Origin of the sequence: Streptomyces rhizosphaerihabitans, from assembly GCF_025399795.1 — a bacterium.
GTDB lineage: Bacteria > Actinomycetota > Actinomycetes > Streptomycetales > Streptomycetaceae > Streptomyces > Streptomyces rhizosphaerihabitans.
The window spans coordinates 57,672-113,874 of sequence record NZ_JAODTZ010000032.1; the positions used below are offsets into that span (position 1 = coordinate 57,672).

Genomic DNA, 56,203 nt, shown 5'->3' on the forward strand with positions numbered 1-56,203 from the left:
ATGATTTATGCGACGGTGGCGCACCGTTCCGAGGACGACAACCGTGCCACCGCGGTCGGCTGGACCTCCGGCATGGGACGCTTCGGCGCCGTCTTCGGCCCCTGGCTCGGCGGTCAGCTGCTCGCCACCGGCTCGACCACCGCGGGCTTCACCGCCTTCGCCCTCGCGGGCGTCTTCTCCCTGGTGTTCGTCAGCCTGACCGGCCTGCGCCGCGTCCAGGTGACGCCCCCGAGCTCCGTGCGACACCAGGAGCTGACCGCCACCGGCTGACCGGAGCGGCGTGGAACCGGCGTCCGGGCGGGGCCTGAAGAAGGGCCCGCCCGGACGCCCTTGCGTACGGGGTGCGTCGGAGGGAGGAGCCGCCTCCCCCGCCGCGGAACCCCTTCCTGCCGGCGGGCCCCGGCGTCGCTCCCTGCCGCCGGGCCGCGGTGTCCTTCCCGACCGCCGGGCCACAACGGCCTTCCCGACCACCCGTGGCCCGCATATTCCCGTTGCCCCGTTCGTCCCGGGGTGCTGGAGTGACCCCATGGATCACGTTGCGGTACTGGCCCTCTTCGACCGGGACATGCGGGAACGCGCACGGCCCGACGCGCCGGGCGCCCGGGTCGAGCGCGTCGGCAAGGTGGTGCGCCAGTTCGGCGCAGACAAGGGCTGGAACGGGGTGCTCTGGTCCGACCTGGACGAGACGAGCGCCGACGCGGCCATCGCCGAGGAGGTGCGGTTCTTCTCCGGACTCGGGGGCGGCTTCGAGTGGAAGCTGTACGGTCACGACCGGCCGGAGGACCTGGGGCAGCGGCTGCGGGCGGCGGGCTTCGTCGCCGAGCCCGAGGAGACGCTGATGATCGCCGAGCTGGGCGATCTGGCACTCGACGTCGAACCGCCCGAGGGCGTACGGCTGTTGCCGGTCACCGACCGCGCGGGCATCGCCCTCATGGCCGACGTCCATGAGCAGGCATTCGGCGGCGACAGCACCCTCCTGCGCCACCAACTGCTCGCCCAGCTCACCGGCGACGCGGACACGGTCGTCGCCGTTGTGGCCCTCGCCGGCGACGTTCCCGTCAGCGCGGCCCGCATGGAACTCCCGCCAGGGGCCAGGTTCGCCGGACTGTGGGGCGGCGGCACCGTCGAGGCCTGGCGGGGCCGCGGTATCTACCGCGCCCTCGTCGCCCACCGCGCCCGGGTCGCCGCGGAGCGCGGCTACCGCTACGTCCAGGTCGACGCCTCCAGCCAGAGCCGTCCGATCCTCGCCCGGCTGGGCTTCCAGCCGCTCACCACGACCACCCCGTACGTCTACGAAGGGTGACGCCGGTCGCCGTCCGCGGGGGGCGGCACGGGCCGATGTCACATCCCCGCGTCCGTGATCCGTCGCATCGGTATGACGACGAAACAGAGCATTCTCCTGGCCGGCGCGAGCGGTGTTCTCGGCCGGCACATCACCCGGGCCCTGACGGAAGCGGGCCATGAAGTCACCGGCCTCGGACGCGGCCCCGCCAACGATGTCAGGGCCGATCTGATGGACCGCGACGCGCTGCTGCGGGCCGTCGACGGCCGGCACTACGACACGGTCGTGCTGGCCGCGACCGCTCTGCGCAAGGCGCCCCTGCGCCACCGCGACATGCACGCGACCGACGCGCTGCGCGTCGACGGTACCGCCCACCTGATCGAGGCCGCGAGGGCCACCGGCGCACGCCGGCTCGTCGCCGAGTCGATGGTCTTCGGATACGGATTCGGGGACCACGGGGACCGTGTCGTCACCGAGTCCGACACGTTCGGCCCGCAGGGGACCACGCTCGAACTGGAACGGCACCTCGCGGCGATGCGCATCAAGGAGCGACTCGTCTTCGGGGCCGCCGGCCTGGAGGGGATCGCACTGCGCTTCGGCCTCTTCTACGGCGCGGGTGGCACCGACGCCCTGTTGCCCATGCTGCGCGGGAGGCGGCTCCCCGTGGCCGACGACCACGGCCGGGTCCTGCCGTGGGTCGACCTCGCGGACGCGGCCCGCGCGGTGGCCGCCGCCGTGGACCACGGCCGCCCGGGGCAGGCGTACAACGTCGCCGACCGTACGCCGCTGGGCTTCGCGGCCCATGTCCGGGCCGTGGCCGAGGAGTTCGGCCTGCCGAAGCCGATGACCGTACCGCTGTGGATGATGAAGCCCATGTCGTACGCGCAGGTCGTGATGCGTACGACCCTGCGGGTGTCATCGGCGAAGGCGGAACGGGAACTGGGCTGGACGCCCGCGCACCCGTCCGCCTACGACGGTCTCGCCGCCCTCAACGCGGCCGCCTGACCCTGCCGGGCACCCCGGACCCCGGACCCTCAGAGGTCGAGTCGGTACTCCAGCTCCCGGTGGGTGGGCAGATAGCCGAGTGCGTCGTTGATGCCCAGCATCGGCGCGTTGCTGTCGGCCGTGTCGGTCAGCAGGCCGGTCAGCTCGGGGTACCGCAGACGGGTCCGGCGGATCGACTCCGCCTTCATCCACAGTCCGAGGCCGTGGCCGCGGTGCTCGGGAAGGACACCCGTTCCGTAGTGCTGGGCGTCGCCCCGGCCGTCGCCCGGTACGACGAGTTCCGAGAAGCCGACGATCGAGCCGTCCGAGCGGTCCACCACGGCCACCGTGTGGAGCGCGTCGCCCCGTTCGAGCACGACCTCGGCCACCGCTACGACCCGCTCCACGTCCCAGACGTCGATGCCGTGGTCGCTGTCCTCCATCGGCATGTCGTCCATGGCCCGCCGGGAGCCGGCGTAGGTGTGCGCCAGGTCGGGCGGCACGACCCCGTCCCAGTGCGTCAACTCGTAGCCCGGATGCGGGCGTTCGGCGATCCCGGTCACGGTCTGGACGTCCGGGTTCGACAGCGGGAGGCGTGCGAATGTCAGGGCCAGTACGCGGCGGAACCCGCGCGCCGCGAGAAACGCGCCGCCGGGAGAGCCGGCCACGACCCGGGAGACCAGTGACCGCCGTTCGTCGCTCCGCGCGGCGGTGACGGCGGCGTCCAGGAGAGCGCCGCCCACGCCCGTGCGCCGCTCGGCGGGGTGTACGGCGATCTCCAGCTCGGCGCGATGGTTCTCACCCTCCCGGGTGAACAGCCGGAGGAACGCCGAGCCCACCGGGACCCCTTCGGGATCCGAGGCCAGCCAGGCCAGACGGCGGCTCGACGCGGTGGTCCCGGGATCGGTCAACGGCGTGATGCGTGGCGGCAAGGTCTCTCCGTGGCGTCGGGTGCGGGGTGTGAAGCCCGCAGACCGTAGCCGCACGCACCCGCGCTCCGCAACGGAATTCAGCAGCGCCACTACGTAGGTCATCCGGCACCCCGCACCAGGGCCCCGGACCGGTCCGCTGAGCCCCCGACACGGTTGAGCCCCGACACGGTTGCGTCCCGACCGATGGCCAGGGGCCGATGAGCCCGAGCCGCTCTGCGCCGGCTGATCGGCCCCGTCCGCTCAGCAGCGGCTGTTGAAGGGCCGGCCGATCAGCAGCGCTCGCTGGAGGGCCGGCCGATCAGCCCCGGCCGCTCAGTACCGGCCGATCAGCCCCGACCGCTGGAGTGCCGCGGCTCAGTGCCGCCCCCTGGTCCGGTCCAGCGCCGCGACGCCCAGCGCGGCGAGGCCTATCTGGATGAGCCACTCGATCCAGTCGACGCCCTTGGTGTCGGCGACGCCGAACGCGGCGGCGACCCCCGACCCGATGAAGGCGGCCACGATGCCGACCGCGATCGTCCACAGGATGCCGATGCGCTGGCGCCCCGGCACGACGAGCCGGCCCAGTACACCGATGATGATGCCGATGAGGATGGCACTGATGATGCCCGAGATCTCCATCTCCGCCCCTCTTGGTCGGTCCCCCGCAGTTATGTATCTGCCCGCTGCGGGCGGAGCCAGTCCGCTCCCGCGCACGCACCCCGTGGCGGACCCGTCCGGACCCTGTGCAGCCGCCATTTGGTCATGTACCGTTCAATGATCTGTTGAGCGGAGGACGGCCAACTTCCGTTCTACGCGCGCAGACTTAGCGCCCGCACCGCCTCTCCCCACTCTGACGGAGGTTCGCCGGATGCTCGGATTCAGGAAGTCCCGACACAGACTCACCACGGCACTGGCCGTGTTCGGACTGCTCATCACGGGCGCCGCCCTTCAGGCGGCCACCGCCCTCCCCGCCCACGCGGCCACCCCCCACCGCGTCCTGTTCGACAACGGCCACGCCGAGACCGCGGGCAACGCCGACTGGATCATCTCCACCAGCCAGCCCGACCCGCTCGGCCAGAACTCCAGCCCGACCTCGGAGACCTCCTGGACGGGCGCCCTGTCCTCCTGGGGTGTGGCCCTGCAGAAGTCCGGCAACTACAGCCTCAAGACACTGCCTTCGGGCTCCAGCCTCAGCTACGGCGGCAGTGCCGCGACCGACCTGTCGAACTTCGACGAGCTGGTGCTGCCCGAGCCCAACACGCTGTTCACCACCGCCGAGAAGACCGCCATCATGACGTTCGTCAAGAACGGCGGCGGCCTCTTCATGATCTCCGACCACACCGGCGCCGACCGCAACAGCGACGGCTACGACGCGGTCGAGATCTTCAACGACCTGATGACCAACAACAGCGTCGACAGCACCGACCCGTTCGGCTTCTCCATCGACACGCTGGACGTCAGCTCCGGCTATCCGGCCGCCATCAGCGACAGCACCAACACGATCCTGCACGGCGCGTTCGGCACCGTCACCAAGAGCCTGATCGCGGACGGGACCACGGCCACGCTCAAGCCGGCGGACAACTCGGCCGTCAAGGGCCTGCTCTACCGGTCCGGTTACTCCGGGAACACCGGCGCGTTCTTCGCGACCAGCACCTTCGGCAGCGGCAAGGTCGCCTTCTGGGGCGACAGTTCACCGATCGACGACGGCACCGGCCAGTCCGGCAACACCCTGTACGACGGCTGGAACGACACCGGCGCCACCAACGCCGCGCTCGCCCTCAACGCCACCGACTGGCTCGCGGGCACGAGCAGCAGCGGTGGTGGCGGCGGTACCTGCACGGCCGCGCAGGTGCTCGCCAACCCCGGCTTCGAGTCCGGCAGCACGTCCTGGACCGCCACCAGCGGAGTGATCACCAACAGCTCCACCGAGGCGGCTCGCACCGGCTCGTACAAGGCTTGGCTCAACGGCTACGGCTCGGCCAACACCGACACGCTCTCCCAGGCCGTGACCATCCCCTCGGGCTGCTCGGCCACACTGAGCTTCTATCTGCACGTGGACACGGCCGAGACGAGCACGAGTACGGCGTACGACACGCTCAAGGCCCAGGTCGTCAACAGCAGTGGCACTGTGCTGTCGACCCTGGCAACGTACTCGAACCTGAACGCCGCGTCCGGGTACACGCAGCGCACGTTCAGCCTCGGCACCGCTTACGCCGGGCAGACGGTCACGATCAAGTTCACCGGCGTCGAGGGCTCCACGCTCCAGACGTCGTTCGTCCTCGACGACACCGCGCTCAATGTGAGCTGAGCGCGAGCCGGACGAGGGGCGGGCCCGGAACCGGGTCCGCCCCTCGCGCCGTTCTACCGGGCCCGGACCGTCCGCTCCGGCGTGTTCCACCCGGAGACCCGGACCGCGGGCCCGGCGCCGTGCAGATCAGCCGTCCGGCAGGTCGCCGTCAGCGTCACCGACTCGCCCGGCCACAGGCTCACCTGGTTGTCGGACCACCGCACCGGCAGCACCGGCCTGCCCTTGGTGTCCACGAGATGCGCGTCGGTGAGGAGCGAGGGCGTCTTCCCGCTCCCTTCGTTGCGCAGGACGACCTTCGTCGTGGAGGTCCCGCCGGGCCCCGACGAGGTCGACACGGAGGCCGAAACCGGCACCCGCGCCATGGAGTTGAGCCCCTTGAGGTCCGCGTAGCCCGTCGTCGGCGTGTAGTACCAGTCGGTGTTCGCCCAGTCGATGGTGTCCGGCCGGGTCGACAGCCAGTACACGTTGCGGCTGACCTCCCTGCCCCCGGCGTCGCGCAGGACCAGCCGCGCGAGATACGTCGTCGAGAGACCGCTCACCGAGGACGGCACCGTGAGCGCGGTGCCGCGCGCCCCGTCGCCGCGCACGGTGAGTCCGGCCGCCGTCCTGTCGTACCTCTGTGTGCCGTCGGTGTCGAAGAGCGTGACGCGTGCAGTGAGTCCGGACGCGGACGCGTGCCGGTTGTTCACGACGACGACGGACCGGTTGTCGTACGAGTACTGGATGTGCAACGGCTCGTTGGCCTTCTTCGCTCCGAAGTAGGCCCCGCCCTGGTCGAGATAACGGTCCATCAACTGCCAGTGCAGCGAGGTCCATCCGCTGTCGAGCATCCAGTGGACGACCCCCGTCGAGGGCTTCGAGGAGTCGGTGGCGTTGCGTCCGTACGCCTCGAACTGCGCCCTCACGTTCTCGTACTGGGCGAGCTGCGCCTTGCGTACGTAGTCGGTGAGACCGGTCGGCGCGCCGTATCGGCCGGCCAGGGCGGCGTCGTAGATCTTGAGGGTGCCGAAGACCGGGGAGGGAGAGCGGTGGTACTGCCTGACGTCCGGGTTCTTCCAGAGGGTGTCCAGTTCGGTGGGCGACATCATGCGGCGCAGGGTGTCGAGGGTGGGGATGTCGGGGCCCGCGCCGGTCTCGGAGTTGAAGCCGGTGGCTCCGCCCTCACGCTTGGCGTACCAGTAGCCCGGCGGGATCCAGTCGTAGGGCCCGGTCATCTTCATGCCCGAACTGCCCGACACGGGGGAGGACTTGTCGGATGCCGCGGCGACCACCGGGGTCGGCCAGTCGGCCGCCTTCAGCGCGTCGAGATAGGTCTTCTCGATCCTGGCATCCGGTGCGAAGTCACTGCCGATGAGGAAGGAGATGACACTCGGGTGGTCGCGCAGCCGGGCGGCCTCGGCGGCCATCGACGCCGCGGCGACCGGGTAGTCGGCGGCGGTCCATTTGTCGCCGGTCTCCGTGCCGTTGACCTGCCCCTCCCACTTGTCGCAGCACTCCCAGCCGGGCAGGGTGAGAATGCCGTAGCGGTCGGCGAGGTCGAAGAACTCGTCCGGCTCGATGTGGCCTTCGAGGCGGATGGTGTTGAGGCCCAGATCGAGCACGTACTTGAGCCGGTCCTCGACGTACCCGCGGTCCCAGCGCAGGAACTCGTCGGGGGACCAGCCGCCGCCCTTGATGAGCAGCCTGCGGCCGTTGACGCTGTACTGCCGGGCGCCGTCGGAGTTCAGGGGCGCCTTCACCTCGCGGACGCCGAAGTCCTCGTGCGCGGTGTCGGAGGCGGCACCGGCGACGGAGACGGTCAGATCGAGGCCGTACAGCGGCTGCCCGCCCATGCCCGCGGGCCACCACACCTTCGGTGACGTCAGGTGCAGACCCGGGACGTCGGACGGGGAGAAGGTGACCGCCTTCGTCTGGTGGGCCGCGAGCGGGACGCTCTTCGAGAAGGACACCGGGCCGATGCGGCCGGACACCGTGGCGGTGACGGCCGAGCCGGTCTCGTTGCGCGCCCGCGCCTTGACCGTGAGGTCCGCGGACCGAAGCGAGGGGACGTCGAGGCGGGTCAGCACATGCGTGTCGCGCAGCGCGACCGGGCCGCCGCGGCGGACGAGGACGTCCCGGACGATGCCCATGTTCTGGTCGGGCGGCGGCTGGAGCCAGTCGATCCAGCCCATGGTCAGGTTCTTGTTCGGGTCGTTGGGCCGGATACGGAAGGCGACCGTGTTGGTGCCCGCGCGCACCAGGGGGGTGATGTCCAGCTCGTGGTGCGTGTAGGCGCCGGCCACCTCGGCGGCGTCGGCGACCCGACGGCCGTTGACGTAGACGTCCGCCGCCGAGATCACCCCGCTGAAGTCGAGGTAACTGCGCTCGGAGGCGTCGGCGACCGTGAAGTCCGAGCGGTACCACCAGGGCACGGTGAAGTCGGCCTTCGGGATCTTCTGCTGGTTCGTCGAGTAGAACGGATCCGCGTACGTCCCGTGCGCGAGCAGCGCCGCGAGGACCGTGGAGCGGGGGCCGGCCGGGTACCAGCCGCTCACCCGATAGCCGGGGCTGGAGACGGCGGACGCCGGGTCGAGGACCTTGGCGCCGGACTGGATCGCGTACCCCGACAACGCCGTGGCGCTGCCCGGCGCGGAGGCCACCGGTGTGACGCGGACGTGTGGTGTGGCGGCCGTTCGGGGGTCGGGCCCGTCTGCCCACGCGCTCGCGGAGAGGGTGCACAGGAGGCCCAGGGCGACGGCGGCCGTGGCGAGGCGCCGCCGGGAGGCAGGGCGGTGGAACACGGTGATCTCCTTGGGGGTGGGGGGAGCATCCGCGCTTCGACACTGCAAGTTAGGAAACTTTACTAATCGGGACCACAAGCTAGGCCGGTGAGTAAGCCATGTCAATCACCGGCCACGTCCATCACCGGCGGGGCCTGCTCGGCCCCGGCAAGCCGCGCTCGGCCCCGCAACTCGCCGCACGCCGGCCGGGCCGACCGGGCCGACCGGGCCGGTCGTGCCAGCCGTGCCGGTCGTGCCAGCGGCGTCGGCCGTGCCGGCCGGGTCGGCCGTGCCGGTCGTGGCAGGCACCGTCACCCGTTCAAGAAGCCGACCTGCGCTCGAACACCACATCGCGTGCCGTCCCCAGAGCCGTGGCCACCGCGCCGAGCAGCACCGCGTCCTCGCCCAGACGGCCGGGTGCGATCCGCGGGCGCAGAGGTGTGAGGGCGCGCAGGGTCTCGCGGACGGGCCGCAGCAGCAGATCGACGCTGTGGCCGACCCCGCCGCCCAGAACGACCAGATCGGGATCGAGTACCGCCGTCGCGACCGCCACCGTGTGCGCGATCCGCTCACCTTCCAGCCGGACCGCCTCGACCGCGGGCCCGTGGCCCTCCCGCGCCGCGTCGAAGACGGCCTTCGCGGTCAGCTGCCCGGTCATCCCGAAGTGCCGGGCGGCTTCGACGACCGCCTCGCCGGACACCGCGTCCTCCAGGGTCCCGGGCTTGTGCCGGCCCGGCCACGGCAGGAAGCCGATCTCGCCGGCCCCGCCGTGCGCCCCCGTGAACAGCCGTCCCTCGCTGACGACACCCATGCCGAGGCCGGTGCCGATCATGATGTACGCGAACAGCCGGCTGCCGGCGCCCACCCCGTACGTGTACTCGCCGAGCGCCGCGAGGTTCGCGTCGTTGTGCACCTCCAGCGGGATGCCCAGTTCCTCCCGCATCCGGTCGAACAGCCCCGCCCGCCCCCACCCGGGCAGATGCATCGCGTACCGCACCCGGCGCTGCTTCTCGTCGTACACGCCCGGCGTGCCCACCACGGCGTGGGCCACCTCGTGCGCGCCGACACCGGAGTTGGCGACGACCTGCCGGGCGGTGGAGACCACGAGGTCGGCCATGGCGCCTGAGGTACGGGCGCGGTTGCGCACATCGGCGCGCGCGACCACCGCGCCGTCGAGATCGGCGACCGCAACGCGCAGCCAGCTGCGGCCGATGTCTATCCCCAGCGCGTACCCGGCCGCGGGGTCGGGGGCGTACAGGACGGCGACCCGGCCGCGCTCGGGAGCCTGCGTTCCGACCTCGTGGACGAGTCCCGCCTCCTCCAGCGCGGCGAGCGCGCTGGAGACCGTCGGCTTGGACAGCCCCGTCTCGCGGGCGAGTTGCGCGCGCGAGGCGGCACCGCCGGTGCGCAGCCGGTCGAGGAGCAGCCGCTCGTTGGTGCTGCGCAGCCGCCGGCGGTTCCAGGGCTGTTCGGGCTGCTCTGCGGCGTCGCTGGCGGGCATCGCACCATTCTCACTCATTCATGACGCCCCCTTGACGTGCTTAGTAAGGCTCCTTAACTTTATCGCCCAGTCAGCCTCGCCGGGCGAGCCGAGGGGAGCCCGGCGCCGGCCGGTCACCCGCCGCCCTTGATCCGTCGGCCGCCATCGAGGCCGGCCGTCACCTCGTACCTCTCCCCGCGTCCTGTCCTGAGGAGGACCCGTGTCCGGTACCCCGCCACCCACCGGCGGTTTCGTCCGTCGTGTCGGCCTGTTCCAGGCCACCGCCATCAACATGAGCCAGATGTGCGGCATCGGGCCGTTCGTGACGATCCCGCTGATGGTCGCCGCGTTCGGCGGCCCACAAGCCGTCATCGGCTTCGTCGCGGGCGCCCTGCTGGCACTTGCCGACGGACTCATCTGGGCCGAACTCGGCGCCGCCATGCCCGGTTCCGGCGGCAGTTACGTCTATCTGCGCCAGGCCTTCCAGTACCGCACCGGACGTCTGATGCCGTTCCTGTTCGTGTGGACGGCGATGCTCTTCATCCCGCTGATCATGTCCACCGGGGTGGTCGGCTTCGTCCAGTACCTGGGCTATCTGGCCCCTGACATGGGCAAGACCACCGGCGACCTCGTCGGGCTCGGCATGGTCGCCCTCGTCGTCCTCCTGCTGTGGCGGGGGATCGAGCACATCGCGCGGATCACCGCCGTCATGTGGGCCGTGATGATCACCTCGGTCCTCCTCGTGATCGTCGCCGCGGCCACCGACTTCAGCGCCGACCTCGCCTTCACCTACCCGGCACACGCCTTCGAGCTGTCCAGCGGTACCTTCTGGGTCGGCTTCGCCGCGGGCCTGACCATCGGCATCTACGACTACCTCGGCTACAACACCACCGCGTACATGGGTGCCGAGATCAAGGACCCCGGCCGCGTCCTGCCCCGCTCCATCATCTACTCGATCCTCGGCATCATGGCGATCTACCTGCTGCTCCAGATCGGCACCCTCGGTGTCATCGACTGGCACCGGATGAAGGACCCCGGCGACATCGCCTCCACGTCGGTGGCCTCGGCGGTCATGGAGGAGACCTGGGGCAAGGGGGCCGCCGACACCGTCACCGTCCTCATCCTGATCACCGCGTTCGCCTCGGTCTTCACCGGGCTGCTCGGCGGCTCGCGGGTGCCCTACGACGCCGCCCGCGAGCGCGTCTTCTTCCGCCCGTACGCCAAGCTGCACCCCAAGCACCGCTTCCCGATGCTGGGTCTGGCCACCATGGGCGTCATCTCGGCGATCGGGTTCCTGATCGGCCGCCACACCGACTTCGCCACCCTCATCCAGCTGCTGACCACGGTCATGGTCATCGTCCAGGCGCTGGCCCAGGTCGTTGCCCTGTCCGTGCTGCGCAGGCGGCAGCCGGGCCTGCGCCGCCCGTACCGGATGTGGCTCTACCCGGTGCCGAGCTTCCTGGCCCTCGCCGGCTGGCTCACCATCTATGGCTACGCGGACAAGAACTCCCCGGGCCGCCACCCCATCGAGTGGTCGCTGGCCTGGCTCGCCCTCGGCCTCGTCGCCTTCGCCATCTGGGCGCGCCTGGAGAAGGTGTGGCCGTTCGGCCCGAAGGAGATCACCGAGGAGTACCTGACGGCACCGGCCCCGGAGACGGAGCCCGCCGGGGCATGACAGGTACGTGCGCCCCCGGGCAGGTGACGCCGGGGGGCGCGCCGGGATCCCGGGATCCCGGGCCTCCGGGCCTCCGGGCTTTGGGACCTCCGGGTCTCTGGTCCTTCGGGTCTCTGGGTCTCCGGGCCTCGGGGCTTTCGGACCTCCGGATCTCCGGGCCTTCGGGCCTTCGGACTTCCGGGCCGGGCCTTCGGACCACCGGCCCTCCGGCCGGCGGCGGCCACGGTGGACGGTCATGGCCGTCGTCGGCCGGCAGGCGGCCCCGTGACGGCTGTTCGCCCGGCTTCAGCGCCCGTCCGGGGCCGATGGCTCGCGGGGTCCTCTCCCCTGGAGGGCCCCGCACCGGAGGGGAGTGGAGTCCCCTCGTCGGAGGCGGTTCCCCCTCAAGAGGGGCCCTCATCCGAGGTGGTCCCCTCACCCGGGGCAGGGGCAGTCGCCTTCCCGATGGCTCCAGGTCCGAAGGACGACGTCCCGGCCCTTCGCCATACGGAGGACGGGCTCGTCACCGGCGAGAACGAAACCCGCCGACTTGGCGACCCCCTCGCTCGCGGCGTTCCCGTCCTCGATGCACAGCACGATGCGCCGCCCGCCGACATGACGGTGGGCGAAGTCCACGACGAGCCGGACCGCGCGGGTCGCGAGCCCCCGGCCCCGGTACGCGGCCCCCACGCCGTAGGCCAGCTCGACGTCCCGCTCGTCGGTCGTGCCGGGGAACAGCAGGACCTCGCCCCGGGGCCGTTCACCGTCCGTGGTGATGGCCAGTTGTACGCCCCGCCGCTCGGCGCTCTTCTGCTCCGCCGCCGCGAGGTAGGCGAGCGCCGCCTGGCTGTCGAAGGGTGAGGCGACCGGCGTCCACCGGTCGATCTCGGGATCGTCGTAGAGCGCGACGAGATCCGCGACATCGTCGTCGGACCACTCGCGCAGATGCAGCCCCAGCCCGTCGATACGCAGCGGCCCGGGGAAGTCGAAGGTCGGTCGGCTGTCCATCGGACGATCCTGACGCGTCGAACGGGTGACGGCCAAGGACGCAGGGACACGCACATGGATACGGACACGCACATGGACACGGACACGGCGGTCGACGCCACTTGGGGGTTGTCCGGGTGCGCGGGCGCGTGGCCGGGATAGAACTGGGACATCGTCCGATCGTCGGGAGGCCGTGATGCTCGTCCCCTTCGGGGCCCGTGATTTCCTGGACCGCGCCGTCACCGTGTACGGAGACCGCGTCGGTGTAGTCGACGAACCGGATCAGCCGGCCGAGCCCTGGGAGGGGCTGACCTACCGGCGCGTCGGGGAGCTGGCCAGAGCCCAGGCCGCCGGGCTCGACGCGCTGGGCGTCCCGCACGGCGCGCGCGTGGCCGTCGTCTCGCCCAACAGTGCCAGGCTGCTGACGTCGTTCTTCGGCGTCAGCGGGCACGGCCGCGTCCTCGTGCCGGTCAACTTCCGTCTGACGGCCGACGAGGTCAGTTACATCGTCGAGCACTCGGGCGCGAGCGTCCTGCTCGTCGACCCCGAGCTGACTGACCGCTTCGCCGGGGTCAGCTGCAAGCACCGCTTCACGCTCGGCGCCGCGGCGGACGCCGAGCTGTACCGCTTCGACACCGAACCCCGCCTGTGGGAGGCGGACGAGAACGCCACCGCGACGATCAACTACACCAGTGGAACGACGGCCCGGCCCAAGGGAGTACAGATCACCCACCGCAACATCTGGGTCAACGCCACGACCTTCGCCCTGCACGCGGGTGTCACCGACCGCGACGTGTATCTGCATACTTTGCCCATGTTTCATGCGAACGGGTGGGGTATGCCCTTCGCGATGGCGGGCCTCGGCGTCCGGCAGATCGCCCTGCGCAAGGTCGACGGGGCGGAGATCCTGCGCCGGGTGGCCGAGCACGGCGTGACGGTGATGTGCGCGGCCCCGGCCGTCGTCAACGCGGTGCTGGCCGCCGCCGAGTCCTGGGAGGGCGAGATCCCCGGCCGCGACCGGGTGCGCATCATCGTCGCCGGAGCGCCGCCGCCCACCAGGACCGTCGCACGCGTCGAGTCCCTGCTGGGCTGGGAGTTCATCCAGATCTACGGCCTCACGGAGACCTCACCCCTGCTCACCGTCAACCGCACCCGCTCCGAATGGGACGGCCTCGACCCGCAGGCCCGCGCCGAGAAGCTGGTGCGCGCAGGCGCCCCCGCGCTGGGCGTCACCCTGCGCACAGCCGCCGACGGCGAGATCCTCGCGCGCTCCAACGTCATCCTGGAGGGGTACTGGGAACAGCCCGCGGAGACCGAACGGGCGCTGGCCGACGGCTGGTTCCACACCGGCGACGGCGGATCGATCGGCGAGGACGGCTATCTGACGATCAGCGACCGCAAGAAGGACGTGATCATCACGGGCGGTGAGAACGTGTCCTCGATCGAGGTGGAGGACGCGCTCTTCAGTCATCCCGCGATCGCCGAGGTCGCGGTGATCGGCGTGCCGCACGAGAAGTGGGGCGAGACCGTCAAGGCCCTGGTCGTCCTCGCGCCGGGCGCGGAGGCGACGGAGAGTGAGCTGATCCAGTACTGCAAGGAGCGCCTGGCCGGGTACAAGGCGCCGACCTCGGTCGAGTTCCGGAGCGGGCTCGCCCGGACGGCGACCGGAAAGCTCCAGAAGTACAAGCTGCGGGAGCCGTACTGGGAAGGACACGACCGGGACGTCAACTGACCGTTTCACCCGGTCACCCCTGATAGGTCACCCGGCACCGGCCCTCCGGCGGCGGGCTCATCGCCGTACCGCCGAAGAGCCGGCCGACAGGCGTACCGCCGAACCCGAGGCTGTCGGCGACGGCCGGCCCTCGGGTCTCTCGGGGTTTGACATGCAAGTGGTTGCCTGCATAACGTTGGGTGTGCGATCAGAGAGCGACTCCGGAATGGACCAGGTCTTCAAGGCGCTCGCCGACGGGACCCGGCGGCGACTCCTCGACCGGCTCCACGGGCACAGCGGCCAGACGCTCGGCGAGCTGTGCGAACACATCGACATGACACGCCAGTCGGTGACGCAGCACCTGGCCGTCCTGGAGGCCGCCAACCTCGTCAGCACGGTGCGGCGGGGGCGGGAAAAGCTGCACTACCTGAATCCGGTGCCGCTCCACGAGATCCAGGAGCGGTGGATCGACAAGTTCGAGCGCCCGCGGCTGCGCGCGCTCGGCGCCGTCAAGGAACGAGCCGAGGAAGCTATGACCGAGAAGCCGAACTTCGTCTACGTCACCTACATCCGGAGCACCCCCGAGAAGGTCTGGGACGCGCTCACCGACGCCGATCTCACCGCCGCCTACTGGGGTCACGGCAATGTCTCGGACTGGCGGACCGGGTCCCGCTGGGAGCACCGGCGCACGGACGGCTCCGGTGTCGCCGACGTGGTCGGGACCGTCGTGGAGAGCGAGTGCCCGACCCGCCTCGTGACCACCTGGGCCGCTCCCGAGGACGAGGGCGACCCGGACAAATACTCCCGCGTCACCTTCGACATCCGGCCGCACGCCGACATCGTCCGGCTGACGGTGACGCACGAGGACCTGCCCGGCGAGGACGCGCTGCGCGACGCCGCTTCCGGCTGGGCCGCGGTGCTGTCCAACCTGAAGTCCCTGCTGGAGACCGGCAGTCCGCTGCCCCAGGAACCGTGGCTCATGCCGAGCCGCTGAGACCGGGCGCGTGCGCGTGGACCGGCCCGCACTCCGCGGACCGGCCCGCGTCCTTCCTTCCGTGCGTCCGGCGGCATGCGGGTCGGCACGTCGTCCGGCCCGGGCTACATCCGGCCGCCGCCGCTTCTGTTCGCCGTGAGCGCGCACACCGCGCCGAGCGTCACGGCCAGGGCGCCGATGATGATGCTGTTCAGCGCGACTCCGGTGTCCGGGCTGCTGCCGACGATCCATGGCGAGATGATCATCCAGGTGCCCATCGCGCAGATCGCCCAGCTGAGGCCGTACATCCTTCCCGGCGTGGCGGTGAATCCAAGAGCCAGCACACCGATCGCGATCCCCATGATCAGGTTGTGCGTCGCCAGGTCGGGCTGGCTCGTCGTGTAGTGCAATATCCACGGGGACGCGGCGCAGTACAGGCCCAGCAGGAACACCGGCCCGTCCACGAGCGGCACGTCGCGACCACCGATCACGCGCTCGTACCGGGCGCGCATTTCGGATGCATCCGGGTGGCTGGTGATGTCGCCACGGGGATGCGAGACGTCGGCCATGACTCGTCTCCTTCGATCTGTTCCGATCCCACGGCCGGACCGCACCCGAAGCGGTGTGCGGTCGAGGCCGCGTAGCATCATTCTGCGCTTATTTCATCCTTATGTGTAGAGAAGTCGCATAAGTGATGTCATGGCCGATCGGCTCGGCGAACCCGTCGTTCCGCGGGTTCCGCCGGTCCCGTGAGGTCGTGTCAGGGGGCGATGAGCAGGCGGGCGATGGCGCGGCGCGCCCGGGTCGGGGCCTGCGGGTCGCGGTGCAGCTTGATCGACTGGCCGGCCGCGAGGATCACGCCGCCCAGTTCGAAGGCGAGCTGGTCCACATCGGTGCGTTCGGGGAGCTGGCGGGTCTCGACCGCCGTGTTCAGTTCCGCCAGGACGTACGCCGTCCACGCGCCCAGCGCGGCCAGGACCGCGTCGCGGACCGGGCCGGGGCGGCCGTCGAACTCGCTCGCCACCGAGGTGAGGAGGCAGCCCCCGTGCCCCTCGCCCTCGGCCATGTAGGCGATCCATTCGTCGTACGTGCGTGTCAGCCGCTCCGTGCCGGGCCTGGCCCCGACGGCCCGTGCGGGCACGCGCCGGGTGAACCGCTCGACCGCCGCTTCCAGGACGGCGAGCTGGAGCGCTTCCTTGCTGCCGAAGTGGCCGATCACGCCGGCCTTGCTCATCGCCAGGTCGGTGGCGAGACGCCCGATGGTGAGGCCTTCGAGGCCCTCGGTGGAGGCCAGTGCGAGAGAGCTGTCGATGATCCGGTCGCGGGTGGCGGCGGTTTCGGCGACGGACTTGCGCGGGCTCATGCGGCCAGCTTAACCTAACGATCGTTCGCTATTAGCTTACGAACGTTCGTTATCTATGTTCGACGCGGCTCCGTGCCGCCGCCCGGAGGCATCCGAGGGCGGCGCCTGAAGGGACTCATCGTGAAGATCCACCACCTGAACTGCGGCTCCCTGCGGACGATCGACAGCGAGGAGGGAAGCCTGCCCGCTGTGTGCCACTGCCTGCTCGTCGAAACCGACCGCGACGGCCTCGTCCTGGTCGAGAGCGGCATCGGTACGACCGATGTGGCGCGCCCCGAGGAGAGCCTCGGCGCGGACTTCCTCGGCCGCGCCCAGCCGGTCCTGGACCTCGCCGAGACCGCGCTGCACCAGGTCACCGCGCTCGGCTTCGGGCCCGAGGACGTACGGCACATCGTGCTCAGCCATCTCGACCTCGACCACGCCGGTGGCCTTCCCGACTTCCCCTGGGCCAAGGTCCATCTGAGCGAGGCCGAGCATCGCGCGGCCATGGCGGCACCCGGCGCCCACCCCGAGGACCGCGTCCGCTACCGCCCGGCCCAGTGGGCGCACCGCCCGCACTGGGTCACCTACGCGGAGCCCGCGGGGGACCCCTGGTTCGGCTTCGACGCGGTCCGCCCGCTGGAGGGCCTGGACGCGGAGATCCTGCTCGTCCGCTCGGCGGGCACACCAGGGGCCACAGCGCGATAGCCGTCGAAGACTCCGGACGATGGCTCCTGCACTGCGGAGACGCCTACTACTTCCACCACGAGATCGACCCCGACCGCCCCACCGGCCACCCCGGCATGGATCTCCTCCAGCAGATCACCGAGGTGGACCGGCCCCTGCGGCTCGGCAACCACGCCCGGCTGCGGGAACTCGTCCGCCTGCACGGCGACGAGGTCGACGTCTTCAGCGCCCACGACCCCTGGGAACTGGCCCGGTACACGGGCGGAGCCGGGGACGAGGGCGTTCGGTAGCCACTGGTCCGGCAGGACGGCCCGGCGCCTTCGGCGTTCGCCCGCGGTGCTGTCCGACCGCCTCCCCGTCCGATCGGAGAAGATCGCGCCCCGGCCAATCCGAACGGACCTCTGCTTCGGAATACCTCCGAGAGCTCCGATCAGGAGCCGGGTCGGGAGGAAACCGATGAGGCACAGGTCCGCAGACGCTCCGGACGGCGGCGCGAGGCGCACCGAAAGGGAGAAGCAGGAGGCGCGCCGACGTACGGCCGTGATCGGCGGGGGAGTGGCCGGGCTCACCGCCGCGTACGTGCTGAGCCGTGAGCGGCCCGTGGCCCTCTACGAGGCGGACGACCGGCTCGGCGGACACGCGCACACCCACGACCTGACCTCGTCCGACGGACGCCTGCACCGCGTCGACTCGGGCTTCATCGTGCACAACCACCGCACCTACCCGAACCTGTTGCGGCTGTTCGCCGAACTCGGCGTCGCCACCCAGGAGTCCGAGATGAGCATGTCGGTGCGGTGCGAGGGGTGCGGACTGGAGTACGCGGGCGCGCGGGGCCCCGCCGGCCTGTTCGCCCGGCCGCGCAGCGCGCTGCGCGGCCCCTATCTGCGGATGCTCACCGAAGTGCCGGCCTTCCACCGCGCCGCCCGCCGGCTGCTGGCCGAGGGCGGCGAAGACACCCTCACCCTGGGCGAGTTCCTCGCCCGGCAACGCTTCTCTCCCTATTTCACCCGGCACTTCATGACCCCGCTCGTCTCCGCGGTCTGGTCCTGCGACACGGCCACCGCCCGCCGTTACCCGGCCGCCTATCTGTTCCGCTTCATGGACCACCACGGCATGCTGTCGGTCGGCGACTCGCCCGTCTGGCGGACGGTGACCGGCGGCTCCCGCTCCTACGTCGACCTGCTGGCCAAAGAGCTCGACGCGGTGCACACCTCCACCCCGGTCCGGGCCGTGCACCGCCATGCCGACGGCGTGGACATCACCACCGAGGACGGCACCACCGCCTCGTACGGCTCCGTGGTCATCGCGGTCCATCCCGACCAGGCGCTGCGACTGCTCGCGGACCCCACCCGTCTGGAGCGCGAGGTGCTCGGCGCGTTCCGCTACTCGCGCAACAGCACCCTGCTGCACACCGACACCGCGCTGCTGCCGCACGCCCGCGGGGCACGGGCCTCCTGGAACTACCTGATGCCCGACTGCGAGTCCGACGCGGACCGGGTCCGGGTGAGCTACGACATGAACCGCCTCCAGCGACTGGACGCGCCCGAGACCTATGTCGTCACCCTCGGCGGGGAGGACCGCGTCGACCCCGCCCGGGTGCTGGCCCGCATGGAGTACGAACACCCTGCCTACACGCCCGAGTCCGTCGCCGCCCAACTCCGACTCCCCGCCCTGAACGGCCCGGTGACCGCGTACGCCGGCGCCTACCACGGCTGGGGCTTCCACGAGGACGGCTGCCGGTCCGGCGTCGAGGCGGCCGAGGCGCTGGGGGTGACCTGGTGACCGACACCCCCGCCCTCTATCCCTGCACGGTCGCGCACATACGGACGGCGCCCACCCGGTACGCACTCCGCCACCGGACGTACATGTGGCTGACCGACCCCGACCACCCACCCGAACTGCCCTACCTGCTCCGCCCGTTGGCCCGCTTCGATCCCCGCGACCACTTCGACGGCGACCAGCCGAGCATCCGGGCGGGCCTGGACCGCTTCCTCGCCTCGCACGGCGTCGACCTGCACGGCGGACCGGTGCTGATGCTCGCCCACGCCAGGGTCCTCGGCCATGTCTTCAACCCGCTGACCCTGTACTGGTGTCACGACCTCGACGGCACCGCGCGCTGCGTCGTCGCCGAGGTGCACAACACCTACGGCGAACGGCACTCCTATCTGCTGCACCCCGACGACAGCGGGACAGCCCGGACCCGCAAGGAGTTCTACGTCTCGCCGTTCTTCCCCGTCGACGGCGCCTACCGTATGCGGCTGCCCGTGCCCGGCAGCCGCCTCGACCTGACGGTGCATCTGGAGCGCGAGGGCGCCCGGCCCTTCACCGCCACCGTACGCGGAACACGCCGGGCGGCGACCGTCGGCGCGCTGCTGCGCCAGGCGCTGCGCCACCCGTGGTCCACCGCCGCCGTGTCCGCCGCCATCCGGCTGCACGGCATCCGCCTGTACCTGCGCGGACTGCCCGTCCAGCCCCGCACCCCGCAACGAGCCCAGGAGAACGCGAAATGAGGACAGCCGAGTCCTGCCCCGTCGAGGCACCCCGACAGGACATCGACCCGCTCCGCTGGCCGGACGTGGTGACCCGGCCGGAATCCTCGCGAGCCCGCACCGCCGTCACCCGAACGCTTCTGCGCCGCGCCCTCGAACGACTGCCCCTGCAGGCGCGGTTCGCCGACGGAACCCGCCTCGGCCTCGGCGGCCCGGTCATCGAGATCCACGACCCGTCCGCCTTCCACCGCCGCATCGGCGCCCAGGGCCTTGTCGGCTTCGGTGAGTCCTACATGGCGGGGGAGTGGGACGCGCCGGACCTGGTCGCCGCGCTCACCGTGCTCGCCGGCAACGCAGCCGAGCTGATCCCGGCCCCGCTCCAGAAGCTGCGGGGACTCTGGGCGACGCGCCGGCCGGACGTCCAGCGCAACACCCCCACCGGCGCCCGCGACAACATCAGCCGCCACTACGACCTGTCCAACGACCTGTTCGCGCTCTTCCTCGACGAAACCCTCAGCTATTCGGCGGCGCTCTTCCGGGGCTTCCCCGCCTCCTGGCCGCTGCTGGCCACCGCCCAACACCGCAAGATCGACCGGCTGCTGGACCTCGCCGAGGTCGGACCCGGCACCCGGCTGCTCGAAATAGGCACCGGCTGGGGCGAGTTGGCGATCAGAGCCGCCGCGCGCGGTGCCCACGTCACCTCGCTGACCCTCTCCCGGGAACAACAGGCTCTGGCCCGTGGGCGGGTGCGCGAGGCAGGACTCGACGACCGGGTGAGCATCGAGCTGTGCGACTACCGTGAGGCCGCCGGGACGTACGACGCCGTCGTCAGCGTCGAGATGATCGAAGCCGTGGGCGAGGAGTTCTGGCCCGTGTACTTCGCCACCCTCGACGCACGGCTCGCCCCCGGCGGCCGCATCGCGCTCCAGGCGATCACCATGCCGCACGACCGCCTGCTCGCCTCCCGCGACACCTTCACCTGGATCCAGAAGTACGTCTTTCCCGGCGGACTGCTGCCCTCCGTGGAGGCGGTGGAAGAGGTGGCCGGCACACACACGTCCCTGCGCACCACCCGCAGGGACGCCTTCGGGGCGCACTACGCGGAGACCCTGCGGCTGTGGCGCGAACGGTTCACCGAGCGGGCCGACGAGGTCGCGGCGCTCGGCTTCGACGAGACCTTCCGCCGGATGTGGACCTTCTATCTCGCGTACTCCGAAGCCGGATTCCGCTCCGGCTATCTGGACGTCCAGCAGTACCTGTTCACGAAGGAGGACCCCGTCGGATGAGCGGTTTCCCCTGGGGAGCGTTCGCCCAGAACCTCGCGCTCGCGGCCGTCGCGGCGTTCGCCGTCATGCTAGTCACGTTCGCTGTCGCCGTGCGCAAGGGCCTGCACCGGATCGTCGACGTCGCCTGGGGGATCGGCTTCACCGCGGTGGCCCTCGTCAGCTTCCTGGCGTCCGCCGGTGAGGGCGACGAGGCCCGGCGCGTGCTCGTCACCGTCCTCACCGCGGTGTGGGGACTGCGGCTGGCCGCGCACATCGCTCGGCGCGGCCGGGGGCACGGAGAGGACCCGCGCTACGACGCCCTGCTGGCCAAGGCCCCCGGCAGCCGTGACCTCTACGCCCTGCGGATGGTGTACCTCCTGCAAGGGGCGCTGGTGTGGCTGGTGTCGCTGCCCGTCCAGGCCGCGCAGTACATTCCGGGGCCCCTGACCGGCTTCGCGTGGGCGGGCACCGCGCTGTGGGCGTGCGGCCTGTTCTTCGAGGCGGTGGGCGATGCCCAACTGGCCCGCTTCAAGGCCGATCCGGCCCACCGCGGCCGCATCATGGACCGCGGCCTGTGGAGCTGGACCCGCCACCCCAACTACTTCGGCGACTTCTGCGTGTGGTGGGGCCTGTTCCTGCTCGCCTACGACAGTCCTCAGTCGGTGGCGGTGGCGGTGGTGTCACCGCTGGTGATGAGCTACCTCCTGATCAACGGCAGCGGAAAGCCCATGCTGGAGCGCCACATGGCACAGCGCCCGGGTTTCACCGAGTACGCGACGCGCACCAGCGGCTTCTTTCCACGGCCACCGAAGCGTCGCGGCTGACCGGTCCGGAGTTCCCACTTCGGCACCGCGGCGTCGCCTGTGGGTCCCCTCCCGCCGGAGGGGACCCACAGGCGGTACGGCGAGCACCTCGTGCCCTCACCGGTGCAGTGGGTGAGGGCACGAACGCTCAGGCGGGGAAACTCAGCAGAGCCAGCGGATCGGAGGTGGGTTCGGCCGAACCGCCGGCCGGTTCCACCGTGATCCCCATGCCGGACGCGCCGTCGACGGAACCCTCCATCAGCACCGCCTCGGTGGTGCGGCCAGGGTCCATCAGCCCGGCGGACCGCATGGTGCCCGCGTCGTCGAACCACAGCTGGTAGACCTTGCCGCTCGGCGGCTTCGCCATCCGTGCGGCGATGAAGACCGCCTGGTCCCGGCTCTTGGACACGATGACCGTGCCGCTCGCCCCGCCCGCCAGCGTCGCCGTGCGCGACTTGGCGTCGGGGGCGGCGAGCACCGCGGCCACCTGGTCCGCGCGCCGTTCGGCCTGCCGGGCCTGCTCCTGGGCGTCCTGGGCGCGCTCGTGCTGCCACACCGCCGTACCGCCCAACGAAGCCGCGGCGGCCAGAGCGGCGGCGAGCACCCACCGCGCGGGCCGGCGTCGGCGGATGCCGATGGCCCGCGGCGCTGTGAGCGGGACCGTGCGCGGCGACTCCTGCCGGACCGTGGCGATCCGCCGCATCACCTGGTCCTTGAGTGCCGGGCCGGGCGAGGCGGTGACGGCCAGGCCCAGCCGCGCGGCCGCAGCGGTCAGCTCGCGGACCTCCTGGGCGCAGTCCGCGCAGTCCGCGGCGTGCCGCTCGAAGCGCTCGCGTTCGTCGTCCGCCAGTGCGTGCAGCGCGTACGCGCCGGTCAGCGTATGCAGGTCCACCGTGGTCACGCCGTCACCCCCAGGCAGTCGCGAAGCCGGATCAGGCCGTCACGCAGGCGGGTCTTGACCGTGCCGAGGGGAAGCGCCAGCAATTCCGCCACCTCCCGATAGGTCAGCCCGCGGTAGTAGGCCAGCGTCACCGACTGACGCTGCAGCTCCGTCAGCGTGCGCAGACAGCGCCGCACCTGCTCACGTTCCAGGCGCGCCTCGACCTGTTCGGTCACCTCGTCGAACTCGGGCGTGCGGTCCAGGAGAGCGGCCTTGTGCTCGCGCGCCGCCGAGGCCTCGACCGAGCGCACCCGGTCCACGGCCCGCTGATGGGCGAGGGTGAGGACCCAGTTCATCACCGACCCGCGCTCGGGCCGGTAGCGGGCGGCGGTCCGCCACGCCTCGACCAGCACCTCCTGGGCGACCTCCTCGGACTGCGCCCGGTCGCGCAGCACCCTGCGCACGATGCCGAGTACGGGGCCGGCCACGACGTCGTAGAGCGAGGCGAACGCCTCCTGGTCGCCGCGGGCGACCCGGGCCATGAGATCCGGCAGGTCCGGCTCCGCAGACGGGTTTCTCCCGATCTCCACGGCTTCCTTCACGGTGTGGTCCTCCAGGACGCTTCGACGGTTCGGATGTGATCCGAAGCCGGTCGGGCCGCGGATTGGCCCACGGCCCGGGAAAGTCCGGACCTGTCGGAAGACATCGGCGCGATGCGGTCCGGACGGCACGCGGCCCACGGCGAGCGGTCGGCGCTCAGACCCCCGCCGCCGACCGCAGACCGTCGCGCAACTGGTGCAGACCGCGGCGGGAGTGGCTCTTGACCGTGCCGAGCGGCCAGCCGGTGCGCTGGGCGATCTGTGTCTGCGTGAGGTCCTCGTAGAACGCGAGATGCAGTACCCGGCGCTGCGGCGTGGGGAGCTTGGCCAGCTCGTGCCGGACGACGACACGGTCGAGCGCCGCCTCGGGGCGGGTCCGCGTGTCGTCGGCGAGGACCAGCAGGGCGCCGGCCGCGCCGACCAGTTCGGTGCGCCGGGTCCGCGCGGACAGGGCGTCGGCGATCTTGCGCCGGGTGATGCCGACGAGCCAGCCGGCCACGGGGCCGCGCTCCGGGCGATAACCCCGCCCGCCCCGCCACACGGCGAGGAACACCTGCTGGGTGACGTCCTCGGCCTCGCGCGGATCCCCCAGCGAACGCCGGGCGAGCGCGTGGACGAGGGGCGCCCAGCGCCGGTACGCGATGGCCAGCGAGGTCTCGTCCCCGTCGATGATGCCCCGCGCCAGGTCCGCGTCCGTGTTCGTGGCCGTGTCCGCGGTCGCGTCCGTGTCGGTGGCCGTGATCGTGTGCGCAGGCTCGGCGGCCCGCTGTTCGGCGGTCGGATCTGCGCTCATGGCCACGGCTCCTTGCTCCGGGCCCCTTCTGTGACGGGCCCCGTGAACCCATCGTGTGAACCAAGGGACAGAGGCGACAACTCGCATCGTTTCTGCGTCGTATAGTCGCCGCATGGGTGAGAGCCGGTCGGACCAGGGGCGGGAACCGGGGGCGGGATCCGCCGAAGCCGGTGTCACCACAGGTGCGCTGGCCCGCCGCCTCGGAGTGTCACCGACCACGCTGCGTTCCTGGGACCGCAGGTACGGCGTGGGGCCCGCGGTGCGTTCCGACGGGCGGCACCGCCGCTGGATGCCCCAGGACGTGGCGATGCTCGAGGAGATGTGCCGGCTGACCGCGGCCGGAGTGCCGCCGGCCGAGGCGGCCAAGGCGGCGAAGGGTGGGTCGGACCAGGTCGCGCCCGAGGTCAGGACGCCGGCCGACGAGCTCGGTCCCCCTGCGCCGACGGCCGGAGCGGAGCCCCTCGGGGACCCTCGGCAGGAGTGCAAGGGCCTCGCGCGCGCCGCCGTACGCCTCGACGCGCCGTCCGTGGAAGACCAGTTGACCTCACTCGTCACGCGCCACGGCGTGGTCGTCGGCTGGGAGGAGGTGATGGTGCCGACCCTGCACGCGGTGGGCCGCAAGTGGGAGTCCGCCGGGGACCGTTACGTGGAGGTGGAGCACCTGCTGTCCTGGCACATCTCGCGGGTGCTGCACCGCGCCCCCGGACCGGCGCGGCCCGGAGCGTCGGCCGGCGGCGCGGGACCTGTCGTGCTGGCCTGCGTGCCGGGCGAACAACACTGCCTGCCGCTGGAGGCGTTGCACGCGGGACTCGTCGAACAGGGCCTGCCCACCAGGATGTTCGGCCCCGCGGTGCCGCCGGAAGCGCTGACCGCGGCGGTACGGCGACTGGGGCCGGCCGCCGTCGTGCTGTGGTCCCAGACCCGTTCCACCGCCGACCGCCCGCTGGCCCGGCACATCGCCGCCACCAGCTGGGGAGTCAAGGGCGCCCGCAGCCATCCCGTCGTCCTGCTCGGCGGTCCGGGCTGGGCCGGACGCCTCGAACCGGGCATGCTCCGGCCGCCGGGACTGCGGGAAGCGCTCACCGCGTTGCTGGGTTTGGCCGGCGGCTGAACGGGCGACGCTCACCGCGCGACCGCGTACGGGGCCGCAACCCCGCTTGCACAGTCCCGTAGCCCCCTCGTACGCAGTGCCGTCCCGCAGCCCCGCGTACGAGGCCGCCGTCCCCCGTACGGGACCGCCGCGTCGTTCCTCGTCCGTGCCGATCAGCCCACCGTCGGCGTCGGGGAGGGCTGCACGGGGAGCGCGGCCCCGCTCGCGGGCGGCGTCAGGACGACCTCCGGCTCGCCGGGCTGCGGCGGCGGAGGCGTCAGATTGACCGCGGGCACCTTCGGGAGGGTCGTCTCCTGGATTATCACCTGGTCGAAGTTGACCAGTCCGGTCTTCTCCATCACGGTGATGTGGTCCAGCACGGTGTCGTTGGCCTGGTCGGCGAGTTGACGTACGAGGGTGTTCTCGGTCGTGGCGCGGATCTTCGCGACGGTCGAGAAGATCTGGCCGTGCGTTATGCGCAGGATGTTGGCGAAGTCGGTGTCGAACTTCTTGCCGGTGTCCGCACTCAACGTCGCCACGAAGCCCTGCTGCTGCGGAGACGGCTTGTTCGGCAGCGTGACGCCGAGCTGCTTGGCGATCTTGCGGTCCGTGTCGTCGAGCCCGGCGTGACCCGAGATCAGGTGCTGCCCCGCCGTACGGACCGCCGGTATGGTCCCCTTCTGCAGCGCCAGTTGCCCGACCGGGTACTCCCACAGTCCCGCCGCGCGCACCTTGACGAGGAAGTCGCGGTCGGCCTCGGTCAGCGGCCCCGACGGCGTATTGGCGATGATGCGGACAGGGGCGGCGGACGTGGTCTGAATGCCCAGCATGGCCGGATAAGCGAGCGCGGCCAGAGTCAACGTCAACGCGCCGCACACGAAGAGTGTTCCCGCGTTCCGTGCAATGCGCATCGAGCAGCCTCCTGGGGGCGGGGGCGGCGGGCCCGGAGCTGTTGGCTCCGGTCGGCCGCGCGGTGGATCCGGTACGGACGGATCCGGTACGAGTGGTTCGGACGACCACCTATACGGCGGCACTCCGGTGAGAAATCTCTACAACAGGTAAAATCCCTGGCAGTTTATATTCGGTCCGAGCCTCCCGATCACCGCCCTCCCGATCACCGGGCCGCAGCCCAGAGTCGGTCACGGCCCAGAGTCGGCCACGGCCCCGGGTCAGTCACGGCCCCGGGCCCTCTTGAACCGGGCCAGCCCCTCGGACAGATCGACGATCGGATCCGGGTAGTCGAAGGCCGCGCGGTCCAGGCCCTGGAGTTTCCACGGCTCGTGCACGGCACGTCCCGTGAGTCCCGCCAACTCGAGCACCCAACGCCGGACATATGCCCCGTCCGGGTCGAAGCGTCTGCCCTGGATCACCGGATTCAGTACGCGGTTGGGCCGGCTGTCCGTGCCCGTTCCCGCCATCCACTGCCAGTTGAGCTGGTTGTTGGCGACATCGCCGTCCACCAGCAGGTCCAGGAAGTGCCGGGCTCCGACCCGCCAGTCCACGTACAGCGTCTTGGTCAGGAAGCTCGCCGTGAGCAGGCGCCCCCGGTTGTGCATCCAGCCCTCGTGGCGCAACTGCCGCATCGCGGCGTCCACCACCGGATAGCCGGTGCGCCCCTGTCGCCAGGCCTCGATGTCGTCCCGAGCCTCGGCGGGCGAGCGCCAATGGTCGTGCTTGGTCCGGTAGTCGGCCGCGGAGGCGTCCGGCCGGGCGGCCAGCACCTGATGGTGGAAGTCCCGCCACGCCAGCTGCCGTACGAACGCCTCGGCGCCCGGACCGTCCGCGCCGCGCGCCCGGTGGACCAGCTCGACCGGCGACAGCGTGCCGAAGTGCAGATGGGGGGAGAGCCGGGAGGTCGCGTCGCCGGGCAGGTCGTCATGGCGGTCCTCGTACGCCCCGATCCCGCCGCGCAGCCAGGCCGCGAGCAGTTTCCTGGCCTCCCTCTCGCCGCCCCGGGCCAGTCCCCCGGACACTTGGGACACCTCCGAGCGGGACGGGATCTCCTCCGAGGCGACGCCGTCCGGCACCCGGACGATCCGGGGAGCGGCGACCGCGTCCCGCAACGGCTGCCGCGCCCAGTGGCGGTAGTACGGCGTGAAGACGGCGAAGTGGTCGGAGGACGCGGGAGTCACGGCGCCGGGAGCCAGCGCGGTGACGACGGTCTCATGGACGTGCAGTCGGCACCCCTCCGCCTCCAGCGCGGCGCGCAGCCGCTCCTCGCGGCGGTGCGCGTAGCCGCTGACGTCCGCCGCCATGTGCACCTCGTCGGCGTCGGCCTCGGCGACCGTCCTGGCCACCTCGGCCACCACGTCGCCGGAGCGCACCACCAGTCGACCGCCGCGTTCCCGGAGCCCGGCGTCCAGATCCGCCAGACAGTCGGCGAGGAACGCCATCCGATTGGGGGCGGTGAATCCGGCCCTGGCGACGGCCTCGTCGCGGACGAAGAGCGGCACCACCGTGTCCGAACCGTCGAGGGCTGCCCGTAGCGGCGGGTGGTCGTGCAGGCGCAGGTCCGAGGTGAACAGGACGATCGAGACGGTCATGGGGTGGCTCCGGGGCGGGGGTGCGAGGGGTGTGGCGTCGGACTGCTTCGGCCCGGCCGGCCGGTGTGGATGCGTGACGTGGGTGGCCGGCGCGGCTGCGCGGTCGGGGCGACCCGGGTGGATGCGCGATCAGGTCGGCTCGTGCGGATACGTGGGCAGGTCGGCTCGTGCGGATAGGTGATCAGGTGGGCTCGCGTGAATGCGTGATCCGGTCAGCTTGCGTGAATGCCTGGTCAGCGTGTGAGCGCGGCTTCTTCTCGGCCGGCGGGAGCGTTCTTGGCGGCCCGCGCGATGTTGCGGGCCATGCCGCCGAACACCACGGAGTGGAACGGCGAGACGCTCCACCAGTACAGCTGGCCGAGCAGCCCGTGCGGATGGAACAGAGCCCGCTGCCGGTAGCGCGTCCGCCCGTCGTCCGTCACCTCGGCGTACATCTCCAGCCAGGCCAGGCCCGGCAGTCTCATCTCGGCGCGCAGCCGCAGCAGATGCCCCGGCTCGATCTCCTCGACGCGCCAGAAGTCGAGCGAGTCGCCGACGCGCAGCCGGGTCGCGTCCCGGCGTCCGCGCCGCAACCCCACCCCGCCCACAGCACGGTCCAGCCATCCGCGGACCGCCCAGGCCAGCGGGAGGGAGTACCAGCCGTTCTCGCCGCCGATGCCCTCGATCACCCGCCACAGCGCCTCGGGCGACGCGTCCACGGTCAGCTCGCGATGGTCGGTGTAGAGACTGCCGCCGGCCCAGTCGGGGTCGGTGGGCAGCGGATCGCTGGGCGCGCCGGGATACGAGGCCGACGACCACCGGGTGGTCACCTGGGCGTCGCGCACTCGCTGGAGCGCCAGGGCCACCGCGGCGTCGAACCCGATCGACCGTCCCGGGGGATCGGGAACGTACCGGACGATGTCGTGTTCGTGGCACACGACCTCGTGGCGCAGTGACTCGGTGAGCGGACGGGCGATGGACGCGGGCACCGGGGTGACCAGTCCGACCCAGTGACTGGACAGCCGGGGAGTGAGCACCGGCACCGGGAAGATGAGCCTCCGGGGCAGCCCGGCGATGACCGCGTACCTTCGCATCATCTCCAGGTACGTGAGGACCTCCGGGCCGCCGATGTCGAAGGCGCGGTTGACCTCCGCGGGCATCCGGGCGCTGCCGACCAGGGTGCGCAGCACATCGCGTACGCCCATCGGCTGGATCCGGGTGTGCACCCAGCTCGGCGTCACCATCACGGGCAGTCGCTCGGTGAGATAGCGCAGCATCTCGAAGGAGGCCGAGCCGGAGCCGATGATCACCGCGGCGCGCAGCACGGTGGTCGGTACACCCGACTCCAGCAGGATGCGCCCCACCTCGGCCCGGGACCTGAGGTGCGGTGACAGCTCACTCTCCGGTACGCCCGCCGGGGTGAGGCCGCCCAGATAGACGATGCGCCGCACACCCGCCGCGCGGGCCTGCTCGCCGAAGATCCGGGCAGCCCTGCGGTCGGTCTCCTCGAAGTCGTGGCCCGTGCCGAGGGCGTGCACGAGGTAGTACGCGACCTCGCAGCCGCGCATCGCGTCGGCGACGGAGGCGGCGTCCATGACATCCGCGCGCACCACCTCCGCCTCGCCCGCCCAGGGGTAGTCGCGCAGTTTGGCGGGGGAGCGGGCCAGACAGCGCACCCGGTACCCCTCGGCCAGCAGCTCGGGGACCAGCCGTCCGCCGATGTAGCCGGTGGCACCGGTCACCAGACACCTCGGGCCGGTACGGGCGTCGTCGTCGCTCATGGGTCCTCCGTCGGTCGCCGTCGTCGCCCCCTGGGGTCCGCTCCCCTCCCTGATCCAGCCTGATCCGTCCTCCTCATCCCTACCTGATTCCTTCCACGCGGGCGCCGCTCGCGGATGCGCCGGAGGGGACGGCCTGCGCGCGAGACGCCCGAACGGGGTAGGCGTCAAGACTTCTATAGGCTGATCACGTGGCCATACGAGACGACCGTGACGACCGGACGGGTGGGGCGGACCCCGGCGTGGGCCCGGAACGGGAGCAGACCACGGCCACGGATCTCCAGGCCTTCGCGGTCCAGCTGCGCCGTATGAACGGCGAGATCAACCGGCTGGTCCACGGCTTCGCGGGGGAACACGGTCTGCACGCCACGGACGTGCAGGCGCTCGCCGCGATCCTCGACGCACCCGAGCCGCTCACACCCGGCCGGCTGCGCGAGCACCTCGGACTCACCTCGGGCGCGGTCACGGCGTGTCTGGACCGGCTCGAACGCGCCGGCCACATACGGCGCGTCCGGGAGAGCCCCGACCGCAGGGTGGTCCACCTCCACTACGTTCCCGACGCCAGGTCGGCCGCGCGCGCCCACTTCCGGCCCCTCGCCGAGGTCACCGCCAACGTGCGGTCCGGCTTCAGCGAGGACGAGCTGTCGGTGGTCCTCCGCTTCCTGACGACGATGAACGAACAACTCTCGGGCGTACGGTCGCCCGGGCGCTGAACCCTTCTGCCGGCCGGTTCGATCGGCGCATCCGTGCGTCCCGGTCGCCGTCCGGCGCATCCGGGTGGGTGCCGGGGTCCGAAGTCCGGGCGTGGTCTACCATCTGGGCGCGAGATATCTCAACGATTGAGATTGTCATTCATTGAGGAATCTGCACGTGAAATCTGCACGTGAGATCTGGAGCGCGATGTCCCTCACCCCGCGACGAGCCCTGTGGCTGATCCCCGTCGTCCTGCTCGTCGCCTGGCTCGGCATCGGAGGCACCCTCGGCCCCTATGCCGGCAGGCTCGGCGAGGTCTCCACCAACGACCAGGCCGCCTTCCTGCCGCGCAGCGCCGAATCCACGAAGGTGGTGGCCCAGCAGCGTGCCTTCCGGCAGGCCGGGACACTGCCCGCGATCGTCGTCTGGACCGTGGACGGCGACGGTTCCACGGCCGCGGCCCGGCAGTCCGCCGCGACCGGCGCCCTCGCCTTGCTCACCGGCGCCCCCGGCGTGGTGGGCCACGCGTCACCCGCCCTGCCGTCGCGGGACGGCAAGGCCCTGGAGGGCGTCGTCCAGCTCAGGCCCGACCTCGGCAAGCAGCTGCCCGACGCCGTCGGACGCCTTCGTACCGCCGCCGAACGGGTCCCTGGAACGACCGTGCAGATCGCCGGACCGGCAGCCAGTCAGGCAGACCTCGCCGACGCCTTCGCCGGAATCGACGGACTGCTCCTCGGGGTGGCCCTGGCGACCGTCCTGGTGATCCTGCTGCTCGTCTACCGCAGCGTGCTGCTGCCCTTCCTCATCATCCTCGGGGCGGTGTTCGCGCTCGGTCTGGCCTGCGCCGTCGTCTACGTCCTCGCCGACCACGACGTCGTACGCGTGGACGGCCAGGTGCAGGGCATCCTCTCGATCCTCGTGATCGGCGCCGCGACCGACTACGCCCTCCTGCTGACCGCCCGCTTCCGCGAGGAACTCGCCCTGAGCGCCGACCGGTTCACGGCTGTGCGGGCGGCGCTGCGGCAGTCCTGGGGCGCGATCGTCGCGAGCGCCGGAACCGTCGCACTCGGACTGCTGGCGCTGCTGCTCAGCGACCTGACGAACAACCGGTCACTCGGCCCCGTGGGCGCCATCGGCGTGGTCTGCGCCGTGCTGAGTTCGCTCACCTTCCTGCCCGCCGTCCTGGTGCTGCTCGGCCGCGCCGCCTACTGGCCGGCCGGACCCCGCCCGGCAGGCGCCGTACGGACCGGTGCCGTACGGACCGGCGATGTACGGACCGGTGACGCGCGGACCGGTGACGCGCCGACGGGCAGTGGCATCTGGAACCGGGTCGCGGACCTGGTGGACCGCGCGCCGCGCAAGGTCTGGGCGATCGCCCTGGCCGGGCTCCTCGCCTGCGCCGCCTTCTCGCCCACCCTCACCGCGAAGGGTGTTCCGCTCGACGAGCTCTTCGTCAACGATGTGCCGTCCGTCGCCGCGCAGCAGACCCTCGGGCGGCACTTCCCCGGCGGCTCCGGGAACCCCGCCGTGATCATCGCGAACGCGGACAGCGTCACGCGGGTCACGGCCGCGGCGCGCGCGACCGACGGTGTCGCGTCGGCCGCCGCGGTGACCGAGTCCGGGCGGCCCGGCGGGGGAGCGCCCCAGATCGTCGACGGCCGGGTGCGCGTCGACGTCACGATGCGGTCCGCCGCGGACAGCGACGCGGCCAAGGACACCGTCGCACGGCTGCGCGAGGCGGTGCACGCCGTACCGGGCGCCGACGCGCTCGTCGGGGGCTACACGGCCCAGCAGTACGACACGCGGCAGACCGCCGAACACGACCGCACGCTCATCGTGCCGGTGGTCCTCGCCATCATCCTGGTGATACTGATCGGCCTGCTCCGCTCGCTGCTCATGCCGGTGCTCCTGGTGGCCACGGTGGCGCTCAACTTCCTCGCCACTCTGGGGATTTCGTCGCTCGTGTTCCGGCACGGGTTCGGTTTCACGGGCACCGACGCGTCCGTGCCGCTGTACGGCTTCGTGTTCCTGGTGGCCCTCGGCGTCGACTACAGCATCTTCCTGATGTCCCGGGTCCGCGAGGAGTCGCTGCGCCACGGGGTGCGCCAGGGTGTGCTGCGCGGACTCGTCGCCACCGGCGGGGTGATCACCTCGGCCGGCGTGGTGCTCGCCGCGACCTTCGCCGCCCTCGGCGTGATCCCGCTGGCCTTCCTGGTGCAGATCGCCTTCATCGTCGCCTTCGGTGTCCTGCTCGACACCCTGGTGGTCCGCTCCCTGCTGGTGCCCGCCCTGGTCCGTGACATCGGCCGCCGCGCCTGGTGGCCGGGGGCGCTGAGCCGCGAGCCCGAAGCCGATCCCGAGCCGGCGCCCGAGCCCGAGGCCCGAGGGGGCGAGCGCGTCGAGGTATGAGAGGACCGGGCGTTCGCCGTCGACGGACGGCGAACAGACCTGACATGTCTCGGCGAAACCCGGGCAAGCGCATTCCACGGGGCTCGTCGCTCCGGGTCCGACGTCAGAGCTGGAGGTGTGCCGCCATGGGCACAAAGGTGCTGGAACGATTCCCCGCCGGCGCTCCGCGCGGATCCTGGACCGCGGAGGAGTACGCGGCACGACGTCGCACCGAGGGCCTGGCGGCGACGGTCGTGATGGACCTGAAGTCGGACGCCTTCCTCGTGGTCGTTCCGCTCGGCGACGAGGACTGACCGGGGACAGGGCTGACGCGGACCACGAGCGGTCGGCCCGGCCCACCGGCTCGCCCTGCCGCCGATCGCGACCGGTGACGCGCCGTTCTCAAGGCGGGCATGCGTGAGATACGGCAGCCGCACCGGACCACCCTACCCATCGACGAGGGCGCGCTCGGCCCGGTCGAGGCACGGTCCTTGCGTGGCGGAACGGAAGCGAGGGGACGGCGTCGGCCGAACCTGCCCTGGACTACGGTCCCGTCAGGCGCCGATGCCACCAGCCGGCCCCGAGCCGCACCGGCGCACTCGGATCGGGGAGCGTCCGCCGCTCGAATTCCTGGTCCAGTCGCGCGACGCTCTCTCCCAGCTCACGACGAGCACGCGGGGGCAAGGCGTTCAGCATCGCCTCGACGGTGTCTCGGGCGTCCAGTGGGTCGTGGCACGGACAGTTCGCCAAGGGCAGGTAGAGCAGGCGGCCCGGGCTTCGAAGGAACTGCTCGAACTGGTCGAGTGAATCGCGAAGGCATCCCGGCCAGAACCGGTCGGCCTCCAGGAGCCGGACAGCAGCTTGAGCAGAACGCCCGAGCCCCGAGATCTGACTGAACCGCCGGGATTCACCCCGGACCAACCGCTTCTGGGCGCGCAACGCGCCGGGCGACCTACGCGGCATCGCCCTTTCGGATCAGAGTCACCTCGGCATCATGGCATGGCGCAGTCCCTGCCCGCTTCCCATTGCAACGGCCCCTGCCAAGCCTTCGTGCAAGACGGCGGTCCGGGATGCGAGACCGGTCTGTCATTCCTTGACTGCCCGGACCGGGGGCTGCGACGATCGACGGCATGAAGATGCGACTGGACCTCACGCGGCGACGCCATGTCGACCTCGCGCGTGTCTCCAGTTCCTTCTGTTGCCGCGAAGCCTGACGATCCCGACGGCGGGGTCCCCTTCGCACGGGACGGTTCGCCCGCAGTGATTTCCTCTCTGTCGCGATCCAGCGCGCTTCCCCGCCTCCCGCCCGTGTTTCGCCGGCTGAACTCCGGCTGAATTCCCCGGCCTCGACGCGTCCTCCAGCAGCCGCACTCCTGCCCGCAGTGCGTGCGCCGGGGTCCAACTGCAGGACAGGGGACCGGAGTTCGTCGCGGCATGCGTGGTCTATGCGCGGAGTCCGAACGCGCCCGTCTCCGTACCCCGCCCACCTCTCCGTACCCCGCTCACGAAAGAGGACTCATGGCCACCGTCCTGTCCGTCTCCGGCAGCCCCTCGGTCTCCTCCCGTACTGCCAAACTCCTGCGCCACCTCGATGCCCGGCTCGCCGCGCAGGGGCACGAGGTGATTCCCCTCGACGTCCGCACGATCCCGGCCGATGCCTTGCTCGGCGCGGACTTCCAGCACCCCGCCATCGTCGAGGCGACCGGGCTGTTCGCCCGCGCCGACGGGGTGGTCATCGGCACCCCGGTCTACAAGGCCGCCTACTCCGGCGTCCTCAAGGCGTTGCTCGACCTGCTCCCGCAGTACGCCCTGGCCGGGAAGACCGTGCTGCCACTGGTGACGGGAGGCAGTACCGCCCATGTGCTCGCCCTGGACTACGCCCTCCGTCCGGTCCTCAACTCCATGGGGGCGGCTCACATAGTGCAGGGCTGGTTCACGCTCGACAAGGACATCATCACGGGGCAGGACGGGAGTGTCACCGTGGCGCCGGGCACCGCCGAGGCTCTGGCCCAGGTGGTCGACCAGTTCTCGGCAGCCCTGGGTCGTACACCCCTGCTGGCGGTGGCCGGTTGACGCCACTGGCCCCCAAGTGGCCTCAGCCGAAACCGAGTTCCCGGCAACAGCCGTAGCCGTCGCCCGTCCGGCCCCCCGATCGGAGAGCTCCGCCGTGTCCCTCACCTTCCACTGGTTCCTGCCCACCAACGGCGACAGTCGTCATGTCGTCGGCGGCGGCCACGGCACGCCCGCCACCGCTTCCGGAAGGGACCGGCCTCCGACGGTCGCCTACTTGAGCCAGATCGCCCGCGCCGCGGAGGATCTGGGGTTCGTCGGTGCCCTCACCCCGACGGGTGCCTGGTGCGAGGACGCGTGGCTGACGACCGCGATGGTCAGCCGGCACACCGAGCGCCTGAAGTTCCTCGTCGCCTTCCGGCCGGGCTTCGTGTCGCCCACTCTCGCCGCGCAGATGGCGTCCACCTTCCAGCGCCAGAGCGGCGGACGGCTGCTGCTCAACGTGGTGACCGGCGGCGAGAGCCACGAGCAGCGCGCGTACGGCGACTTCCTCGACAAGGACGCCCGGTACCGCCGTACCGGCGAATTCCTGCGGATCGTCCGGGACTTGTGGGACGGCAAGACCGTCGACCTGTCCGGCGAGCACCTCCGGGTCGAGGACGCCCGGCTCGCCCGGGTCCCCGACCCGGTCCCGGAGGTCTACTTCGGCGGCTCCTCACCCGTCGCCGGCGAGGTCGCCGCCCGCCATGCCGACGTCTATCTCACCTGGGGCGAACCACCAGCCCAGGTCGCCGAGAAGATCGCCTGGGTCCGCGGGCTCGCGGCGCGGGAGGGACGGACCCTCCGGTTCGGCATCCGGCTGCACGTCATCACCCGCGACACCTCCGAGCAGGCCTGGGCCGAGGCCCACAGGCTCCTCGACGGCTTCGACCCCGAGACCGTACGGTCCGTGCAACAGGGGCTCGCCCGCAGCGAGTCGCAGGGCCAGCAGCGGATGCTCGCGCTGCACGGCGGCGGCCGGGACGGCCTGGAGATCCACCCCAACCTCTGGGCCGGCATCGGCCTCGTGCGCGGCGGAGCGGGCACCGCCCTGGTCGGCAGCCACGAGGAGGTCGCCGAGCGGATCAGGGAGTACCACGCCCTCGGCATCGACGAGTTCGTGCTCTCCGGCTATCCGCACCTGGAGGAGGCCTACTGGTTCGGCGAGGGCGTCCTGCCCCGCCTCGCCGAGCAGGGCCTGTGGCAGCACCCGTTCGCGACCCCGCCCGCGCCCGCCGCTCAAGTCCCCTTCACCGGCTGAACGGCCCGGCTGAACAGCCCGGTCGACCGGCGTGGACCGATCGGCTCGGGCGGGGAGGTCGACCGGCTGAACCGGCCGACCGGCGTAGACCGGTCGAGACCGGTGAACCGGGGCGATCCGAGCGAGCCGGGTCACCGGAGCGGACCGGGTCACCCGGGCGAACCCAGCGACCCCAGGTGCGCCGCGCGCACCTGGGCCGTCTGCCCCTGCACCAGCAGGAACATCCCCTCGCGCGCCAGCCGCTGCGCCGGGCTGCGCAGATCCATCGCCCGCCCGCCGCCGGCCACGACCGCGGCGGTGGTGGCCGCCCGCATCACGTCGTACGCCCGTGTCTTGCAGGCCAGCCGCTCGTCGATCCGTTCGGTCGGCACCGGGTGGTCGGCGAGCTCGTACGCCTGCCGCCTGACCTCGTCGAGACGCGCCCGCAGAGCGCCCGCGGTCTCCTTCGCGGAGTCGGCGGGATCGTCCTCCAGCAGACCGATCGCCGTCGCCGTCACCCCGAACACGGCCGGTGAGGCATTGGTGTTCTTGGGCCGGTCGGTGACCGCCCAGGACTCGTACGGGATGCGCAGCGCCACCGCGTCGTCGGGCAGCCACAGCCCGTCCAGCTCCAGCGAGACCGTCCGGGACGCGGTGAGCGCGGCGAGCCGCATCGGCGGGGACGGGCGCAGCCCCGGCTGCTCGCGCGCCTCGGTGAACGCGAACAGCGCCTCGTCCGCGTCCGTCACTCCCGCCAGCAGCATGACGTCGTTCAGCCCCCAGCCCGTGTACCAGGGGACCCTCCCGCCGAAGCGCCAGCCACCGCGCTCTCGCGTCACCCGCACCGGGATCCTCGGATAGGCGCGCAACTGGGCGTACGCGACACCGGAAAGCAGCTCCCCGCGCGCGAGCGGACCCAGCAGGCGCTCCCGCACCGGAAGATCACTCTTCGCCAGCGTCGTCACCGGTGTGTGGTGCTGGGTCTGCACGAACCACGTCGAGCAGCACGCCCCGGCCAGGATCTCCGCCGTCTCCCGGACCACCGCGGCGGGCGCCGCCGACCCGCCGTACGCCACCGGGGCGACCGCCCCGAGCAGCCCCGAACGCTTGACCGCCTCGACGCTGCTCGCCGGGATGCCTTCCTGGTCCACGCGCTCCGCCAGCGGCGCCAGCACCTCCGCCGCCAGACCGCGGGCCGCGGTGACGAGCGGATGCGGTGGGATGGTCATCGAAGGAATCTCCCGCTGTCGTCGTGGCGTGTGTCGATCCGGCGCGTTCTCGTTCGTGTAGTCAGTGAGACGCCGAGTGAGAGACATTCGAGGAGGACACATCATGAAGTACTACCTGTTGAGCGTGATGCAGCCGCAGGGCGAGCGGCCCGCGCCCGAGGTCCTGGAAGAGATCATGCACAACGTGGAGCTGTTCCACGCGGAGCTGCGCGAGGCCGGTGCCTGGGTGTTCGCCGGCGGACTGCACGGGCCGGACACGGCGACCGTGCTGCGGGCCCGCGACGGTGACGTCCTGGTCACCGACGGGCCGTACACGGAGAGCAAGGAGTTTCTGGGCGGGATCTGTCTGCTGAAGGCGCCCGACCTCGACGCGGCGCTGAAGTGGGGGCGCAAGGCGGCGCTGGCGACCACGCTGCCCATCGAGGTACGCCCGTTCATGCACGAGACCGAGGGCTGATGGCCGTCGGCGCCGCCGGGATCGAGGCCGTCTTCCGCGCCGAGTACGGCCGGGCGGTCGCCGTCCTGATCCGCTTCCTGGGCGACATCGACCTCGCCGAGGAAGCGGTCCAGGACGCGTTCACCACGGCCGTGGCGAAGTGGCCGGAGACCGGCATACCGCCGAGCCCGGCCGGCTGGATCATCACCACCGCCCGCAACCGCGCCGTCGACCGGCTGCGCCGCGAGTCCACCCGCGCGGCCCGGCACGCCGAAGCGGCCCGGCTGAACGCCCCGGACGAACCCGTGGAGGAGGGCCCCGTGCGCGACGACCGGCTCCGTCTGATCTTCACCTGCTGCCACCCCGCGCTCGCCCCCCAGGCCCAGGTCGCCCTCACCCTGCGGCTCCTCGGCGGCCTGACCACCGCGCAGATCGCGCGTGCCTTCCTCGTCCCCGAAACCACCATGGCCCAGCGGATCGTCCGCGCCAAGGCCAAGATCCGCGACGCCGGCATCCCCTACCGCATCCCGCGCGACGCGGACCTGCCGGACCGCGTCAAGGGCGTGCTGGCCGTCGTCTACCTCGTCTTCAACGAGGGGTACGGCGGCCGCGAGGACCTCTGCGCCGAGGCCCTGCGCCTCGGACGCCTCCTCGTAGAGCTCATGCCGGACGAGCCCGAGGCACTCGGCCTGCTCGCCCTGATGCTCCTCATCGAGGCCCGCCGCCCGGCCCGCGTGACGGCGGACGGCGACCTGGTCCTCCTCGCCGACCAGGACCGTACGCGCTGGGACCGGGACCTGATCGCCGAGGGCCAGGCCCTCGTACGCCGCTGTCTGCGCCGCAACCGGCCGGGGCCCTACCAGATCCAGGCCGCGATCAACGCCGTCCACAGCGACGCGCCGACCGCGGCCGCCACGGACTGGGGTCAGATCCGCCGGCTGTACGACCAGCTCATGGAACTCGCCCCCAGCCCGGTCGTGGCTCTCAACCGCGCCGTCGCCGTGGCCGAGGTCGAGGGACCGGAGACCGCTCTCGCCCTCGTCGAGAAGCTCGACCTGGACGGCTACCACGCCTTCCACGCCGTACGGGCGGATCTGCTGCGCCGGCTCGGACGGCACGCCGAGGCGCTACGGGCGTACGACGCGGCCATCGCGCTGACCGGGAGCGCGCCGGAACGCGCCCACCTCGAACGGGCCAGAGCTGCCCTCACCGCGAACTGACCGCGGAGGTTCACACGCTGAGCGCCTCCCGCACCGTCCGTTCGGCGTCCCGGCCGCCCTCGCCCGAGGACGTGACCCGGCCCGCCTCCAGGACGTAGTACCGCTGCGCGGCCCGCATCGCGAAGCCGACGTGCTGCTCGACCAGGAGCACCGACAGACCTCCCCGGGCGGCCAGCGCGAGAATCGTCTCCTCGATCTCGGCGACCACGGAGGGTTGGATTCCTTCGGTCGGCTCGTCGAGGAGCAGGATCCGAGGCTCCGTCACCAGAGCCCGGGCGATGGACAGCTGCTGACGCTGACCGCCCGAGAGCAGACCCGCGCGGCGGCCCGACAGGGCGCGCAGCGCCGGGAACAGGTCCAGTGCCTCGGCGGTCGCCTCCTTGCCGCGGCGCCGTCCGTCCGCGACCAGCCGGAGATTCTCGGCGGTGGTCAGCTGCGGGAAGACCTGCTGGCCCTGCGGTACGTACGCCATACCGCGGGCCACCCGTTCGTGGGGCTTGCGGCGGGTGATGTCCTCGCCGTCGAGGCGGACGGAGCCGCGCTGCGGGCCGAGCAGCCCGACCGCCGCCCGCAGAAGGGTGCTCTTGCCCGCTCCGTTGTGCCCGAGCACCGCCGCGACCCCGTTTCTCGGTACCTCGACGGAGACGCCGTGCAGCACGAGACTGCGGTGGTACCCGACATGGACGGTGTCGATCTCCAGCATCACGCCTCCTGTACGGCGGTCGGTCCGGGCACGGCCGCCGAGGTGTCCTCCGTGCGGGTGTGCCCGAGATACACCTCCTGGACCCTCGGGTCCGCCTGCACCTCGGCCACCGTTCCCTCGCTCAGCACCCGGCCCGCGTGCAGCACGCTGACGCTGCGCGCGAAGGACCGCATGAAATCCATGTCGTGCTCGATGACGACGACGGTCCGCTCCCCGCTGATGCGCTGCAACAACTCGCCGGTGGCCTGCCGTTCGTCCTGGCTCATGCCCGCGACCGGCTCGTCGAGCAGCAGCAGCCGGACGTCCTGCACGAGCAGCATGCCGATCTCCAGCCACTGCTTCTGGCCGTGCGCGAGCGTCCCGGCCGGGCTGTCGGCGAGGCCCGTCAGGCCCACCGTCTCCAGCGCGCGCGCCACGGACTCGGGTACGCCCCTGCGCCGGCGCAGCATCGTCAGCGCGCCCCGGCCCGCGCCCGCCGCGATGTCCAGGTTCTGAAGGACCGTCAACTCCTCGAAGACGGCGGCGGTCTGGAAGGTGCGGCCGATCCCCGAGCGGGCGATCCGGTGCACACTGCGGCCGAGGAGGTCGGCACCCGCGAAGCGCACCGATCCCGTCGCCCGCACCAGTCCGGTGACCGCGTCGACCAGGGTCGTCTTGCCCGCGCCGTTCGGCCCGATCAGGAAGCGGAGATCCCCCGGTCGCACATCGAGATCCACCCCGTCGACGGCGGTGAAGCCGTCGAAGGTCACCCGCAGTTCCCGGATCTCGAGCCCCGCACTGTCCGTGAAGTCCGTCATGCCGTGTCTCCAGAGAGTCCTTGGTTCCTCCGGCGCCGCTTCACGATGGCGGCCAGCGAGGCGAGACCGCCCGGCAGGAACGCCAGGGCGACGATGAACAACAGCCCCTGGAAGTACGTCCAGGCCGCGGGGAACTCCTCGGACAGGGCCGTCCTGGCCCAGGCGACGCCGATCGCGCCGAGCACCGCGCCCGTCAGACTCGCCCGCCCGCCGACCGCCGCCCCGATGACGAGCTCGATGGACGGCACGATGCCCACCAGAGCGGGAGAGATGATGCCGACGGCGGGCACGAACAGCGCACCCGCGAGTCCCGCCATGCCCGCCGCGACCACATACGCCACGAGTTTGACGTTCGCGGGGTCGTAGCCGAGGAACCGTACCCGCTCCTCCGAGTCCCTCACCGCGACGAGGAGTTCGCCGTAGCGGCTGTGCATCAGCTGACGGGCGAGCGCGATCAGCAGGAGCAGCACCGCGGCGATGACGAAGTACACCATCCGCTGGTTGACCGGGTCGTTCAGGTCGTAGCCGAAGAAGCCCTGGATGTCGGTCAGTCCATTGGTACCGCCGGTCGTGGCCTGCTGCCCGACCAGCCAGATCGCGAAGGCCGCGGCGAGCGCCTGGCTGAGAATCGCGAAGTAGGCGCCCTTGACCCGGCGCCGGAAGATGAACGAGCCGAGGATCGCGGCGACGGCCATCGGCAGCAGGACGGTCGCGGCGATCGCGAACACCGGGTTCGCGAACGGCCGCCACCACCAGGGGAGTTCGGTGGCGGTTCCGTACAGCTGCATGAAGTCGGGGACATGGCCGGGTCCGGCGTCCGCGATCTTCAGGTGCATGGCCATGGCATAGCCGCCCAGCCCGAAGAACACCCCTTGGCCGAGTGTCAGCAGGCCGCCGCGCCCCCAGGCCAGACAGATGCCGACCGCGACGATGGCCGTGCACAGGTATTTGGCGAGCAGTCCGAGCCGGAAGTCGGACAGTGCGAGCGGGGCGACGGCGAAGAGCACCAGGGCGGCGGCGACGAAGCCGGCCGCGGGCCGAGCCGCCGTGAACCGGCGCCGGCCGCCCGGAAGTCGTCCCGCCTTCGGGGCGAGGGGAGTGGTGGTGGTCATACCAGACTCCTCGTGCGCAGCGTGTACAGGCCCTGCGGCCGCCACTGGAGGAACGCCACGATGGCCACGAGGACCAGCACCTTGGCGACACTGACGGTGGTCGAGTACTCCAGGACCGACTGCAGCGCGCCCAGCACGAAGGCGACGATGACGCTGCCCTTGAGCTGTCCGATGCCGCCGACCACGATCACCAGGAAGGCGTCGATGATGACGTTGGTGCCCATCGTCGGCCCGATGGGGCCGACCAGGGTCAGCGCGACCCCGGCCACCCCGGCGAGCCCCGAGCCGATGAAGAAGGCGGTGCGGTCCACGCGCCCGGTGGAGATGCCGGACACCTCCGCCAGGTCCCGGTTCTGCACCACCGCGCGGATCCGGCGCCCGAGCGGGGTCAGCCGCAGCGTGAGGGACAGTGCCACGACCGCCGTGACCGCCAGCCCGAGGATGAACAGCCGGCTGTTGGCGAAGGTGAGCGGGTCGTCGCCGCCGATGACCGTGATGTGTCCGGTGAGGACGTCGGGTGCACGGGTCTGCACATTGGGGGCACCGAAAATGTCACGGGCGAGTTGCTGGAGCATCAGCGAGACACCCCAGGTGACAAGAAGGGTGTCCAGAGGACGGAGGTAAAGGCGGCGAATCAGCAGCCATTCCAGCAGCGCGCCGAGCGCCCCCGACACAAGAAAGGCGACGGGCAGCGCGACGATCAGTGAAATTCCTGCGCCGGAAATGGACTTCTGCAGTACGTACGTGGTGTAGGCGCCGGCCATGATGAACTCGCCGTGGGCCATGTTGATGACATTCATCTGGCCGAAGGTGAGCGAGAGGCCGAGCGCGATGAGGAGCAGGACGGCACCGATACTGACGCCGGTGAACAACTGCCCGAGGATCACGGTCATACGGCGGCTCCGGGGAGTCGGGACGCGGGGCCTGTGCGCACAGGCCCCGCGCGACGGGTGGTCAGGAGAGGCCGGAGGCCCAGTCGTAACCCTTCAGGTAGGGGTCCGGCTTGATCGGCTTGCCGGAGTCCCAGACCTGCTTGATCAGCCCGTCGGAGCCGATCCTGCCGATGCGGGCGGTCTTGTAGATGTGCTGGGTCGCGCCGTCCACGGTGACCTTGCCCTCCGGCGCGTCGAAGGTGATGCCGTCGGAGGCCGCCTTGACCTTCTCGGGGTCGAACGACTTCGCCTTCTCGACCATCGCCTTCCACAGGTAGACCGAGGTGTACGCGGCCTCCATCGGGTCACTGGTCGGCTTGTCTTGGCCGTACTTGGCCTTGTAGGCCTTCACGAACCTGGTGTTCGCGGCCCCCGGGGTGGTCTGGTAGTAGTTCCAGGCCGTCAACTGGCCCGCCAGGTACTGCGCCCCGATCGACTTGACCTCCTCCTCGGCGATCGACACCGAGACCACCGGCATGCCCTTGGCGGTGAGTCCGGCGGACTTGTACTCCTTGAAGAAGGCCACGTTCGAGTCGCCGTTGAGGGTGTTGAAGACCGCGTCCGCCTTCGAGGCCTTCACCTTGTTGGCGATCGTGCTGAACTCCGTGGAGCCGAGCGGCGCGTAGTCCTCGCCGAGCACCGTCATGCCGTTGGCCTTCGCGTACGCCCTGATCTCCTTGTTGGCGGTGCGCGGGAAGACGTAGTCGCTGCCGACCAGGTAGATCCGCTTCCTGCCCTGGGACTTGAGATAGTCGAGGCCGGGGACGATCTGCTGGTTGGTGGTGGCGCCGGTGTAGAAGATGTACGGGGACTGCTCGAGCCCCTCGTACTGCACGGGATAGAAGAGCAGGGACTTGTTCTTCTCGAAGACCGGCTTGACGGCCTTGCGGCTCGCGGAGGTCCAGCAGCCGAAGGTGGCCGCCACCCGGTCCTCCCGGATCAGCTTGCTCGCCTTCTCGGCGAACGTCGGCCAGTCGGAGGCACCGTCCTCGCTGATCGGTTTGATCTGCTTGCCGAGCACCCCACCCGAGGCGTTGATCTCGTCGATGGCCAGTTTCAGCGAGTCGCGTACGGTCACCTCGCTGATCGCCATCGTGCCCGACAGTGAGTTGAGCAGACCCACCTTGACGGTGTCGCCGCTCACGTCCGCCTTCGCGGCCTTGTCGGACGTACCGCCCGCGTCGGTCTTGGCGCCGCACGCGGACAGCGCGACCATGGCCGCGAGCGCGCCGGCACCGGCTGCCATCCGGCGTCGGAGAATTCGGGAACCGCTGGACAATAGAACCCCCTCGGGCTGTGGAGGAGACAACCTCCTGAAGTGCGGTCCACAGCCTCAAGTCGCCCTGTTTCCAAGGTGTTTCGCGGTACTTTCCCGGCCGTATCTTCCAGCTCTCATGAAGCGTTCGGGGGCGCCCGGCAGGGCAACAAAAAATACCCGGGGCGGAATTCGGCATCCGAATTCATGACACGCCCGAGGCATTTCGATTACTTCCTGCGGGAAGTATCTTGGCGCCGACGAGCCGATGTCAAGAGCCCGGTTCGCGAAGGTCGAGCTCGGCGACCACGTCGAAGTCCAGCCCCTCGGCCCGCGCCAGATAGATGCGTTGGCGCACATGACCGCCGCGCAGATGCAGCAGCCCCCGTGGCCCCTCGTACGACACGGTCTCGGCCGCCGCCCCGATCGCGGACACATCGAGGGTGCCGGCCCGGCCGATGAGCGCGGCGAGCAACAGCACGCCCTCGTAACAGGATTCGCCGAGACTGCCGAGGGGCGGCGCCTCGATCCCGAACCGCCCGGCGTACAGGCCGTGGAAATCCAGGGTGTCCTGGTTGGCGAGGGAGGCGAAGAACCCCGCCGTGCTGAAGAGGTCCGCCGTGGCCGAAGGGCCGCTGGCCAGCAGCATGTTCTCGTCCATCAGGGTGCTCAGCCGAAGACAGCGGGTGTCGAGGCCGGCCGCGGCGAACGCCCGGTTGAAGCGCACCGCGTCACTGCCGACCAGCAGCATGATGACCCCGTCCGCCTCAGCGTGCTCGATCCGGCGCAGCACCGCCCCGAAGTCATGGGTGCCCAGCGGCAGATACACCTCCCCCTCGACGCTGCCGCCGGACTCGCGCGCGTACGCGTGCGCGGCCCGGGCCGTACGGCGCGGCCACACATAGTCGTTGCCCACCACGAACCAGCGGCGCAGCCCGCGCTCGTGCGCCAGCAGGCCCATGGCCGGACGTAGTTGGTCACGCGGTGTCTCGCTCGTGAGGAACACCCCGGCGGTGTGCTCGCCGCCTTCGTACAGCGCGGTGTAGACGTAGGGGACCCGGTGGGCGATGCGCGGCGCGAGTGCCTGGCGCACCGAGGAGATGTGCCAGCCCGTGACGCCGTGCACCACGCCCAGGTCCACCAACGCCTCGACGCGGTCGGCGACTTCGCGAGGTGTGCCGCCCCCGTCCACGGGCAGCAGACGCAGCTCTCTGCCGAGCACCCCGCCCGCGCGGTTGACCTCTTCCGCCGCCAGTCGCGCACACAGTTCGCAGGTGGGCCCGAAGATGCCCGCCGACCCCTGCAGGGGAAAGACAAGGGCCACGCCGAACGCGGAGTCGTCTGCCGTGAACCAGTCGGGCACAGGCGAATCGGGCCGGAACATGGCGTCATGATTCCGGGTCCCCCCGGTGAACTCCAATCCGTCTCGTAGCATGTACGAACCCCGGGAGCGAGGAGCAGGATGCCGACCCCATCGCCGCGTCAGCCCCAGGATCTGATGCAGCTGCTGACGCGGGCGGAGCGGCTGGCCGCGCGGCGGCTCCAGACCGTCCTGGACGAGGACGGCTGTTCTCTCGACGCCTGGCGGGTGCTCGCACTGCTCTCCGACGGCGCGGGCCACTCCATGACCGCGATCGCCGAGGCGGTCTTCCTCCCGCCGGCCTCGCTCACCAGACTCGTCGACCACCTCGTGGACCAGAACCTCCTCTACCGCCGCGTCGACCCGTACGACCGGCGCCGCATCCTCGCCCACCTCACCCCGCGGGGCCGGACGTACTGGCGGCGCCTGGACCGCGAGGTCCGCGCACGCTGGCCGGTGCTGAGCGACGGGGACGACGAACTGCTGCGGTCCCTGCTGGGACAACTGGCGGACACGCTCGGTGCGGCGGGCGAGCGGTCCACGATCTGAAGCCGGATGCCGGAAGGTCCCTCACCCGAGACCCGCGTCATCCGTCGACAACCGCCCGAGGCGGAGCGGCCCGGGGCAGGATGGCCTCATGACAAAGCTGTCCGTACGGTCGGTCCCTCGTACGTCCACTGGTTCGGTGCTGTCGTTGTGGTCACAGGACTCCGTGCTGTCGATCGGCTCCGTGGGATCGGTGCTGTCCGTGGGGTCCGTCGGTTCGGCCTTGTCGGTCGGCTCGATCGGCAGCGCCCTGTCGGTCGGCTCGATCGGTTCCGCCCTGTCACTGATCTCGACCGGTTCGTGGCTGAGTACAGGATCGCTGTTCTCCGCGCAGTCGCGGTGGTCAGTACTGTCCTGGCGTTCCTCCCGCGGTTTCCTGGCCGCGGGAGCGGTAGGGGCGGCGGCCGGAGGCGCCCTGCTGGTGGCCCGGATGCTGCACGAGGCCGGAACCGGCACGGAGTAGTCGAACCCGCGCGCTCGGTCGGCGCGTCCTCGCCGGTGTCCTCGCCGGATCGATGGGGTGGACCCGCCGCCCCCGGGCCGGTGACACCTGGGTCCACTGGCCCTTCACGGCCGGACCGCTCGGCAGGGGACTCGCCCTGATCGGCGGATTCGTGCTGCGGATCCGCGTGGTTGCGGGCACGGTGATGGTGGGGCTGATGCGGGTCGCCGAGTGGGTGCCCGCCCAGTACCCGGCCGACGGCTCGAGGAGAGCACGGCGGTCGATCCGTTCGCCGACCACCACCTCGTCCACACGGCTTTCCTGATCGCCCTCGTCCTCGTCCTCGCGCCGTCTCCGCGGGCGGCACACGCCCGGGTATCGGTGGGCTCCCGGCCGAGCTGTCGGTCAGGCGCACGGTCGCCGGCCGCGCCGGCCCCGCCCCGGGCGGGAGGCGGGATCCCGAGAGGGTTCCGCCCTCTCGTGCGGCGCGGTGCCCCGGCTTGGGCCGAACGGCCCCCACCGGGGACCAGCGGCCCCTGCCCCGCCCGACCGTTTCGACACGACCCTGGAATCGGACCCCGACCGGGCCCCGATTCAGGAGGTGGACACCATGCCCCGCACTGTCACCGTAGGCCTCGACGGTTCTCCCGAGAGCCTCGCCGCCGCCGAATGGGCCACCCGCGAGGCGCGGCTGCGCGCCCTGCCGGTCAGACTGGTCAACGTATGGGAAGCGGCCCCGGACCCCGTGGCCCAGGCGCCGCTGCTCGGCGCCGAGACCCACCAGCACTGGAGCGAGAGGATCCCGCGCGAGGCGGCCGAAGGGCTACGGGTGCGCCACCCGGGAGTCGACGTCATCACGGAGCAGCTCACCGGCCGGCCCGCCGAGGAGCTGGTGAAGGCCGCGGACGACGCCGAACTCCTGGTGCTCGGCACCCGTGGACTCAGCGGTGTGGGCGGTTTCATGGTCGGCTCGGCCGGCCTGGCCGTCGCGGCGCACGCGGGGCGTCCCGTCGTGTTCGTACGCGCCGGTGAACAGGCCGCGGACGAGCACCTGATGGATCTGACGGGCATCCCGTCCGCCGCCGCGCCCTTCCACCCCGTCGTGCTCGGGCTGGACACAGCCGCCCCGGACGAGACGCTGATCGGCTTCGCCTTCGAGGCGGCCCGCCTGCGTGCCACGGCGCTGCGGGTCGTGCACTCCTGGAACGAGCCGCCCTACATCGCGTACGGACTGCCCCCCGACATCAAGATGAACGCCCGCCTGGCAGCCCAGGACGCGGCCGCCATGACGGACGCGCTGCGGCCCTGGCGCGAGAAGTTCCCGGCCGTGGAGATCATCGAGGACTCCCTGTCCGGGAAGGCGGCCAACCACCTGGTGGACGCCTCCCGGGAGGCGTCGCTCGTCGTCGTGGGCCGCCGTGTCCGCCGCGCCGCGCTCGGCGCCCACCTCGGGCCCGTCACGCACGCCGTGCTCCACCACTCCACCGCCCCCGTCGCCGTCGTACCGCACCCCTGAGCACCACGGGCCGAGCTCGGCCGTGTGGTGATCGGGGCTCGATCGCGCAAGGAGAGACATCCCATGAAAGCAGCAGTCGTACGAGCGTTCGGTGAGCCGCTGGTCATCGAGGAGCGCCCGGACCCCGAGCCCGGCCCCGGCCAGGTCCGCGTCCGGGTGGAGGCCTCCGGGCTCTGCCACACCGACATCCACGCCGCCAACGGCGACTGGCCGGTCAAGCCGAGCCCGCCGTTCGTCCCCGGACACGAGGGCGTCGGCCTGGTCGAGGCGCTGGGCGACGGCGTCACCCATCTCGCGGTGGGGCAGCGGGTGGCCGTGCCCTGGCTGGGCAAGGCGTGCGGACGCTGCGAGCACTGTCTCTCCGGCTGGGAGACGCTGTGCGAGCAACAGATCAACACCGGCTACGGGTGCGACGGCGGCTACGCCGAGAAGATGCTCGCCTGGGCCGACTTCGCCCAGCCGGTGCCCGAGGGTATCTCCCCGCTCGACGCGGCCCCGCTCACCTGTGCCGGCGTGACCACGTACAAGGCCCTGAAGGTCGCCGAGGTCCGGCCGAGCCAGTTGGTCGCCATCTCCGGTGTGGGCGGACTCGGCCACCTGGCCCTGCAGTACGCGAAGATCGCCGGGGCGACCGTGGCGGCGATCGACGTCACCGACGACAAGCTCGAACTCGCCGCGGAACTCGGCGCCGACATCGTGATCGACGCCCGCAAGGAGGACCCGGGCGAGGTCCTGAAGAGCCACGGCGGCGCGCACGCCGCGATCGCGCTCGCGGTGAACGAGGACGCCTTCTCCGCGGTGTACAAGGGACTGCGGCGCGGCGGAAAGCTCGTCCTGGTCGCGATGCCGGCGCACGGCACGATCCCGGTCCCCATCTTCGAGACCGTACTGAACGGCATCTCCGTGATCGGCTCCATCGTCGGCACGCGGCAGGACCTGGCCGAGGTCTTCGACCTGCACGCCGCGGGCCGGACCCGGGTCATCCGCGAGTCCCGGCCCCTCGCCTCCGTCAACGAGTCCATCGACGACGTGCTGCACGGCCGTATCCAGGCCCGGATCGTCTTCGACTTCGGCGAAGGGAGCTGACCGCCGTGGATCTGCCCCTCGTCGTGGGTGTCGACGGGTCCGAGCCCGGTATGCGCGCCGTGGACTGGGCCACGGACGAGGCCGCCCTGCGCGGTCTGCCGCTGCGCCTGGTGTACGCCTCGCTCTGGGAACGGTACGAAGGCGCCGCCCTCGCCGAGGGGCTGGGCAGGTCCTCCGAGCAGATCATGGCCGACACGGTCGTGGAGGCCGCCGCCGAGCGCGCCCACCGTCGTGACGCCGCGGTACGGGTCGCCACCGAGGTGGTGCCCGACGACGCGGTGGGCGCGCTGCTCAGGGAGGGCTTGAACGCCACCGCCCTGGTACTCGGATCACGGGGCCGCAGCGGCATCGCCGAAAGGCTCCTCGGCTCGGTGAGCCTCACGGTCGCCGCCCGTGCCCACTGCCCGGTGATCGTGCTGCGCGGCAGCCACGACAACCGGGCCGGGGCCGGCCGGTACCGGCGGGTCGTCCTCGGGGTCGGGGACCCCTCGCACGGCTCGGCCGCCGCCCGCTTCGCCTTCCGGGAGGCGGCCGAACGCCGGGTCGCGCTGGAGGCCGTACGGGCCTGGCGGTGGCCCGCACACGAGTCGATCGAACACCCGCTGATGGCCGGCGAGCCCGCCCGGCTGCACGAACAGCAGGCGGTGGAGGTCCTGGACAAGGCGCTCAGCGGCGCCGCGGCGGAGTATCCGGCCGTGGCCGTGCACCGGCACACCGTCGAGGGGACCGCCCGCACGGTGCTGCTGGACGCCTCCACCGAGGCCGATCTGCTCGTCGTAGGGGTCCGGCGGCACGACAGCCACGGGCACATCGGGATGCAGCTCGGCCGGGTCGCCCACACCGCCCTGCACCACGCGGCCTGCCCCGTCGCCGTGGTGCCCCAGCGGGTGTGAGCGCCTCAGAGGCTCGCCGCGTGATCGGGGACGTAGGTCTGCAGATCGCGCGGCGGGCGTACGTAACCGGTCGACGGCGGCCGGTCGGGCAGCTGCAGAACCGGCGGCGGCACCTCGCGGTAGGGCATGGAGGAGAGCAGATGGGCGATCATGTTCAGCCGGGCACGCCGCTTGTCATCGCTCTCGACCACGAACCACGGAGCCTCCGCGATGTCCGTGTGCACCAGCATCTCGTCCTTCGCCCGGGAGTACGCCTCCCAACGGGTGATCGACTCCAGGTCCATGGGGGAGAGCTTCCAGCGCCGCGTCGGGTCCTTCAGCCGGCGCCGGAACCGCTTCTGCTGCTCCGCGTCGCTCACCGAGAACCAGTACTTGCGCAGCAGCACACCCTCTTCCACCAGCATCCGCTCGAAGATCGGGCACTGCCTCAGGAAGAGCTGGTGCTCCTCCTGCGTGCAGAAGCCCATGACGCGCTCGACCCCGGCGCGGTTGTACCAGCTCCGGTCGAACAGCACGATCTCCCCGGCGGCCGGCAGATGCTCCACGTACCGCTGGAAGTACCACTGGGTGCGCTCGCGCTCGGTCGGCTTGGGCAGCGCCACGATCCGCGCGACGCGCGGGTTCAGATGTTCCGCCACCCGCTTGATCGTGCCGCCCTTGCCCGCGGCGTCCCGGCCCTCGAAGACCACCACCACCCGGGCGCCCTCGGTCCGCACCCACTCCTGAAGCTTGACCAGTTCCGTCTGCAGACGCAGCAGCTCCCGCTCGTACGCCGCAGACGGCACCTTCGCCGTCTTCTTCTCGTCGGCCATGCCGCCTCCTCCGCCCGATGACGCCTCCCGCGAAGCGCGCTCCGATGACCCGCCTCGCCGACGTACTTCCGATGACTTACGGAGTCACCATGCCCAAGGTCGAACACCAGGACAGCACCGTACTGACCGACGACGAACTGCGCACGCTGGACGCTCACTGGCGGGCCGCCAACTACCTTGCCGTGGGCCAGATCTATCTGCTCGCCAACCCGCTGCTCACCGAGCCTTTGACCCCCGCGCAGATCAAACCCCGGCTGCTCGGCCACTGGGGTACCTCGCCCGGTCTCAACCTGGTCCACACCCACCTCAACCGTGTCGTCAAGGCACGCGGCCTGGACGCGCTGTGCGTGTGGGGCCCGGGGCACGGCGGGCCGGCCGTGCTGGCGAACTCCTGGCTGGAGGGCACGTACAGCCAGACGTATCCCTCCGTGTCCCGCGACGCGGAGGGCATGGGGAAGCTGTTCCGCCAGTTCTCCTTCCCCGGCGGGGTGCCCAGCCATGTCGCACCGGAGACACCCGGCTCCATCCACGAGGGCGGCGAGCTCGGCTACTCCCTCGCCCACGCCTACGGTGCCGCCTTCGACAACCCGGAGCTGCTGGTCGCCTGTGTGATCGGCGACGGCGAGGCGGAGACGGGACCGCTCGCGGCGTCCTGGCACTCCAACAAGTTCCTCGACCCGGTCCACGACGGCGCCGTCCTGCCGGTCCTGCACCTCAACGGCTACAAGATCGCCAACCCGACGGTGCTCTCCCGGATCCCGGAGCCCGAACTCGACGAACTGCTGCGCGGATACGGCCACGACCCGATCCACGTGACCGGCGACGACCCGCGGCAGGTGCACCGCGCCATGGCCGCAGCCTTCGACCAGGCCCTGGACCGGATCGCGCTGATCCAGCGCACCGCCCGCGAGGAGGGCGTGGCCGAGCGGGCACGCTGGCCCATGATCGTGCTGCGCACCCCGAAGGGCTGGACCGGCCCCAAGGAGGTCGACGGCGAGCCCGTCGAGGGCACCTGGCGAGCCCACCAGGTGCCACTGGCCGGAGTCCGCGAAAACCCGGAGCACCTACGGCAGTTGGAGACCTGGATGCGCTCCTACCGCCCCGAGGAGCTCTTCGACACCGAGGGACGGCCGGTGGCCGACGTGCTGGCCTGCGTCCCCGACGGCTCCCGGCGCCTCGGCGCCACCCCGCACGCCAACGGCGGCCTCCTCCTGCGCGATCTGCCGCTCCCGCCCCTGGAGCGCTTCGCCGTACCCGTCGACAAGCCGGGCGCCACCGTGCACGAGCCGACCCGGGTCCTGGGCGACCTCCTCGAACACGTCATGCGGGAGACCTCGGCGCGGCGCGACTTCCGGCTGGTCGGTCCCGACGAGACGGCCTCCAACCGCCTGGACGCCGTCTTCGGCGCCAGCGGCAAGGCCTGGCAGGCGGGAACCCTGCCGGTGGACGAACACCTGGACCGGCACGGCCGCGTCATGGAGATCCTCTCCGAACACCTCTGCCAGGGCTGGCTGGAGGGCTACACCCTCACCGGCCGGCACGGACTGTTCTCCTGCTACGAGGCGTTCGTGCACATCGTCGACTCCATGGTCAACCAGCACATCAAGTGGCTGAGGACCTCACGCGAACTGCCCTGGCGCGCCCCGATCGCCTCCCTCAACTACCTGCTCACCTCCCATGTGTGGCGCCAGGACCACAACGGCTTCTCCCACCAGGACCCCGGCTTCGTCGACCACGTCCTCAGCAAGAGCCCCGAGGTCGTGCGCGTCTACCTCCCGCCGGACGCCAACACCCTGCTGTCCGTGGCGGATCACGTCCTGCGCAGCCGCGACTACGTCAACGTCGTCGTCGCCGGCAAACAGCCCTGCTTCGACTGGCTGTCCATGGACCAGGCCCGCGCCCACTGCGCCCGCGGTGCCGGCATCTGGGACTGGGCGGGATCGGGCAGCGGGGACCGTGAGCCCGACGTCGTCCTCGCCTGTGCGGGCGACGTCCCCACCCAGGAGATCCTGGCCGCCTCCGACCTCCTGCGCCGATATCTGCCCGAGCTCGCCGTCCGGGTCGTCAACGTCGTCGACATGACCCGGCTGCTGCCGCGCGAGGAACACCCGCACGGGATGAACGACTTCGAGTACGACGGGCTGTTCACCACCGACAAGCCGGTGATCTTCGCGTACCACGGTTACCCCTGGCTCATCCACCGTCTCGCCTACCGCCGCACCGGTCACCAGAACCTCCATGTGCGCGGCTACAAGGAGATGGGCACGACCACGACCCCCTTCGACATGGTCGTCCGCAACGACATGGACCGCTACCGCCTCGTCATGGACGTCATCGACCGGGTTCCCGGTCTCGGCGTCCGCGCCGCCGCCGTGCGCCAGAAGATGGCCGACGCCCGCTCCCGCCACCACATCTGGATCCGGGAGCACGGCACCGACCTCCCCGAGGTCGCGGACTGGACGTGGACCGGCTGAGGCCCGCACGGCAAAGGAGTACGGCGTCATGACCGTACGCGCCGACGACTGAGGAACACAGGAGAGGCCTGCCGTCCCCCGCGCGTGCTGCGGAGGACGGCAGGCCGCCCGTACCGCAGGATGGAGGCATGCGCGACGGCACCTGGGAGTACGAGGGCTACGACCCGGCGCAGGAAGGCCTGCGCGAGTCGCTGTGCACCCTCGGCAACGGGTACTTCGCGACCCGTGGCGCCGCCCCGGAGTGCGCCGCCGACTCCGTCCACTACCCGGGCACGTACGCGGCCGGCTGCTACAACCGCCTCGCCTCGCAGGTGGCCGGGCACCGGGTCGAGAACGAGGACATGGTCAACCTCCCCAACTGGCTGCCGCTCCGTGTGCGGACCGCCACCGGGACCTGGCTCACCCCCGACACCCACCGGCTGCTCGACCACCGGCTGCGCCTCGACCTGGACGCGGGCACGCTGGAACGCACCGCGCGCTACGAGGACGAGGAGGGCCGGTGCCTCGCCGTGCGGCAGCTGCGCCTGGTCCACATGGCCGATCCCCACCTCGCCCTGCTGCGCACGGAGGTGACGGCCGAGGGCTGGTCGGGCCCGGTCGAGATCGAGTCGGCGCTCGACGGGACGGTCACCAACAGCGGAGTCGAGCGCTACCGCTCCCTGGCCTCCCGCCACCTCACGGACGCCCGGACCGGCACCTGCGCGCCGGACACGGTCTGGCTGCGCTGTCGCACCACCACCTCGGAGATCCGCGTGGGCCTGGCGGCCCGGACCGTCACCGACGCGCCCGCCGGGACCACCGACGCGCACACCCCCGGACGCGCCGCCCAGTTGCTCCGGATCACGCTGACCGACGGCCGGACGGTGACCGTGGACAAGACGGTCGCCCTGCACACCTCCCAGGATCCGGCGATCAAGGACCCGCTGGACGCGGCCGTCGACCGGGTCGGCCGGGCCGCGGACTTCGAGACGCTGCTGGACACCCACCGCACGGCGTGGCAGCAGCTGTGGCGCAACACCGAACTGGACGTGCCGAACAGCGCGGGACCGATCCTGCGCCTGCACCTGTTCCATGTGCTCCAGACGCTGTCTCCGCACACCGCGGAGCTGGACGTCGGGGTCCCGGCCCGCGGGCTGCACGGCGAGGCCTATCGGGGTCACGTCTTCTGGGACGAACTGTTCGTGCTGCCGTATCTGAACCTCCATTTCCCCGAGGTCTCCCGCGCCCTGCTCACCTATCGCCACCGCCGTCTGGAACGGGCCCGCCGATCCGCCCAGGACGCCGGGCACACCGGCGCGATGTACCCGTGGCAGAGCGGCAGCGACGGACGGGAGGAGGCCCAGCAGCTGCACCTCAACCCGCGCTCCGGGCGCTGGCTGCCCGACCACTCACGGCTCCAGCACCACGTCGGATCGGCGATCGCGTACAACGTGTGGCAGTACTGCGAGGCGAGCGGCGACACCGAGTTCCTGCACACCAAGGGCATCGAGATGCTCGTGCAGATCGCCCGTTTCTGGGCCGGATCCGCCGCGTACGACGGCACGCTCGCCCGCTACCGGATCCGCGGTGTCGTCGGACCCGACGAGTACCACGACGCCTACCCGGGCGCCGACCGGCCCGGGCTCGACGACAACGCTTACACCAACGTCACGGCGGCCTGGGTGCTCGCCCGCACCCTCGACGTGCTGGGCGAGCTGCCCGAACTCGTCCGCCGGGACCTCGTCGAGCGGACCGGCCTCGACTCCGCCGAACTCGACCTCTGGCAGGACGTGTCGAGGGGACTGCACGTCCCCTTCCACGCCGGCGTCATCAGCCAGTTCGAGGGCTACGGCGATCTCGTGGAACTCGACTGGGCGGGCTACCGCGAACGGTACGGCGACATCCGGCGGCTGGACCGGATCCTGGAGGCCGAGGGCGACAGCGTCAACCGCTACCAGGCGTCGAAACAGGCGGACGTACTGATGCTGGGCTATCTCTTCTCGCCCGCCGAACTCGGCGGTCTGTTCCGCCGGCTCGGACACGAGCTCGACGACACCCTCTGGCGGCACACCGTCGACCACTACCTGAGCCGTACGAGCCACGGTTCGACACTGAGCAGCCTGGTGCACGGCTGGGTGCTGGGCCGGGCACGGCGTGCCGAGGCCTGGACGTACATTCACGAAGCCCTGCACGGCGACATCGCCGACCTGCAGGGCGGCACCACGGGGGAGGGCGTCCACCTGGGCGCCATGGCGGGCACCCTCGATCTCGTCCAGCGCGGTCTGACCGGTCTGGAGACCCGCGGCGGAGCGCTGCGGCTCGACCCGGTCCCGCCGCCGGAGCTGTCCGAGTACGGCTTCGCGATCCGCTACCGGGGCCACCGGGGCGTACAACTGCGCCTGAGCGCGGGAAGGTTGACCGTCAGCGTGCCGGCCTCGGACGAACCTCCGATCGACATCACCCTGGCCGATCGCACCGTCTCGGTGGCTCCGGGCGAGACCTGCGCGTTGACGCTGCCGGAGCGGTGACTGCGCCCGGTGCCCGGCGCCCGGTGGCTGGTCCACCGTCACCGGGCACCTGATGCGGCTCGGTACGGCCCGTAGCGTGGGCCCGAGTTCCGTGCCGCCGCGGCCGACGACCGGGAGTCCGGTCGACACCGAGGAGTGAACGGCGTGCCGCAGCGCGCCGGTCTCCGCGATCCTGTCCGGCGGCTTCTCGTACGCATGCGTGGAGCGGCCGGCGGGTTGAAGGAGTCCGGGAGGATCGGGCCGAAGCCTCAGCGGTCGGCCAGGGCGCGGTCGAGGAGAGGGAGCAGGCGGTCCCAGTGGCGCTGTAGCGCGGAGGCGTTGAACGCGTCGGTGTCGGACATGGTGAAGCCGTGGACGGTGTCCGGGTAGATCTCGCAGGTGTGGTCGACACCCGCGGCATCCAGGGCCTGGTCGAGCTCGCTGATGGCCTCGGACGTCATGTCGTTCCCGGCGAGGCCGAGGTGGACCTGGGCGGTGAGCTCGGTGACGAGGCGGTGCGGACTGTCGGGCGCGTCGGTGACCAAGGGGCTGGGGTGGAATCCGGCGAGGGCGGCCACCTGGCCGGGGTGGGCCGCCGCGGTGCGCAGCGCCACATTGACGCCCATGCAGTAGCCGATCACCGCGACCGGTCCGGGACTGACCTCGGGCCGCGTGGTGAGGAACCTGACGTAGGCGTCGGCGTCGCGCAGGACATGCTCGACGGTGTGCGCCTGGATCAAGGGCATCAGCTGGGCGATGACCGCGGGCCGGATCTCTTTCCCGATGTGCTCGGGGAGTTCGATCACCGGTGCCGGGCCGTGCCGGTAGAAGACGTTGGGGACGAGCACGTAGTACCCGTGCCCGGCCAGTTCGAGGGCCATCTGCCTCAACACGGGCCGCACGCCGAAGGCGTCCATGTACAGCAGCACCCCTGGGTGCCGCTCACCGTCGTCGGGGAAGGCGGCGAACCCGTCGGCCTGGCCGTCCGCGGTGGGAATCTGCAGTGACTTGGCAGGAATGGTGGATCTTCCTTCCTTGGGCTGATGACAGTGCACAGCCTCTGTGTGTGGGGGGTGGGGGGAGGAGGAGGGGTGAGGTCGATGACAGATCAACCCGGTGACGATGGTGGAAAGGTACCGCCGACACCACCGATGATCTAGAGCCTTTCTGGGCCAACACCGTTCCTAGAGACTGAGCGGGAGTGAGTCCTGTTGCCAGAACCCCTGCTCGGCCGAAC

Annotated in this window: 53 protein-coding genes (2 of these 53 only partly in view); 30 read left to right on the forward strand and 23 right to left on the reverse strand. The window is 71.3% G+C overall.

What is annotated here, in order from left to right; all coding sequences use genetic code 11:
* From N4G66_RS28065 to N4G66_RS28075, 3 genes are all read left to right on the forward strand, one after another.
* Positions 1–270: the final stretch of an MFS transporter gene (locus N4G66_RS28065; RefSeq protein ID WP_261707018.1), read on the forward strand. The gene continues 1,059 nt to the left of window position 1, outside the view; 270 of the gene's 1,329 nt are visible here — the last part of the coding sequence; the start codon falls outside the window, past its left edge; the stop codon is at positions 268–270.
* A gap of 256 nt (positions 271–526) precedes the next feature.
* Positions 527–1,303 carry a GNAT family N-acetyltransferase gene (locus tag N4G66_RS28070; RefSeq protein ID WP_261707019.1) on the forward strand — a complete coding sequence of 259 codons (777 nt, stop codon included), beginning with the start codon at positions 527–529 and terminating at the stop codon, positions 1,301–1,303.
* Between the two features lie 54 nt (positions 1,304–1,357).
* Positions 1,358–2,287 (forward strand): NAD-dependent epimerase/dehydratase family protein, encoded by a 930-nt coding sequence (locus N4G66_RS28075; protein WP_315903700.1) that lies wholly within the window; start codon positions 1,358–1,360, stop codon positions 2,285–2,287.
* 29 nt (positions 2,288–2,316) lie between these two features.
* Here N4G66_RS28075 and N4G66_RS28080 read toward each other — a convergent pair whose 3' ends face one another.
* Entirely contained in the window at positions 2,317–3,198 is an 882-nt protein-coding gene (locus N4G66_RS28080; protein ID WP_261707020.1) for a GNAT family N-acetyltransferase, read from the reverse strand.
* A 354-nt stretch (positions 3,199–3,552) separates the two neighbouring features.
* The gene (locus tag N4G66_RS28085; protein WP_261707021.1) at positions 3,553–3,816 is read right to left on the reverse strand and encodes a GlsB/YeaQ/YmgE family stress response membrane protein; all 264 of its coding nucleotides are present in this window, start codon (positions 3,814–3,816) and stop codon (positions 3,553–3,555) included.
* A 229-nt stretch (positions 3,817–4,045) separates the two neighbouring features.
* Between N4G66_RS28085 and N4G66_RS28090 the strand changes: the two genes are divergently transcribed.
* Positions 4,046–5,485: a hydrolase gene (locus tag N4G66_RS28090; RefSeq protein ID WP_261707022.1), complete on the forward strand. Its 1,440-nt coding sequence runs from the start codon at positions 4,046–4,048 to the stop codon at positions 5,483–5,485.
* 53 nt (positions 5,486–5,538) lie between these two features.
* On the opposite strand, the gene N4G66_RS28095 is transcribed toward N4G66_RS28090, so the two are convergent.
* Together N4G66_RS28095 and N4G66_RS28100 are read right to left on the reverse strand one after the other, a co-directional pair.
* Positions 5,539–8,265, reverse strand: coding sequence for a glycoside hydrolase family 2 protein (locus N4G66_RS28095; RefSeq protein ID WP_261707023.1), 2,727 nt, complete (start codon positions 8,263–8,265; stop codon positions 5,539–5,541).
* A gap of 298 nt (positions 8,266–8,563) precedes the next feature.
* Complete coding sequence (locus N4G66_RS28100) at positions 8,564–9,745, reverse strand: ROK family transcriptional regulator (RefSeq protein WP_261707024.1); 1,182 nt, start codon at positions 9,743–9,745, stop codon at positions 8,564–8,566.
* 199 nt (positions 9,746–9,944) lie between these two features.
* On the opposite strand from N4G66_RS28100, the gene N4G66_RS28105 reads away from it, so the two are divergent.
* Positions 9,945–11,399 carry an APC family permease gene (locus N4G66_RS28105; RefSeq protein ID WP_261707025.1) on the forward strand — a complete coding sequence of 485 codons (1,455 nt, stop codon included), beginning with the start codon at positions 9,945–9,947 and terminating at the stop codon, positions 11,397–11,399.
* Between the two features lie 414 nt (positions 11,400–11,813).
* On the opposite strand, the gene N4G66_RS28110 is transcribed toward N4G66_RS28105, so the two are convergent.
* Positions 11,814–12,386 carry a GNAT family N-acetyltransferase gene (locus N4G66_RS28110; RefSeq protein ID WP_261707026.1) on the reverse strand — a complete coding sequence of 191 codons (573 nt, stop codon included), beginning with the start codon at positions 12,384–12,386 and terminating at the stop codon, positions 11,814–11,816.
* Between the two features lie 175 nt (positions 12,387–12,561).
* Here N4G66_RS28110 and N4G66_RS28115 point away from each other — a divergent pair, with 175 nt between their 5' ends.
* Positions 12,562–14,097 (forward strand): AMP-binding protein, encoded by a 1,536-nt coding sequence (locus N4G66_RS28115; protein WP_261707027.1) that lies wholly within the window; start codon positions 12,562–12,564, stop codon positions 14,095–14,097.
* A gap of 205 nt (positions 14,098–14,302) precedes the next feature.
* Positions 14,303–15,070 (forward strand): ArsR/SmtB family transcription factor, encoded by a 768-nt coding sequence (locus N4G66_RS28120; RefSeq protein WP_261707068.1) that lies wholly within the window; start codon positions 14,303–14,305, stop codon positions 15,068–15,070.
* Between the two features lie 104 nt (positions 15,071–15,174).
* On the opposite strand, the gene N4G66_RS28125 is transcribed toward N4G66_RS28120, so the two are convergent.
* Together N4G66_RS28125 and N4G66_RS28130 are read right to left on the reverse strand one after the other, a co-directional pair.
* On the reverse strand, positions 15,175–15,618 hold the full coding sequence (locus tag N4G66_RS28125) for an SPW repeat protein (protein ID WP_261707028.1): 444 nt from the start codon (positions 15,616–15,618) through the stop codon (positions 15,175–15,177).
* Positions 15,619–15,809: 191 nt separating this feature from the next.
* Positions 15,810–16,412 carry a TetR/AcrR family transcriptional regulator gene (locus N4G66_RS28130; protein WP_261707029.1) on the reverse strand — a complete coding sequence of 201 codons (603 nt, stop codon included), beginning with the start codon at positions 16,410–16,412 and terminating at the stop codon, positions 15,810–15,812.
* A 120-nt stretch (positions 16,413–16,532) separates the two neighbouring features.
* Here N4G66_RS28130 and N4G66_RS28135 point away from each other — a divergent pair, with 120 nt between their 5' ends.
* The 6 genes from N4G66_RS28135 to N4G66_RS28160 all read left to right on the forward strand — a co-directional run bounded on the left by N4G66_RS28135 (position 16,533) and on the right by N4G66_RS28160 (position 21,656).
* Positions 16,533–17,099 (forward strand): MBL fold metallo-hydrolase, encoded by a 567-nt coding sequence (locus N4G66_RS28135; RefSeq protein ID WP_261707030.1) that lies wholly within the window; start codon positions 16,533–16,535, stop codon positions 17,097–17,099.
* Positions 17,100–17,194: 95 nt separating this feature from the next.
* Positions 17,195–17,368 carry a hypothetical protein gene (locus N4G66_RS28140; RefSeq protein WP_261707031.1) on the forward strand — a complete coding sequence of 58 codons (174 nt, stop codon included), beginning with the start codon at positions 17,195–17,197 and terminating at the stop codon, positions 17,366–17,368.
* A 166-nt stretch (positions 17,369–17,534) separates the two neighbouring features.
* Positions 17,535–18,860 carry an NAD(P)/FAD-dependent oxidoreductase gene (locus N4G66_RS28145; protein ID WP_261707032.1) on the forward strand — a complete coding sequence of 442 codons (1,326 nt, stop codon included), beginning with the start codon at positions 17,535–17,537 and terminating at the stop codon, positions 18,858–18,860.
* A complete protein-coding gene (locus N4G66_RS28150; RefSeq protein ID WP_261707033.1) occupies positions 18,857–19,588 on the forward strand; it encodes a DUF1365 domain-containing protein in 732 nt (243 codons plus the stop codon). The genes N4G66_RS28145 and N4G66_RS28150 overlap by 4 nt, the downstream gene beginning before the upstream one ends.
* On the forward strand, positions 19,585–20,853 hold the full coding sequence (locus N4G66_RS28155; protein ID WP_261707034.1) for a cyclopropane-fatty-acyl-phospholipid synthase family protein: 1,269 nt from the start codon (positions 19,585–19,587) through the stop codon (positions 20,851–20,853). The genes N4G66_RS28150 and N4G66_RS28155 overlap by 4 nt, the downstream gene beginning before the upstream one ends.
* Positions 20,850–21,656, forward strand: a complete 807-nt coding sequence (locus N4G66_RS28160; protein ID WP_261707035.1) for a DUF1295 domain-containing protein — start codon at positions 20,850–20,852, stop codon at positions 21,654–21,656. The genes N4G66_RS28155 and N4G66_RS28160 overlap by 4 nt, the downstream gene beginning before the upstream one ends.
* A gap of 127 nt (positions 21,657–21,783) precedes the next feature.
* Here N4G66_RS28160 and N4G66_RS28165 read toward each other — a convergent pair whose 3' ends face one another.
* The 3 genes from N4G66_RS28165 to N4G66_RS28175 form a co-directional block, all read right to left on the reverse strand.
* Positions 21,784–22,536: an anti-sigma factor gene (locus N4G66_RS28165; RefSeq protein ID WP_261707036.1), complete on the reverse strand. Its 753-nt coding sequence runs from the start codon at positions 22,534–22,536 to the stop codon at positions 21,784–21,786.
* Positions 22,533–23,117 carry a sigma-70 family RNA polymerase sigma factor gene (locus N4G66_RS28170; protein WP_261707037.1) on the reverse strand — a complete coding sequence of 195 codons (585 nt, stop codon included), beginning with the start codon at positions 23,115–23,117 and terminating at the stop codon, positions 22,533–22,535. Before N4G66_RS28170 ends, N4G66_RS28165 begins: the two co-directional genes overlap by 4 nt.
* 154 nt (positions 23,118–23,271) lie before the next feature.
* Positions 23,272–23,907, reverse strand: a complete 636-nt coding sequence (locus N4G66_RS28175; protein WP_261707038.1) for a sigma-70 family RNA polymerase sigma factor — start codon at positions 23,905–23,907, stop codon at positions 23,272–23,274.
* 112 nt (positions 23,908–24,019) lie between these two features.
* On the opposite strand from N4G66_RS28175, the gene N4G66_RS28180 reads away from it, so the two are divergent.
* Positions 24,020–25,018 carry a cobalamin B12-binding domain-containing protein gene (locus N4G66_RS28180; protein WP_261707039.1) on the forward strand — a complete coding sequence of 333 codons (999 nt, stop codon included), beginning with the start codon at positions 24,020–24,022 and terminating at the stop codon, positions 25,016–25,018.
* A gap of 152 nt (positions 25,019–25,170) precedes the next feature.
* On the opposite strand, the gene N4G66_RS28185 is transcribed toward N4G66_RS28180, so the two are convergent.
* From N4G66_RS28185 to N4G66_RS28195, 3 genes are all read right to left on the reverse strand, one after another.
* The gene (locus tag N4G66_RS28185) at positions 25,171–25,908 is read right to left on the reverse strand and encodes a DUF4142 domain-containing protein (RefSeq protein WP_261707040.1); all 738 of its coding nucleotides are present in this window, start codon (positions 25,906–25,908) and stop codon (positions 25,171–25,173) included.
* 258 nt (positions 25,909–26,166) lie between these two features.
* Positions 26,167–27,540, reverse strand: coding sequence for a cryptochrome/photolyase family protein (locus tag N4G66_RS28190; RefSeq protein WP_261707041.1), 1,374 nt, complete (start codon positions 27,538–27,540; stop codon positions 26,167–26,169).
* Positions 27,541–27,773: 233 nt separating this feature from the next.
* The gene (locus N4G66_RS28195; RefSeq protein ID WP_261707042.1) at positions 27,774–29,300 is read right to left on the reverse strand and encodes an SDR family oxidoreductase; all 1,527 of its coding nucleotides are present in this window, start codon (positions 29,298–29,300) and stop codon (positions 27,774–27,776) included.
* A gap of 188 nt (positions 29,301–29,488) precedes the next feature.
* Between N4G66_RS28195 and N4G66_RS28200 the strand changes: the two genes are divergently transcribed.
* The 6 genes from N4G66_RS28200 (at position 29,489) to N4G66_RS28220 (ending at position 35,688) form a co-directional block, all read left to right on the forward strand.
* Positions 29,489–30,010, forward strand: coding sequence for a MarR family winged helix-turn-helix transcriptional regulator (locus N4G66_RS28200; RefSeq protein ID WP_391858890.1), 522 nt, complete (start codon positions 29,489–29,491; stop codon positions 30,008–30,010).
* A gap of 187 nt (positions 30,011–30,197) precedes the next feature.
* Positions 30,198–32,399 (forward strand): MMPL family transporter, encoded by a 2,202-nt coding sequence (locus N4G66_RS28205; RefSeq protein WP_261707070.1) that lies wholly within the window; start codon positions 30,198–30,200, stop codon positions 32,397–32,399.
* A 125-nt stretch (positions 32,400–32,524) separates the two neighbouring features.
* The gene (locus tag N4G66_RS28210) at positions 32,525–32,692 is read left to right on the forward strand and encodes a hypothetical protein (protein ID WP_261707043.1); all 168 of its coding nucleotides are present in this window, start codon (positions 32,525–32,527) and stop codon (positions 32,690–32,692) included.
* Between the two features lie 822 nt (positions 32,693–33,514).
* Complete coding sequence (locus tag N4G66_RS45985) at positions 33,515–33,592, forward strand: putative leader peptide (RefSeq protein ID WP_356242872.1); 78 nt, start codon at positions 33,515–33,517, stop codon at positions 33,590–33,592.
* A gap of 304 nt (positions 33,593–33,896) precedes the next feature.
* Complete coding sequence (gene ssuE, locus N4G66_RS28215) at positions 33,897–34,451, forward strand: NADPH-dependent FMN reductase (protein WP_261707044.1); 555 nt, start codon at positions 33,897–33,899, stop codon at positions 34,449–34,451.
* Positions 34,452–34,545: 94 nt separating this feature from the next.
* Positions 34,546–35,688, forward strand: a complete 1,143-nt coding sequence (locus N4G66_RS28220; RefSeq protein ID WP_261707045.1) for an LLM class flavin-dependent oxidoreductase — start codon at positions 34,546–34,548, stop codon at positions 35,686–35,688.
* A 149-nt stretch (positions 35,689–35,837) separates the two neighbouring features.
* Here N4G66_RS28220 and N4G66_RS28225 read toward each other — a convergent pair whose 3' ends face one another.
* Positions 35,838–36,896 carry an acyl-CoA/acyl-ACP dehydrogenase gene (locus N4G66_RS28225; RefSeq protein WP_261707046.1) on the reverse strand — a complete coding sequence of 353 codons (1,059 nt, stop codon included), beginning with the start codon at positions 36,894–36,896 and terminating at the stop codon, positions 35,838–35,840.
* 103 nt (positions 36,897–36,999) lie between these two features.
* Here N4G66_RS28225 and N4G66_RS28230 point away from each other — a divergent pair, with 103 nt between their 5' ends.
* The gene (locus N4G66_RS28230; RefSeq protein WP_261707047.1) at positions 37,000–37,353 is read left to right on the forward strand and encodes a YciI family protein; all 354 of its coding nucleotides are present in this window, start codon (positions 37,000–37,002) and stop codon (positions 37,351–37,353) included.
* Entirely contained in the window at positions 37,353–38,552 is a 1,200-nt protein-coding gene (locus N4G66_RS28235; RefSeq protein WP_261707048.1) for an RNA polymerase sigma factor, read from the forward strand. The genes N4G66_RS28230 and N4G66_RS28235 overlap by 1 nt, the downstream gene beginning before the upstream one ends.
* Before the next feature lie 10 nt (positions 38,553–38,562).
* On the opposite strand, the gene urtE is transcribed toward N4G66_RS28235, so the two are convergent.
* The 6 genes from urtE to N4G66_RS28265 form a co-directional block, all read right to left on the reverse strand.
* Positions 38,563–39,255, reverse strand: coding sequence for an urea ABC transporter ATP-binding subunit UrtE (urtE, locus tag N4G66_RS28240; protein ID WP_261707049.1), 693 nt, complete (start codon positions 39,253–39,255; stop codon positions 38,563–38,565).
* Positions 39,255–40,052 (reverse strand): urea ABC transporter ATP-binding protein UrtD, encoded by a 798-nt coding sequence (urtD, locus tag N4G66_RS28245; protein ID WP_261707050.1) that lies wholly within the window; start codon positions 40,050–40,052, stop codon positions 39,255–39,257. The genes urtE and urtD overlap by 1 nt, the downstream gene beginning before the upstream one ends.
* Positions 40,049–41,164 carry an urea ABC transporter permease subunit UrtC gene (gene urtC, locus N4G66_RS28250; RefSeq protein ID WP_261707051.1) on the reverse strand — a complete coding sequence of 372 codons (1,116 nt, stop codon included), beginning with the start codon at positions 41,162–41,164 and terminating at the stop codon, positions 40,049–40,051. Before urtC ends, urtD begins: the two co-directional genes overlap by 4 nt.
* Positions 41,161–42,057, reverse strand: coding sequence for an urea ABC transporter permease subunit UrtB (urtB, locus tag N4G66_RS28255; protein ID WP_261707052.1), 897 nt, complete (start codon positions 42,055–42,057; stop codon positions 41,161–41,163). Before urtB ends, urtC begins: the two co-directional genes overlap by 4 nt.
* A 61-nt stretch (positions 42,058–42,118) precedes the next feature.
* Positions 42,119–43,342, reverse strand: coding sequence for an urea ABC transporter substrate-binding protein (gene urtA / locus N4G66_RS28260; protein WP_261707053.1), 1,224 nt, complete (start codon positions 43,340–43,342; stop codon positions 42,119–42,121).
* A 280-nt stretch (positions 43,343–43,622) separates the two neighbouring features.
* A complete protein-coding gene (locus N4G66_RS28265; protein WP_261707054.1) occupies positions 43,623–44,735 on the reverse strand; it encodes a substrate-binding domain-containing protein in 1,113 nt (370 codons plus the stop codon).
* Between the two features lie 78 nt (positions 44,736–44,813).
* On the opposite strand from N4G66_RS28265, the gene N4G66_RS28270 reads away from it, so the two are divergent.
* From N4G66_RS28270 to N4G66_RS28295, 6 genes are all read left to right on the forward strand, one after another.
* The gene (locus tag N4G66_RS28270; RefSeq protein ID WP_261707055.1) at positions 44,814–45,260 is read left to right on the forward strand and encodes a MarR family winged helix-turn-helix transcriptional regulator; all 447 of its coding nucleotides are present in this window, start codon (positions 44,814–44,816) and stop codon (positions 45,258–45,260) included.
* Between the two features lie 88 nt (positions 45,261–45,348).
* Positions 45,349–45,720: a hypothetical protein gene (locus N4G66_RS28275; protein WP_261707056.1), complete on the forward strand. Its 372-nt coding sequence runs from the start codon at positions 45,349–45,351 to the stop codon at positions 45,718–45,720.
* A 52-nt stretch (positions 45,721–45,772) separates the two neighbouring features.
* Positions 45,773–46,024: a hypothetical protein gene (locus N4G66_RS28280; protein WP_261707057.1), complete on the forward strand. Its 252-nt coding sequence runs from the start codon at positions 45,773–45,775 to the stop codon at positions 46,022–46,024.
* 285 nt (positions 46,025–46,309) lie between these two features.
* On the forward strand, positions 46,310–47,215 hold the full coding sequence (locus N4G66_RS28285) for a universal stress protein (protein WP_261707058.1): 906 nt from the start codon (positions 46,310–46,312) through the stop codon (positions 47,213–47,215).
* A gap of 63 nt (positions 47,216–47,278) precedes the next feature.
* Positions 47,279–48,301, forward strand: a complete 1,023-nt coding sequence (gene adhP / locus N4G66_RS28290; protein WP_261707059.1) for an alcohol dehydrogenase AdhP — start codon at positions 47,279–47,281, stop codon at positions 48,299–48,301.
* Positions 48,302–48,306: 5 nt separating this feature from the next.
* On the forward strand, positions 48,307–49,194 hold the full coding sequence (locus N4G66_RS28295; RefSeq protein ID WP_261707060.1) for a universal stress protein: 888 nt from the start codon (positions 48,307–48,309) through the stop codon (positions 49,192–49,194).
* Between the two features lie 5 nt (positions 49,195–49,199).
* Here the strand turns inward: N4G66_RS28295 and ppk2 are convergent, their stop codons facing one another.
* Positions 49,200–50,006 carry a polyphosphate kinase 2 gene (gene ppk2 / locus N4G66_RS28300; RefSeq protein ID WP_261707061.1) on the reverse strand — a complete coding sequence of 269 codons (807 nt, stop codon included), beginning with the start codon at positions 50,004–50,006 and terminating at the stop codon, positions 49,200–49,202.
* A gap of 89 nt (positions 50,007–50,095) precedes the next feature.
* Between ppk2 and N4G66_RS28305 the strand changes: the two genes are divergently transcribed.
* Together N4G66_RS28305 and N4G66_RS28310 are read left to right on the forward strand one after the other, a co-directional pair.
* Positions 50,096–52,480: a phosphoketolase family protein gene (locus tag N4G66_RS28305; RefSeq protein WP_261707062.1), complete on the forward strand. Its 2,385-nt coding sequence runs from the start codon at positions 50,096–50,098 to the stop codon at positions 52,478–52,480.
* A gap of 128 nt (positions 52,481–52,608) precedes the next feature.
* The gene (locus N4G66_RS28310) at positions 52,609–54,987 is read left to right on the forward strand and encodes a glycoside hydrolase family 65 protein (RefSeq protein ID WP_261707063.1); all 2,379 of its coding nucleotides are present in this window, start codon (positions 52,609–52,611) and stop codon (positions 54,985–54,987) included.
* A gap of 248 nt (positions 54,988–55,235) precedes the next feature.
* Here N4G66_RS28310 and N4G66_RS28315 read toward each other — a convergent pair whose 3' ends face one another.
* Both N4G66_RS28315 and N4G66_RS28320 read right to left on the reverse strand, forming a co-directional pair.
* Complete coding sequence (locus tag N4G66_RS28315; protein ID WP_261707071.1) at positions 55,236–55,985, reverse strand: dienelactone hydrolase family protein; 750 nt, start codon at positions 55,983–55,985, stop codon at positions 55,236–55,238.
* Between the two features lie 165 nt (positions 55,986–56,150).
* A protein-coding gene (locus N4G66_RS28320; RefSeq protein WP_261707064.1) for a transposase crosses the window boundary here: on the reverse strand, positions 56,151–56,203 show its end. 1,585 nt of this gene lie beyond the right edge of the window; 53 of the gene's 1,638 nt are visible here — the last part of the coding sequence; the start codon falls outside the window, past its right edge; the stop codon is at positions 56,151–56,153.

Bases quoted from the DNA above. Each gene is read 5' to 3' on its own strand.
- ppk2 (WP_261707061.1), bottom strand. From the start codon at position 50,006: ATGGCCGACGAGAAGAAGACGGCGAAGGTGCCGTCTGCGGCGTACGAG.
- adhP (WP_261707059.1), top strand. From the start codon at position 47,279: ATGAAAGCAGCAGTCGTACGAGCGTTCGGTGAGCCGCTGGTCATCGAG.
- N4G66_RS28280 (WP_261707057.1), top strand. From the start codon at position 45,773: ATGGGGTGGACCCGCCGCCCCCGGGCCGGTGACACCTGGGTCCACTGG.
- N4G66_RS28100 (WP_261707024.1), bottom strand. From the start codon at position 9,745: ATGCCCGCCAGCGACGCCGCAGAGCAGCCCGAACAGCCCTGGAACCGC.
- N4G66_RS28120 (WP_261707068.1), top strand. From the start codon at position 14,303: ATGGACCAGGTCTTCAAGGCGCTCGCCGACGGGACCCGGCGGCGACTC.
- N4G66_RS28225 (WP_261707046.1), bottom strand. From the start codon at position 36,896: ATGACCATCCCACCGCATCCGCTCGTCACCGCGGCCCGCGGTCTGGCG.
- N4G66_RS28230 (WP_261707047.1), top strand. From the start codon at position 37,000: ATGAAGTACTACCTGTTGAGCGTGATGCAGCCGCAGGGCGAGCGGCCC.
- N4G66_RS28070 (WP_261707019.1), top strand. From the start codon at position 527: ATGGATCACGTTGCGGTACTGGCCCTCTTCGACCGGGACATGCGGGAA.
- N4G66_RS28090 (WP_261707022.1), top strand. From the start codon at position 4,046: ATGCTCGGATTCAGGAAGTCCCGACACAGACTCACCACGGCACTGGCC.
- N4G66_RS28270 (WP_261707055.1), top strand. From the start codon at position 44,814: ATGCCGACCCCATCGCCGCGTCAGCCCCAGGATCTGATGCAGCTGCTG.
- N4G66_RS28110 (WP_261707026.1), bottom strand. From the start codon at position 12,386: ATGGACAGCCGACCGACCTTCGACTTCCCCGGGCCGCTGCGTATCGAC.
- N4G66_RS28145 (WP_261707032.1), top strand. From the start codon at position 17,535: ATGAGGCACAGGTCCGCAGACGCTCCGGACGGCGGCGCGAGGCGCACC.
- urtD (WP_261707050.1), bottom strand. From the start codon at position 40,052: ATGACGGACTTCACGGACAGTGCGGGGCTCGAGATCCGGGAACTGCGG.
- N4G66_RS28175 (WP_261707038.1), bottom strand. From the start codon at position 23,907: ATGAGCGCAGATCCGACCGCCGAACAGCGGGCCGCCGAGCCTGCGCAC.
- N4G66_RS28125 (WP_261707028.1), bottom strand. From the start codon at position 15,618: ATGGCCGACGTCTCGCATCCCCGTGGCGACATCACCAGCCACCCGGAT.
- N4G66_RS28205 (WP_261707070.1), top strand. From the start codon at position 30,198: ATGTCCCTCACCCCGCGACGAGCCCTGTGGCTGATCCCCGTCGTCCTG.
- N4G66_RS28235 (WP_261707048.1), top strand. From the start codon at position 37,353: ATGGCCGTCGGCGCCGCCGGGATCGAGGCCGTCTTCCGCGCCGAGTAC.
- N4G66_RS28155 (WP_261707034.1), top strand. From the start codon at position 19,585: ATGAGGACAGCCGAGTCCTGCCCCGTCGAGGCACCCCGACAGGACATC.
- N4G66_RS28195 (WP_261707042.1), bottom strand. From the start codon at position 29,300: ATGAGCGACGACGACGCCCGTACCGGCCCGAGGTGTCTGGTGACCGGT.
- N4G66_RS28160 (WP_261707035.1), top strand. From the start codon at position 20,850: ATGAGCGGTTTCCCCTGGGGAGCGTTCGCCCAGAACCTCGCGCTCGCG.
- N4G66_RS28285 (WP_261707058.1), top strand. From the start codon at position 46,310: ATGCCCCGCACTGTCACCGTAGGCCTCGACGGTTCTCCCGAGAGCCTC.
- N4G66_RS28140 (WP_261707031.1), top strand. From the start codon at position 17,195: ATGGATCTCCTCCAGCAGATCACCGAGGTGGACCGGCCCCTGCGGCTC.
- N4G66_RS28180 (WP_261707039.1), top strand. From the start codon at position 24,020: ATGGGTGAGAGCCGGTCGGACCAGGGGCGGGAACCGGGGGCGGGATCC.
- urtC (WP_261707051.1), bottom strand. From the start codon at position 41,164: ATGACCACCACCACTCCCCTCGCCCCGAAGGCGGGACGACTTCCGGGC.
- N4G66_RS28085 (WP_261707021.1), bottom strand. From the start codon at position 3,816: ATGGAGATCTCGGGCATCATCAGTGCCATCCTCATCGGCATCATCATC.
- urtA (WP_261707053.1), bottom strand. From the start codon at position 43,342: ATGGCAGCCGGTGCCGGCGCGCTCGCGGCCATGGTCGCGCTGTCCGCG.
- ssuE (WP_261707044.1), top strand. From the start codon at position 33,897: ATGGCCACCGTCCTGTCCGTCTCCGGCAGCCCCTCGGTCTCCTCCCGT.
- N4G66_RS28310 (WP_261707063.1), top strand. From the start codon at position 52,609: ATGCGCGACGGCACCTGGGAGTACGAGGGCTACGACCCGGCGCAGGAA.
- N4G66_RS28190 (WP_261707041.1), bottom strand. From the start codon at position 27,540: ATGACCGTCTCGATCGTCCTGTTCACCTCGGACCTGCGCCTGCACGAC.
- N4G66_RS28305 (WP_261707062.1), top strand. From the start codon at position 50,096: ATGCCCAAGGTCGAACACCAGGACAGCACCGTACTGACCGACGACGAA.
- N4G66_RS28275 (WP_261707056.1), top strand. From the start codon at position 45,349: ATGACAAAGCTGTCCGTACGGTCGGTCCCTCGTACGTCCACTGGTTCG.
- N4G66_RS28115 (WP_261707027.1), top strand. From the start codon at position 12,562: ATGCTCGTCCCCTTCGGGGCCCGTGATTTCCTGGACCGCGCCGTCACC.
- N4G66_RS28130 (WP_261707029.1), bottom strand. From the start codon at position 16,412: ATGAGCCCGCGCAAGTCCGTCGCCGAAACCGCCGCCACCCGCGACCGG.
- urtE (WP_261707049.1), bottom strand. From the start codon at position 39,255: ATGCTGGAGATCGACACCGTCCATGTCGGGTACCACCGCAGTCTCGTG.
- urtB (WP_261707052.1), bottom strand. From the start codon at position 42,057: ATGACCGTGATCCTCGGGCAGTTGTTCACCGGCGTCAGTATCGGTGCC.
- N4G66_RS28185 (WP_261707040.1), bottom strand. From the start codon at position 25,908: ATGCGCATTGCACGGAACGCGGGAACACTCTTCGTGTGCGGCGCGTTG.
- N4G66_RS28265 (WP_261707054.1), bottom strand. From the start codon at position 44,735: ATGTTCCGGCCCGATTCGCCTGTGCCCGACTGGTTCACGGCAGACGAC.
- N4G66_RS45985 (WP_356242872.1), top strand. From the start codon at position 33,515: ATGCGACTGGACCTCACGCGGCGACGCCATGTCGACCTCGCGCGTGTC.
- N4G66_RS28210 (WP_261707043.1), top strand. From the start codon at position 32,525: ATGGGCACAAAGGTGCTGGAACGATTCCCCGCCGGCGCTCCGCGCGGA.